This is a genomic window from uncultured Roseibium sp., from assembly GCF_947494555.1.
GTDB lineage: Bacteria > Pseudomonadota > Alphaproteobacteria > Rhizobiales > Stappiaceae > Roseibium.
On sequence record NZ_CANLVF010000001.1, the window covers coordinates 974,155 to 1,031,825 of the forward strand.

Annotated in this window: 48 protein-coding genes, 1 tRNA gene and 1 pseudogene (2 of these 50 only partly in view); 34 read left to right on the top strand and 16 right to left on the bottom strand. The window is 55.6% G+C overall.

Annotated features, from left to right (window positions below):
* Positions 1–79: the final stretch of a hypothetical protein gene (locus tag Q0915_RS04400; RefSeq protein ID WP_299473785.1), read on the top strand. Its footprint begins 317 nt before the window's first position; 79 of the gene's 396 nt are visible here — the last part of the coding sequence; its start codon lies beyond the left edge, outside the window; its stop codon occupies positions 77–79.
* Between the two features lie 186 nt (positions 80–265).
* Positions 266–658: a GFA family protein gene (locus Q0915_RS04405; RefSeq protein WP_299544179.1), complete on the top strand. Its 393-nt coding sequence runs from the start codon at positions 266–268 to the stop codon at positions 656–658.
* Positions 659–784: 126 nt separating this feature from the next.
* Here Q0915_RS04405 and serA read toward each other — a convergent pair whose 3' ends face one another.
* Positions 785–2,029 (bottom strand): phosphoglycerate dehydrogenase, encoded by a 1,245-nt coding sequence (gene serA / locus Q0915_RS04410; RefSeq protein WP_299473788.1) that lies wholly within the window; start codon positions 2,027–2,029, stop codon positions 785–787.
* A 244-nt stretch (positions 2,030–2,273) separates the two neighbouring features.
* Complete coding sequence (locus tag Q0915_RS04415) at positions 2,274–2,609, bottom strand: helix-turn-helix transcriptional regulator (RefSeq protein ID WP_299473791.1); 336 nt, start codon at positions 2,607–2,609, stop codon at positions 2,274–2,276.
* A gap of 56 nt (positions 2,610–2,665) precedes the next feature.
* On the opposite strand from Q0915_RS04415, the gene Q0915_RS04420 reads away from it, so the two are divergent.
* Together Q0915_RS04420 and Q0915_RS04425 are read left to right on the top strand one after the other, a co-directional pair.
* Positions 2,666–3,082 carry an SRPBCC domain-containing protein gene (locus tag Q0915_RS04420; protein ID WP_299473794.1) on the top strand — a complete coding sequence of 139 codons (417 nt, stop codon included), beginning with the start codon at positions 2,666–2,668 and terminating at the stop codon, positions 3,080–3,082.
* Positions 3,083–3,103: 21 nt separating this feature from the next.
* Positions 3,104–3,586: an SRPBCC domain-containing protein gene (locus Q0915_RS04425; RefSeq protein WP_299473797.1), complete on the top strand. Its 483-nt coding sequence runs from the start codon at positions 3,104–3,106 to the stop codon at positions 3,584–3,586.
* A 584-nt stretch (positions 3,587–4,170) separates the two neighbouring features.
* On the opposite strand, the gene Q0915_RS04430 is transcribed toward Q0915_RS04425, so the two are convergent.
* From Q0915_RS04430 to Q0915_RS04440, 3 genes are all read right to left on the bottom strand, one after another.
* Complete coding sequence (locus Q0915_RS04430) at positions 4,171–4,977, bottom strand: arylamine N-acetyltransferase (RefSeq protein WP_299473800.1); 807 nt, start codon at positions 4,975–4,977, stop codon at positions 4,171–4,173.
* A gap of 886 nt (positions 4,978–5,863) precedes the next feature.
* Complete coding sequence (gene ilvN / locus Q0915_RS04435) at positions 5,864–6,436, bottom strand: acetolactate synthase small subunit (protein ID WP_299473803.1); 573 nt, start codon at positions 6,434–6,436, stop codon at positions 5,864–5,866.
* Between the two features lie 26 nt (positions 6,437–6,462).
* Positions 6,463–8,238, bottom strand: coding sequence for an acetolactate synthase 3 large subunit (locus Q0915_RS04440; protein WP_299473806.1), 1,776 nt, complete (start codon positions 8,236–8,238; stop codon positions 6,463–6,465).
* 608 nt (positions 8,239–8,846) lie between these two features.
* On the opposite strand from Q0915_RS04440, the gene Q0915_RS04445 reads away from it, so the two are divergent.
* The 3 genes from Q0915_RS04445 (at position 8,847) to Q0915_RS04455 (ending at position 10,061) form a co-directional block, all read left to right on the top strand.
* Positions 8,847–8,922 (top strand) — tRNA-Lys (locus tag Q0915_RS04445).
* A gap of 576 nt (positions 8,923–9,498) precedes the next feature.
* Positions 9,499–9,708 (top strand): cold-shock protein, encoded by a 210-nt coding sequence (locus Q0915_RS04450; RefSeq protein ID WP_299473809.1) that lies wholly within the window; start codon positions 9,499–9,501, stop codon positions 9,706–9,708.
* A gap of 116 nt (positions 9,709–9,824) precedes the next feature.
* Complete coding sequence (locus Q0915_RS04455) at positions 9,825–10,061, top strand: hypothetical protein (protein ID WP_299473812.1); 237 nt, start codon at positions 9,825–9,827, stop codon at positions 10,059–10,061.
* 10 nt (positions 10,062–10,071) lie between these two features.
* On the opposite strand, the pseudogene Q0915_RS04460 reads toward Q0915_RS04455, so the two are convergent.
* Positions 10,072–10,254 (bottom strand): annotated as a pseudogene (locus Q0915_RS04460) (transposase); the annotation flags it as partial.
* Positions 10,255–10,760: 506 nt separating this feature from the next.
* Here Q0915_RS04460 and Q0915_RS04465 point away from each other — a divergent pair.
* From Q0915_RS04465 to Q0915_RS04480, 4 genes are all read left to right on the top strand, one after another.
* On the top strand, positions 10,761–11,027 hold the full coding sequence (locus Q0915_RS04465; protein ID WP_299473815.1) for a hypothetical protein: 267 nt from the start codon (positions 10,761–10,763) through the stop codon (positions 11,025–11,027).
* Positions 11,028–11,175: 148 nt separating this feature from the next.
* Positions 11,176–11,337, top strand: a complete 162-nt coding sequence (locus Q0915_RS04470; RefSeq protein ID WP_299473818.1) for a hypothetical protein — start codon at positions 11,176–11,178, stop codon at positions 11,335–11,337.
* 82 nt (positions 11,338–11,419) lie between these two features.
* Complete coding sequence (gene rpsU / locus Q0915_RS04475; RefSeq protein WP_299473821.1) at positions 11,420–11,662, top strand: 30S ribosomal protein S21; 243 nt, start codon at positions 11,420–11,422, stop codon at positions 11,660–11,662.
* Positions 11,663–12,733: 1,071 nt separating this feature from the next.
* Complete coding sequence (locus tag Q0915_RS04480) at positions 12,734–13,000, top strand: DUF1488 family protein (protein WP_299473824.1); 267 nt, start codon at positions 12,734–12,736, stop codon at positions 12,998–13,000.
* Between the two features lie 387 nt (positions 13,001–13,387).
* Here Q0915_RS04480 and Q0915_RS04485 read toward each other — a convergent pair whose 3' ends face one another.
* Positions 13,388–14,443, bottom strand: a complete 1,056-nt coding sequence (locus Q0915_RS04485; RefSeq protein WP_299473826.1) for a hypothetical protein — start codon at positions 14,441–14,443, stop codon at positions 13,388–13,390.
* A gap of 1,962 nt (positions 14,444–16,405) precedes the next feature.
* Complete coding sequence (locus Q0915_RS04490) at positions 16,406–17,242, bottom strand: transglutaminase family protein (protein ID WP_299473829.1); 837 nt, start codon at positions 17,240–17,242, stop codon at positions 16,406–16,408.
* A 507-nt stretch (positions 17,243–17,749) separates the two neighbouring features.
* Here Q0915_RS04490 and Q0915_RS04495 point away from each other — a divergent pair.
* The 3 genes from Q0915_RS04495 (at position 17,750) to Q0915_RS04505 (ending at position 25,385) form a co-directional block, all read left to right on the top strand.
* Positions 17,750–20,533, top strand: coding sequence for a hypothetical protein (locus tag Q0915_RS04495; RefSeq protein WP_299473832.1), 2,784 nt, complete (start codon positions 17,750–17,752; stop codon positions 20,531–20,533).
* Between the two features lie 376 nt (positions 20,534–20,909).
* Complete coding sequence (locus Q0915_RS04500) at positions 20,910–22,877, top strand: ATP-binding protein (protein ID WP_299473835.1); 1,968 nt, start codon at positions 20,910–20,912, stop codon at positions 22,875–22,877.
* A gap of 201 nt (positions 22,878–23,078) precedes the next feature.
* A complete protein-coding gene (locus Q0915_RS04505; protein WP_299473838.1) occupies positions 23,079–25,385 on the top strand; it encodes a cytochrome P450/oxidoreductase in 2,307 nt (768 codons plus the stop codon).
* 535 nt (positions 25,386–25,920) lie between these two features.
* Here the strand turns inward: Q0915_RS04505 and Q0915_RS04510 are convergent.
* Positions 25,921–26,046: a hypothetical protein gene (locus tag Q0915_RS04510; protein ID WP_299473841.1), complete on the bottom strand. Its 126-nt coding sequence runs from the start codon at positions 26,044–26,046 to the stop codon at positions 25,921–25,923.
* Between the two features lie 85 nt (positions 26,047–26,131).
* On the opposite strand from Q0915_RS04510, the gene Q0915_RS04515 reads away from it, so the two are divergent.
* The 4 genes from Q0915_RS04515 (at position 26,132) to Q0915_RS04530 (ending at position 29,067) form a co-directional block, all read left to right on the top strand.
* A complete protein-coding gene (locus Q0915_RS04515; RefSeq protein WP_299473844.1) occupies positions 26,132–26,464 on the top strand; it encodes a ribbon-helix-helix domain-containing protein in 333 nt (110 codons plus the stop codon).
* Between the two features lie 68 nt (positions 26,465–26,532).
* Complete coding sequence (locus tag Q0915_RS04520) at positions 26,533–26,928, top strand: VOC family protein (protein ID WP_299473847.1); 396 nt, start codon at positions 26,533–26,535, stop codon at positions 26,926–26,928.
* Between the two features lie 21 nt (positions 26,929–26,949).
* Positions 26,950–27,474, top strand: coding sequence for a Twin-arginine translocation pathway signal (locus Q0915_RS04525; RefSeq protein WP_299473850.1), 525 nt, complete (start codon positions 26,950–26,952; stop codon positions 27,472–27,474).
* A 21-nt stretch (positions 27,475–27,495) separates the two neighbouring features.
* Positions 27,496–29,067: a GMC family oxidoreductase gene (locus Q0915_RS04530; RefSeq protein WP_299473854.1), complete on the top strand. Its 1,572-nt coding sequence runs from the start codon at positions 27,496–27,498 to the stop codon at positions 29,065–29,067.
* 63 nt (positions 29,068–29,130) lie between these two features.
* Here the strand turns inward: Q0915_RS04530 and Q0915_RS04535 are convergent, their stop codons facing one another.
* On the bottom strand, positions 29,131–30,066 hold the full coding sequence (locus Q0915_RS04535) for a T6SS effector amidase Tae4 family protein (RefSeq protein WP_299473857.1): 936 nt from the start codon (positions 30,064–30,066) through the stop codon (positions 29,131–29,133).
* 116 nt (positions 30,067–30,182) lie between these two features.
* Between Q0915_RS04535 and Q0915_RS04540 the strand changes: the two genes are divergently transcribed.
* Positions 30,183–30,338 (top strand): hypothetical protein, encoded by a 156-nt coding sequence (locus Q0915_RS04540; protein ID WP_299473860.1) that lies wholly within the window; start codon positions 30,183–30,185, stop codon positions 30,336–30,338.
* A 54-nt stretch (positions 30,339–30,392) separates the two neighbouring features.
* Positions 30,393–31,088, top strand: a complete 696-nt coding sequence (locus Q0915_RS04545; protein ID WP_299473863.1) for a DUF2161 family putative PD-(D/E)XK-type phosphodiesterase — start codon at positions 30,393–30,395, stop codon at positions 31,086–31,088.
* Positions 31,089–31,161: 73 nt separating this feature from the next.
* Here Q0915_RS04545 and Q0915_RS04550 read toward each other — a convergent pair whose 3' ends face one another.
* From Q0915_RS04550 to Q0915_RS04560, 3 genes are all read right to left on the bottom strand, one after another.
* A complete protein-coding gene (locus Q0915_RS04550) occupies positions 31,162–33,204 on the bottom strand; it encodes a GGDEF domain-containing response regulator (RefSeq protein WP_299473866.1) in 2,043 nt (680 codons plus the stop codon).
* A 313-nt stretch (positions 33,205–33,517) separates the two neighbouring features.
* Entirely contained in the window at positions 33,518–33,973 is a 456-nt protein-coding gene (locus Q0915_RS04555; protein WP_299473869.1) for a response regulator, read from the bottom strand.
* A complete protein-coding gene (locus tag Q0915_RS04560) occupies positions 33,973–35,961 on the bottom strand; it encodes a PAS-domain containing protein (protein ID WP_299473872.1) in 1,989 nt (662 codons plus the stop codon). The genes Q0915_RS04555 and Q0915_RS04560 overlap by 1 nt, the downstream gene beginning before the upstream one ends.
* Positions 35,962–36,212: 251 nt before the next feature.
* On the opposite strand from Q0915_RS04560, the gene Q0915_RS04565 reads away from it, so the two are divergent.
* From Q0915_RS04565 to Q0915_RS04595, 7 genes are all read left to right on the top strand, one after another.
* Complete coding sequence (locus Q0915_RS04565) at positions 36,213–38,582, top strand: hypothetical protein (protein WP_299473875.1); 2,370 nt, start codon at positions 36,213–36,215, stop codon at positions 38,580–38,582.
* A 13-nt stretch (positions 38,583–38,595) separates the two neighbouring features.
* A complete protein-coding gene (locus Q0915_RS04570; RefSeq protein ID WP_299473878.1) occupies positions 38,596–40,113 on the top strand; it encodes an MBOAT family O-acyltransferase in 1,518 nt (505 codons plus the stop codon).
* 115 nt (positions 40,114–40,228) lie between these two features.
* Complete coding sequence (locus tag Q0915_RS04575; protein ID WP_299473881.1) at positions 40,229–40,486, top strand: acyl carrier protein; 258 nt, start codon at positions 40,229–40,231, stop codon at positions 40,484–40,486.
* A gap of 113 nt (positions 40,487–40,599) precedes the next feature.
* Positions 40,600–41,586, top strand: a complete 987-nt coding sequence (locus Q0915_RS04580; protein ID WP_299473883.1) for a TRAP transporter substrate-binding protein — start codon at positions 40,600–40,602, stop codon at positions 41,584–41,586.
* A 192-nt stretch (positions 41,587–41,778) separates the two neighbouring features.
* Positions 41,779–42,333, top strand: coding sequence for a TRAP transporter small permease (locus Q0915_RS04585; protein ID WP_299473886.1), 555 nt, complete (start codon positions 41,779–41,781; stop codon positions 42,331–42,333).
* A 1-nt stretch (position 42,334) separates the two neighbouring features.
* The gene (locus Q0915_RS04590) at positions 42,335–43,639 is read left to right on the top strand and encodes a TRAP transporter large permease subunit (protein ID WP_299473889.1); all 1,305 of its coding nucleotides are present in this window, start codon (positions 42,335–42,337) and stop codon (positions 43,637–43,639) included.
* Between the two features lie 406 nt (positions 43,640–44,045).
* A complete protein-coding gene (locus Q0915_RS04595) occupies positions 44,046–46,253 on the top strand; it encodes an amino acid adenylation domain-containing protein (protein WP_299473892.1) in 2,208 nt (735 codons plus the stop codon).
* Between the two features lie 99 nt (positions 46,254–46,352).
* Here the strand turns inward: Q0915_RS04595 and Q0915_RS04600 are convergent, their stop codons facing one another.
* Positions 46,353–47,210, bottom strand: coding sequence for an SDR family oxidoreductase (locus tag Q0915_RS04600; protein WP_299473895.1), 858 nt, complete (start codon positions 47,208–47,210; stop codon positions 46,353–46,355).
* A gap of 189 nt (positions 47,211–47,399) precedes the next feature.
* Between Q0915_RS04600 and Q0915_RS04605 the strand changes: the two genes are divergently transcribed.
* The 4 genes from Q0915_RS04605 (at position 47,400) to Q0915_RS04620 (ending at position 53,564) form a co-directional block, all read left to right on the top strand.
* Positions 47,400–47,996, top strand: a complete 597-nt coding sequence (locus Q0915_RS04605; protein WP_299473898.1) for a TetR/AcrR family transcriptional regulator — start codon at positions 47,400–47,402, stop codon at positions 47,994–47,996.
* Positions 47,997–49,109: 1,113 nt separating this feature from the next.
* Positions 49,110–50,276 (top strand): ABC transporter substrate-binding protein, encoded by a 1,167-nt coding sequence (locus Q0915_RS04610; RefSeq protein ID WP_299473901.1) that lies wholly within the window; start codon positions 49,110–49,112, stop codon positions 50,274–50,276.
* A 201-nt stretch (positions 50,277–50,477) separates the two neighbouring features.
* Positions 50,478–52,955, top strand: a complete 2,478-nt coding sequence (locus tag Q0915_RS04615; protein WP_299473904.1) for a methyl-accepting chemotaxis protein — start codon at positions 50,478–50,480, stop codon at positions 52,953–52,955.
* Between the two features lie 198 nt (positions 52,956–53,153).
* On the top strand, positions 53,154–53,564 hold the full coding sequence (locus Q0915_RS04620) for a heme-binding protein (RefSeq protein WP_299473907.1): 411 nt from the start codon (positions 53,154–53,156) through the stop codon (positions 53,562–53,564).
* A 97-nt stretch (positions 53,565–53,661) separates the two neighbouring features.
* Here the strand turns inward: Q0915_RS04620 and Q0915_RS04625 are convergent, their stop codons facing one another.
* Complete coding sequence (locus Q0915_RS04625; RefSeq protein ID WP_299473910.1) at positions 53,662–54,693, bottom strand: L-idonate 5-dehydrogenase; 1,032 nt, start codon at positions 54,691–54,693, stop codon at positions 53,662–53,664.
* A 7-nt stretch (positions 54,694–54,700) separates the two neighbouring features.
* Entirely contained in the window at positions 54,701–55,648 is a 948-nt protein-coding gene (locus tag Q0915_RS04630; protein WP_299473912.1) for a 2-hydroxyacid dehydrogenase, read from the bottom strand.
* Positions 55,649–55,731: 83 nt separating this feature from the next.
* On the opposite strand from Q0915_RS04630, the gene Q0915_RS04635 reads away from it, so the two are divergent.
* The 3 genes in view from Q0915_RS04635 to Q0915_RS04645 are tightly spaced (at most 17 nt apart) and all read left to right on the top strand, a layout consistent with a single transcriptional unit that may run on beyond the window.
* A complete protein-coding gene (locus Q0915_RS04635; protein ID WP_299473914.1) occupies positions 55,732–56,499 on the top strand; it encodes an SDR family oxidoreductase in 768 nt (255 codons plus the stop codon).
* Positions 56,500–56,516: 17 nt separating this feature from the next.
* Positions 56,517–56,999 carry a gluconokinase gene (locus tag Q0915_RS04640; protein ID WP_299474710.1) on the top strand — a complete coding sequence of 161 codons (483 nt, stop codon included), beginning with the start codon at positions 56,517–56,519 and terminating at the stop codon, positions 56,997–56,999.
* On the top strand, positions 56,996–57,671 hold the 5' portion of the coding sequence (locus Q0915_RS04645; protein WP_299473917.1) for an NAD(P)-dependent oxidoreductase. 212 nt of this gene lie beyond the right edge of the window; 676 of the gene's 888 nt are visible here — the first part of the coding sequence; its start codon is at positions 56,996–56,998; the stop codon falls past the right edge of the window. Before Q0915_RS04640 ends, Q0915_RS04645 begins: the two co-directional genes overlap by 4 nt.

Consider the following 57,671-nt stretch of genomic DNA (forward strand, 5'->3'; position numbering starts at 1 on the left):
TCAGAACCGAATGGGGTTTCCCAGGCAGGAACTGGTTTGCCAGAACAGCCAGGACGATTTTTCAGGTTGTTCATGCTGACAAGAGTTTGTGCGCATGCCTGACGGCAACGAGATCTTTTTTTTGCACAGGATTGCGCGCTCGCTTAGCAGTCTTGATTGCTGTCCGCTCATCCTGAGTTGTGCCGGCCTTGCGTTCCGTTCAAACCCGACTATCTCCTGTTTGGAGATCAGTTTCCAAACCAGTTTGATGACGGGACACTTGCCGATGGCTGAAGCGAAAACATTCTCAGGAGGCTGTCTGTGTCGTCATATCCGCTTTGAGGTCAAGGGACCCGCATTAAATCCGCACACCTGTTCCTGTGAGATGTGCCGGCGGCATACCGGAGCTCTGACGGCAGCATGGGTGGAATTTCCCAAAAAGACGGTGACATGGACGGGGCCAGGCCGCGAACCTTCCGTCTATCGATCCTCAAAAACATCCAGCAGGGCGTTTTGCGCCATGTGCGGCAGCACTCTTGGAGCGATCGATGATGCGCCGACCGTTGCTCTTCTGCTTGGGTGTTTCGATGAGCCCGCGGATGTGGAACTTGTGCCAACGGGGCATTCCTTCCGAAGCGGCCGGCCAAACTGGTGGAACGTCGAGATCAGGCAGCGCTGAAAGTCGTGAGCCCGCACCTTTGCCTCGCGCGCGCATGAAACCGATGCGCAGGCTGAATAAATCCAATGCCAGGCATAAAAAAGCCCCGGTCTTTGCCGGGGCTTTTGAGAATGGAGCAGACCTCCGTCACACGCGGTTCAGGAGCCTTGCCCGAATAGTGTTGGGCAGGTTGCGGATCTCTTCCAGGATGCTGACCGGGTCTGCAACCGGGCTGTCAACGTCCAGAACCACATAGCCGATGTCCTGATGCGATTGCATGAACTGGGCGTGGATGTTGAGGTCGTGCCGCGTGAACAGGTCGTTGAGCGTGCGCATGGCACCAGGGGCATTGTGATGAACCTGGATAAAGCGCGTTGCGTCCGTTCCCCTGGGAAGCAGGACCTGGGGGAACTCGACAGCCCCGATCGTTGAACCGACATCGGAATATTCAACAAGCCGCTTGGAGACTTCTTCGCCGATCCGTGCCTGGGCCTCTTCCGTCGAGCCGCCGACATGGGGTGTCAGGATGACATTGTCGAGACCGCGCAAGGGAGAGGTAAATTCATCCTTGTTGGATTTCGGCTCGACAGGAAAGACGTCGATGGCCGCACCTGCCAGATGGCCCGACTTAAGGGCTTCGGCCAGTGCATCGATATCGATCACCTTGCCGCGTGCATTGTTGATAAGGAATGCGCCTTTTTTCATCTTCCCGATCTGCTCGGCGCGGAACATGTTCTGGGTCTCTCGCGTATCTGGAACATGCAGGGAAACGACGTCCGCTTCGCCAAGCAAGGCATCGAGGCTTTCGGTAGACGCCACATTGCCGTGCTGAAGCTTGTCGACCATGTCGAAGTAGATCACCCGCATGCCCATCGCTTCAGCGAGATTGGACAATTGCGTACCGATATTGCCGTAGCCGACAATGCCGAGCGTCTTTCCGCGGATTTCGTGGGACCCTGCAGCACTTTTCAGCCAGCGCCCCTCGTGAGCAGCAGCCGATTTGGAAAAAACGCCGCGCATCAGCATGACGATTTCAGCAATTGTCAGTTCGGCGACGGAGCGCGTGTTTGAAAACGGTGCATTGAACACAGGTATGCCGCGCATGAGCGTGCCTTCGAGATCGACCTGGTTCGTTCCAACGGAAAAACAGCCAACCGCGACGAGGCTCTTGGCCGCATCCAGAACCTCTTCCGTGACCTGCGTGCGCGAGCGGATGCCCAGGATCTGCACATCCTGCATGCGCTCGATAAGCGCGTCCTTTTCAAGCGCACCCGGCAGGACTTCCACGTTGGTGTAACCCGCCTTTTCAAGCACTGTACGTGCGGTCGGCGAGATACCTTCCAGAAGGAGCCAACGGATTTGGTTTTTCGGCCGGGACAGACCGTGGTTCATGGGCTTGGAGCCTTTTTCTGATTGAGATGTTTCATGCGCCGGAAAGGCGCGGAACGCCGGTGTCGTATACGCGCTGTTCCGTGTCGCGTCTAGGCCGTCGTGGCAACGAATTGTTGAGTTTCCGCCAGCGGCGCAGAGGATTGCCGTGGGCAGGAGAGGCAGTCTGGTATTGTCTCCCGCCGCACGTTGCAAAGACAGCAATGGATGTTGAAAATCAGCTTTTGTCTTGCCTCTTCAGCAGGCGTCAGGTGCCGCCCGGGACTTCGAGGTCTGATTTGAGCCGCGACAGAATATTGACGGCGTTTTCGGCATAGTCGCCTATCCAGCGGTCGTAGATCTCTTTGATGGGCAACGCGTTGAGATGGTTCCAGCGCTCGCGGCCCTTGCGCTGTACGATGATCAGATCCGCCGCTTCCAGAACCCGCATATGCTGCATCACCGTGCAGCGGTCGATTTCCGGAAATTCTTCGCAGAGTTTTCCCGTCGTTTTTGGGCTGTCTTTTAACAGGTCCAGGATCCTGCGGCGGCGCCTGTCCGCCAACGCTTTGAAAATTCTCTCCGAATCATCTTCGCTTGACATGTTATAAAATTATAACATTAAATTGGAGGACGCAAGGCAAGTAACGAAGGGTTCCAATGCGCGACCATGAACTGACGCTTGAGCAGAGCTGTACCGCTCCCGCTGCGCGTGTCTGGGACATCCTGGTTCGGCCGAACCTGTGGTGGGGAGACGATGTTCTTCTGGAACCACATGCGGGTGGGGCCTTTCACGAACCGTGGCGGGACAAGCACGGCCAGCACCACACGCGGGGCCGGGTTCAGGAGATCGAGGTGCCGCGACTGTTGAGGCTCAGCTGGCGTGACGATGACTGGCCGTTTGAAACCGAGGTTTCCCTCCAACTGGTCGAAAGAGGCGAGGGAAGTCTGATCGTCCTTGCCCATCGCGGCTGGAGCGGAGCGCCGGAAACTTTACGGGCTGAGCTTGTCAGCGCACATCGTGGCGGCTGGCAGCATCACCTCAAGAACCTTTCCGCTCGCGCCGAGGCGCAATGACCGAAGAATGTGGAGGAAGACATGGCATTGTCGTTCAAGATCGCCGGCAGGATAAACAAACCTGTATCCGAGGTGTTCGAGGCCGTCGTCAATCCGGATCGTTTGTCAGGTTACTTCACGACCGGAGGTGCGGATGGGCGCCTTGAGCCCGGCGTGACAGTCACTTGGGCCTTTGCCGAATTTCCGGGCCGCTTCCCGGTCAAGATCGACCGGGTCGAAAAAGACAGTCTGATTGTTTTGAGATGGGCAGCGCAGGAGAGCGGTGAGGTCAGTTCCACAGGCGAAACCCCGGAGCCTGCCGGTTATGACACCACCGTCACCATGGCATTCGAACCGCTTGACGGCGGCCGGACGCTGGTGACCATCAGCGAAGAAGGCTGGCGCGACACCAAGGGCGGCCTTGAGGCCTCCTACGGCAATTGCGAAGGCTGGACGCAGATGCTGTGCTCCCTGAAAGGTTTCGTGGAACACGGCATCAATCTGCGGGAGGGGTTTTATAAATGACATGTTTTGAGCGCGTGGAACCTGCAGCCATGTTTCTCGAAACTGGCTGTTCTCAGCCAATTTGAACTCCTCGACCTCATCCTGAGGAGGTGCGTAGCACCGTCTCGAAGGATAAGCCACGAGTTCAGGAGCATGCCGCCCATCCTTCAAGACGGACCTTGCGGTCCTCCTCAGGATGAGGGCACAGCTTGCAAATTCCGCCTCACACTGAGTGCTGCCCCGGCCTTGAGCCGGGGCCAAATTCGAATGATTGTCATGAGCTCCTTGGGCAAGGTCCCGGATCAAGCCCGGGACAGCGTTGTGGAAAATTCAGCTGACTTCGTCACCCCGGACGAGCGGAGCGAGATCCGGGGCCGGCGAGCCCGGGTCTAATCGCAGGGAGACAGAAATCCCGTGAGGCCTCAGCCTCACCGATCCCGGCTCGCGCTGCGCTTGGCCGGGATGACGACAATGGCTAAACAACCTCATCCTGAGGAGGTTCGTAGAACCGTCTCGAAGGATAAGCCACGAGTTCAGGAGCATGCCGCCCGTCCTTCGAGACGGACCTCGCGGTCCTCCTCAGGATGAGGGGAGGTTGGAGGTGGTTAGTGAATGCTGGCCAGCCGGTCAGCGATCGCGGTTATGGTCGCGTCGTCGTACCCCAGCCCCAAGTCCTTTTTCATGAACGTCGTCAGGTCTTCCACAGTCCCGATCTGCCAGTCCCGTTTCTGGTCTCCCGAAATCTTGCGCGCGCGGCCATCGAGGAAGCTGATGAAGCCGTCATCGGTCAGGCGGTAGAATTTCATGCTGCCGGCAAAGGACTGTTGCGGCGAGGCGGCGCACACGAAGTTGGAGGCGTCGATGTCGGCCTGACGCACGGCGACGCGGTCGAAACCATAAAGCGGGAACCAGCCCTCTTCGGTCTTGCGCTCAAGGACATGCTCGCCTGAAGAACCTTCAAACCGGATCCGGTAGACCTGGTCGCGGATCTGCTGTTCTTCATTTGCCGATAGTTTCACAGGCTCGGCCGGAGCCTGACCGCCGAAGCCGGCGTCGACCAGCCATTCATCTCCCTCAAGTGGAACCACGAAAGCAAGGTGCGTTCTGGCGCCGCCTTCTTCTTCGCCCATGCGCACACGTGCCAGTACCTGGCGGTTGGGGAAGCCAAGCGCATCGAGTGCCTCACCAAGGAGAGTATTCACCTCAAAACAATAGCCGCCGCAATTCTCAAGCACGAGCTTTTGCCAGAGGCTTTCAGGATCAAGGTCGGGCACCTTTCCAAGAAAAGGCAACACATTTTCAAACGGTATCGCTCCGATCTGCGCCGTCTGCAGTCGCTTCAGCCCGTTGAGATCTGCCGTGCGGGTTTCAAGGCCGATGCGGTTGAGATAGGTGGCAAGATCAAAGGGCATGAAGTCGTCCGGTAGATTCAATAAACGCTCGCCGGATGTAGGGAACCGGTCAGCGAAGGTAAAGGGGCAGTGCGTTGCAATGGTTTCGCGGAGGGCTTTTCCCGGGTCCCGGATCAAGTCCGGGACGGCGCGGTACGTCGTTTTCTCGCAATCGTCACCCCGGACGATGCGTAGCGGAGATCCGGGGCCGGAGAGCCAAGGTTTACCCGCTGAGAGCGGAGAATTCGCCAGGCCACAGCCTTCCCGATTCCGGCTCTCGCTGCGCTTGGCCGGGATGACGACAACGGACGGAAGACCTCATTCTGAGGGGGCAAGCGTGTCTCGAAGGATTTGCCCATAAAGTCCACCAACGGGGCTTACGGTTGGGTGGTTGCCCCCCTTCCTTCTTAACGGACCTAGCAGTCTTCCTGGGATGAGACCACAGCTTATATGTTTCGCCTCACACTCAGTGCCACCCCTGCCTTGAGCCGGGGCCAAACTCTAATGATTGTCCCGAGCCCAAGAGGGCAGGGTCCCGGATCAAGTCCGGGACGGCGCGGTACGTCGTTTTCTCGCAATCGTCACCCCGGACGATGCGTAGCGGAGATCCGGGGCCGGAGAGCCAAGGTTTACCCGCTGAGAGCGGAGAATTCGCCAGGCCACAGCCTTCCCGATCCCTGCTCGCGCTGCGCTTGGCCGGGATGACGACAATGGACAGAGGACCTCATCCTGAAGAGCGCACCAGCGCGTCTCGAAGGATGGGCTGCTTGTTCTGGTCGTACCGGGCATCCTTCGAGACGAACCTGCCAGTCCTCCTCAGGATTAGGTCATCTTGGTGGAGGGGCTGAATTAAAAAAGACCCGCCGCACAAGTGCGGCGGGTTCGGTTGGTTCCGGCGCTGACGGCTTTACAGCCCTTCAGGTCCGCGCTGGACGGCGGCGACGCCGGTACGGGACACCTCGACAAGGCCGAGCGGCTTCATGATCGCGATGAACTGTTCGATCTTGGACGTGCGTCCCGTGATTTCAAAGACGAAATGCTCCGTGGTCGCATCGATCACCGTTGCCCGGAATGCATCTCCCAGGCGCAGCGCTTCCAGCCGCTTGTCGCCGTCACCAGCCACCTTGATGAGCGCAAGTTCCCGCTCCAGCGGCTTGTCCTGGTTCGCCCGCTTGGCGCGCACGGTGAGGTCGGTCACACGATGCACCGGGACCAGCCGGTCAAGCTGGTGGCGGATCTGTTCGATGATCATCGGCGTGCCGGTGGTCACGATGGTGATCCGTGACAGGTGCCGTTCATGCTCGGTTTCCGACACGGTCAGGCTGTCGATGTTGTAGCCGCGCCCGGAGAAAAGCCCGATCACGCGGGCAAGCACGCCCGGTTCGTTGTCGACGAGGAGCGATAGGGTGTGGGTTTCGATTTCGTTGCTGACTTCGGCCAGGAAATAGGCGGAAGGCGCATCCACATTCTGTGCGTTCATTTTCAAATTGTCCTTCTTGCCTGACCTTAAACGAGCGATTTGCCTTCGGCGCTGATGGCGTTGGCGACCGCTTCGTCATTGGCTTCGTCCGGCAGCAGCATTTCGTTGTGTGCCTTGCCCGACGGGATCATCGGGAAACAGTTGGCAAGATTGGCCACACGGCAGTCGAACAACACCGGCTTGTCGACGGAAACCATTTCCTCGATCGCACCGTCCAGGTCTCCCGGTTTTTCCACGCGAATGCCGACGCCGCCATAGGCCTCCGCCAGCTTGACGAAATCAGGCAGACTGTCGGTGTAGGAATGAGAGAGACGGTTGCCGTGCAGAAGCTGCTGCCACTGGCGGACCATGCCCATATACTGGTTGTTGAGGATGAAGACCTTGACCGGCAGCCCGAACTGGACCGCGGTCGACATCTCCTGGATGTTCATCAGGATCGAGGCATCGCCGGCGATATCGACGCAGAGCGCATCACGGTGCGCGACCTGCGCCCCGATCGCCGCCGGCAAACCGTAGCCCATCGTGCCGAGACCACCGGAGGTCAGCCAGTGATTGGGCTCCTCGAAGCCGTAGAACTGCGCCGCCCACATCTGGTGCTGGCCGACTTCCGTGGAAATGAAGGTCTTGCGGTGCTTTGTGAGTTCGTAAAGCCGCTGGATCGCATATTGCGGCATGATGACGTCATTGTTGGGCTTGTAGGCCAGCGAGTTGCGGGCCCGCCAGGCATCGACCTGCTGCCACCATGCCTTCATTGCCTTTTCGTCCGCCTTCATTGACGAGGACCGCCAGATGCGCACCAGATCTTCCAGGACATGACCGACATCGCCGATGATCGGCAGATCGACATTGATCGTCTTGTTGATCGAGGACGGATCGATGTCGATGTGGATCTTGCGGGAATTCGGCGAGAACGCGTCCGTGCGTCCGGTGATACGGTCATCGAAGCGCGCACCGATGCACACCATCAGGTCACAGTCGTGCATCGCCATGTTGGCTTCGAACGTGCCGTGCATGCCCAGCATGCCCAACCAGTTGTCACCGGAAGCCGGGTAGGCGCCGAGGCCCATCAAGGTGGACGTGATCGGGAAACCGGTCAGCGACACGAGTTCGCGCAGCAGCTGACAGGCCTGCGTTCCTGAATTGATGACACCGCCACCGGTATAGAGCACCGGCTTCTTGGCTGCGGCCATCATTTCGGCGGCCTGCCGGATGGAAGCCGCATCGCCTTTCAGCTGTGGCCGGTAGCTCTTGTGAGCCGCCGCCGGGTTCGGTGTCGGACCCTGATAGGTGCCGGTGGCGAATTGAACGTCCTTCGGAATGTCGACGACGACGGGGCCGGGACGGCCTGAGGTCGCGACATAAAACGCCTCGTGCAGGACGCGGGGCAGGTCGTCCACGTTGCGCACGAGCCAGTTGTGCTTGGTGCACGGGCGGGTAATGCCGACTGTGTCGCACTCCTGGAAGGCGTCGTTGCCGATGAGGTGGGTCGGTACCTGGCCTGAAATGCACACGAGCGGGATGGAGTCGAGCATCGCATCGGTCAGCGCGGTCACCATGTTGGTCGCACCGGGACCGGAGGTGACGAGGGCAACCCCCGGCTTGCCGGTGGAGCGTGCATAACCTTCGGCCGCGTGGCCGGCGCCCTGCTCGTGGCGCACGAGAATATGCTCCAGACCTTCCTGCTGAATGATCTCGTCGTAAATGGGAAGCACTGCACCGCCCGGGTAGCCGAAGATCGTGTCAACTCCCTGGTCTTTCAACGCCTGTATGACCATTTCGGCGCCGGTCATTTCCCGTGTCATCTTAGTGTCCTTGCAGTTCACGGCCTGTTTTTGAGGCCTGGCTCGTATCTTCGTTTATGTCGGTTTCAGCCCTGTAGCATCGAAGAAGCGGGTGGAAACGTTGCGAGTTCAAGAGGCGGATACAAAAAAAGGCCCCTTGGGGAGCCTTGGTCGCGCGCCATCCTGTCCGTACGGGGTTATCCCGCCGCGGAGGCGCGCTTTCCTACCACTACTAGAATGAGCGACATCATCATGCCGTCCCGGTCCTTCGATACTGCAGGTCGCTGAGACCTTTGCTTGGTTTGGCTTTTAAGGCAAGACCCTCAGGTGCCACCGGTCAAAGCCCGCCGAGACCACCCTGTCTCGACGCGGCGCACACTAGTGAGACGGTCTGAACCGGTCAACCCCAAATTTCGATTATTGCGCAAAAGATGCGTGATGTTTTTAAATATTTCCTTCGCTCACCAAATGAAGTCCGATTTGTGCTTCTTTACTGCGGTTTCGACGGGACCTGCAAAAACGGCATGGCCGGGCTGATAGAAAAATGTCACAATGGCTGTTGCAGGGAGCAGGCGCACATTATATACGGCGCACTCCGCTCCGCCGCCAAACGGCGGTACTGCGTTGATGGGTGTGTAGCTCAGTTGGCAGAGCAGCTGACTCTTAATCAGCGGGTCTGGGGTTCGAGCCCCCACTCACCCACCATTTTTTTCAATGAGTTAGATTTCTTCTATGGAATCTTGAGTGCCTCCAGGTGACTTCTGAGGTAACAATCCGTCTTTCGATCTAGGGTTGCCTGTCGAGACCTGAACGCTTGCGTATCGCGGCAATAACTTTGGCGTGGGGGGCGAAACGCTGACGATCTTATCGGCCCATCAACGTTTCTTACTATTTGTCTGAAACTATGGTGTTTTCTTTTCGCTCGCGCAAAGTGGATAAGGCTCTGCTGGCGTGAAGATGAAAGCCAAGCAACAGATCAACATGCAGCCCTGAATAAAATCAACGTCCACATGTGGCGGCTTGTGGACATACGCTGAGATGCGAACGTGGGCACGGTCTATCCACTTCTGTCCTGCGCCATCTGTTAAATGAAGCCTTTCGACAGGCCTTGTTTCGACCGTGTTTCGCACCTATATAGCCGACATCGATTTTGCCTGACGAACTTTGTTTCTGCGCAAACGGCGCTTTGAACGATCTTCCCTCTCAACGTCGACCTATTCGCTGCGGTGTGCTTCAAGGCGCACCGCGCAAGTTCTAATGACCGATTGAAAGGAAGTCGTTATGACCATCGGAACAGTAAAATTCTTCAACGCATCTAAAGGCTATGGCTTTATCCAGCCAGAAGATGGTGCCAAGGACATTTTTGTCCACATTTCAGCCGTCGAGCGCGCCGGAATGCAATCGCTTGTCGAAGGCCAGAAAGTCAACTTTGACGTGGTTGAAGACAGTCGCTCCGGCAAGTCTTCCGCAGACAATTTGAGCGAAGCCTGATTCTTGTCCCCGGTCCCTGACCACGGATGTACTGGCACGGACTGTGTAGGACGGGTAGAAAGGTCGGGAAAATCCCGGCCTTTTTTGCGTGCCGAACTCTTGAGGAAGCGAGAGCAATGACCTCCGCGAACAAACCAAGCAGACTTGGGAAGACGCAGCGGATGAATGCTGAGTCCAAGGCCGAGGTGACCAGACAAATTTCATCAGAGATCGCACAAACTGAGGCCGAGCAGCGACGTCTCAAGACCGAGAAGCTCAAGGCTGCCCGACTTGCGTTGGAAGAAAATTCGCCGCTTGCCAAAACAGGGAACACTTTGAAAAAGAGGGCGGATAACAACCCGAAGGTCAAGTAGTGAGATCATGATTCTGGTATTCGAGCTGCTTACGTCGCCAGATCACCGCAACGCCCATTCCTGCATAGACTTTCTTCCAGCGATAGAAAGTTGCCTCGGCAATACCCATCTTCCGACAAATCTGTCTTACCGCCGTGCCGGTTTCAGCTTGCCTCAATGCGATCTGCTCATCTGAAAACCGTTTCTTCGGCATCAGGACACTCTCCCTTCATCAGAAATGTACCAAGAATTCGCACTCAATTCGGACCACCGCAAAGGGTGAGGACCAATGTGCTGTGTCCCATCTGGCCGATGTTTTCCCGCGCCGGTGGGTGTGATTCATACGTTCCTTGCTGTTCTCTGTCCCAAGGGTCTTTTTTCTCAAAGCAATTCTTAAGTTGTTTGTAGAAACATTGTTTTATAGAGTGTCGACTAAACTTGGCGTTATTTAGTTTTGTGAATCTGTTGAACTCAAAAAAGCTGACTGTTCTATCGACTAATCTGTTTTCTGTACTCCCACAATTTCCTTGCATATTCAGGGGGAAGGTCCACAATAGGCGTGGCTTAAAAGGGGTCTCGTTTCGTTCCCAATCATATAGCGAGATCGTAAAAGGAAATCGGAAGACAATCCGTGAGTTCCGAAAGCTCGTGGAAGATGCGGCGGCAAAAAAGCCGGTCGTAGTCCAGTTCCGAGCGGCCGGTGAATAAGGAAAACTGAATTTGGCTGTAAGCACTATCGCCGACCTCGGCCTGGCCGAGCGGCAGCGGCGAACTTTGAGTGAGGCAAACTACACCAGACTAACGACAATCCGGGCCATAGCCATTCCCGCGTCGCTCGACGGTGCAAACCCACCGGGCATCGGCCTTACGGTAACCGGCAAGATCCCGGCATTCCCCCTGCCTTTCTCGGAAAATCTGGAAGGACGGCGATCGGTCGTGGGCACAGGTCTTGGCGCTGACGCGCGAATTGGTGATCCAGATCTCTGAGAGTGTCAAAACCTATGGCCGGCATATCAAGCTCCGTGAGGCAGTCATTTATGGGTGCCGCCGGAGATCGCACAAGTATGCTTCGTAAGTTCACGCGAGAACAAAACCATGAACCCCTCGGATAAGAGGGCAAGAGGATAGGTTAATAATGCCACGAAAGCCCAACTACAGCTTTGAGCGGTCCGAGCGGGTCAAGTCGAAAGCCGCTAAGAAGGCAGAACGCCTGAAAGCCAAAACTGAAAAAGCGGAGGCTCGCAAGGCTGGGCCTGAGGATGAGGGCGAAGTCGAAAGCCCCGCTAAGGGCGAATAGCTAGCCTTTATCAAGTATCTGAAAAACATGAGATGACAGTCTCAAGAACCAAACGAATCCGCCAGCAAGGATTGGAAATCAATTGCAAGTTATTGTACGAAACAATGACGTGGACAAAGCGCTTCGGGTCCTTAAAAAGAAGCTCCAACGGGAAGGCGTTTTTCGGGAAATGAAGGCCAAACGGGCCTATGAAAAGCCATCTGAAAAACGCGCTCGCGAAAAGGGTGAAGCCATCCGGCGAAACCGCAAGGCGGCCCGTAAGCTCGCCCAGAGGGAAGGTCTGTTACCGATGAAGAAACGGGAAGCCCCTGCTGGTCGAGGATGAGGTTGACAGCTATCTCGCGTTACGAAGCTGATAGAATGCTTTGTGGACCTGGGACGTTTGCGAGAAATCGGCTTACGCAATGTTGAGCGCTGGCCTCCTCAAAGACCGGTTTTGACAACTGACCTTGTGGCCAATGCTGCTCTTTCTCGACCTGAAAGGCCGCCGTGTGATCAACGGGATCATTCGCGACTTAACGCGATCGTTGATCCCATCGGCGACAAACGTCTCCTTTGCGCCCCATTCCGTTCATGCGTTGGCATTCGATCTGATCCCTACAGCAGTCGTTTCTTGATCTTCCACAGTGGCGAAGTTTGTATTCATGCGACATCTATTCGCCAAATCGAACCAACAAAACATCCAATGCCAGGTTTTAGTATTGGACATTCCAAACCACATGGCGCACGATGCGTAGTGGAAAAGCCGACTAGGTTTCAGAATCAAGTTGACAATTCAAAGATCCCAGGCCGGGTTTGGTTGTCATTGAACTCTTTCCTATTAGAGTATCCAAACAATCGATCTTCATGTGTCGCTCGGAACTGGCGAAAAAGGATCGTATACAGCGAAAAGAAGCCTGTATTCTTATCTCCTTCACTTACGTGCCCGGTTGGAGTGACCGAGCCGACTAAGACAGTGTCGGTTCATTCGACGAAAAATTGAAAACCGCAATACCGGTGCGATTTGTCTGGTTGCACAAAAGTTGGAGTCGAATTCCAACTCAATTTTGCTTTAGAGCACTGATAGCGAAGCATCAATTTGAGCTGCAACAAGAAGAAGAAAAGCACGACCGGTAAATTCAGGCGACCATGGCTTTGGGTTTTGGAAAGCCACTTAATTGAACGCCGTTGCGTCGGGAAAGCATGTACGGGAGGCAGGCGGCAGTCACCCGACAGGTGACGACTGGAAACATAATTGGAACCAAGGAACTGAGATGACATGCACATCTGACTGCAGCTCAGATCTAAATGCCATACCTTCGCCATTGATAACCAAGACCCACACTATCTCCCAAAAGCCGGGGGCTTCTGTGTCCAGAAAAATGAATAAATCCCGATCGTTGATGGAGCATAAATAATGGCATTGAGCTTTCCAAATCAAAGCCGAAGCTACGACCCGGGGAGACAATCAATTCGTTTCACAGGATACGACGGGGTTTTTGAAGTTTCCGTATTTGTTGATGTCGCAATTCTCAAGGCAGCGACGAAAGAGTGGTTGTCGGACGAAGCTCAGTATCTCGCCGTGTTCGATCAAATGCGAACCGAAATTGAACAATCCACCCGCAAGACTTACTCCCGCAAGCCAAGAGCCACCGTTGTGCTCACAGCGGCCAATGCAAAATAGGTTCCAGACCGCACGCAGCAGACATTCGCGTTGTTCATGGTGCATGACCTGGGCAGTCGGAGGCGCGATAAACACGCATGTTTCGGTTGACGGGAGGCAACCCAGTCGAATGAAACCAAATAATTCTGAACTCCCAATAGGAAAAAGCAAAGGCCAAAGGGCAAAAGGCTGGCAATCGCGAACGTAAAAAGCCGAATAAATTGAAAACGAGAATTGAAACGATTGCCCCGACAGCACCGGTTGTGGCCAAGGGAGTTTTTGTCTCCGGTGTAAGATTACATCGAGACTAATTCATTGAAATTTTCACGGCATACAGGCGAAACTTTCGGCACGGGATACAATTGAAACCCGAAGCCGAAGGTCTTTACGCCTCCTGACCCGATAGCCCTATTGAACTACCGTCGCAGAAGCACGTTTCAGACCGATCTCTACGATTTTTAGAGCGACTTCTGAATAAGTTAGGCCTATGGGCGCTTTTAGTGCGTCGCCGGATGAATTGAGATATGACAAAGCTCGTGGAAAGTAGCTGCTTCCGGGCGTCATACCAGGTACGAGGTTGGCTTCCAAAAAATGAGGCGTTCCATACTCATCAAGTTTGATATCAATTCGTCCAAAATCGCGTGCATTGAGCAAGTCGAAGATCTTCGATGCAGTCAGGCAAAGTTCGCTATGAAGCGGTTCCGGAACGCGCCTGAGTAACTCTTCATTGTCTTGTTTTGCCTGATAACCCAGCAGCCGATCGCCATTGCAGTTTTTTGGAGTTGTGATTTCCAACGGCATGACATATCGCGCGTTGGATTTAGGGTCGTCCAATATCGCAATTGTATATTCTTTTCCTGAGAGTTCTTTTTCAACCAGCGCGGCAGTTCCGAACGAGGCGAAAATACTGCCGACTTTGGACTGATAGCCCTCAAGGTCCCGAACTATCGAGAATTCGTCGACGCCATTTCCATTTGCAGCACTGATCGGCTTTATAAACAACGGAAAACCGAGCGGAAGATCTACCTCTTTCTTATACTGGTCCGGACGCGCAACAAAAAAGCTGGCCGTTGCAATGTTAAAATTCTGCAAAAGCGTTTTCGCCTTGCTTTTGTTTGAATCGAGTTCTAAAGCGCTCCTCGTAGACCCGGTAAAGCTAATAGTTTTGCTTGAGAAGAAATCTGACAACCATATTCTTTCATCGGTACCTTCAACGATGATATACTTGCTGCATAATACAACTAGATCGGGTGCTTCCTGTGCAACTTTGTGAAGCGATTCGATGTTGGTCACATTGTGGAAGGATACGTTCTGGTATACTTCGCTAATTGCTTGAAACAGAACTTCGCATGTTTCAACTGAACCAAATCCGGTTTCATTATGATTTTCGCTCACTGATGTAATTATTGAAATTCGCTTTGATTTTTTTTCTTTTTTTTCTTCAGTTTTGCTCATAATATTCATGTAATACTCTTTTCAGCCTACTGCTCACGACGTTGAATCTCAATAAATCAGTCTTAGGCCATAGAACCATTGCCTATCGCCAAGTAAGACTGTTCACGATGAAGAAATCATAGGTTGCTACTTTAGAGTACAAGTCGCATCTACTCTCCGAAATGACCTGTTGCACGCCCATGCGTTCCCGGAATAGTCGATGTGAGCGTTTTCTGGCACAACTACAGGAATGCAATTGTTCGCCAGTTTTTTGTAGTTGCGTTTGCATTTCCAACCATCGTCGAAAGTATTTCCCGATAGGTACGCATTTTCAGGAAGTGTAATTGGAGAACAGGATTCGCCCGTTTCCATGTACCCCCTATTGCACTCCCATCCTTTTCCGTAGGTTGCGTGGGTCAAGTGCGCATTCCTCGGCGCAACTGGTCGCAAACACTCGTCATCCACAGCACGATAGGGAAACTCGCACTCCCAGTTGTCACCGCGCGAATTCAGGAAGCCGTTGAGAGGTACGGTGATAGCGAGACAATTATTGCCGAAGGTCTTGGAAAAGCCTCTTTCACAGTGCCACCCCGTTCCGGATGAATTTAGGAACGCGTTTTCAGGAACGTGTACGGGGTCACAGCTACTACCATCGCTTACAAATCCTCTTTTGCACTCCCATCCTTTCCCGTATGACTTGCCTGTAAGGAAGGCATTGTTGGGAACTTGGACTGCGAGACACTCTTCTCCTTTCTGATAAAATCCGACCGAACACTTCCAACCATCGCCAAAATTGTCTTTTATCGCATTTTGAGGGATCGGCGTTTGCGCTTGCAAGCTCGTTCCGAGGAAGAAGATCGTGCAGATAACCCAACAAAATCGAAGATTAATTCCAGCTAGCATTTTGTGTCCCAGGTGGTTGAGGTTGTCAGATATTGTCGATCATTCGAATATTGGTAGAAAGTTGATCGAGTCCGCTGATTAAACCGGTTTTGCTTCGGAAATATTTCTTATTCTTTGATTTAATCTTGTTTGGCGCCTAATTTTTCCTGCGATTATTTTCAAGATTTTTCTTTTCGCGGTGGAGTAATTCTCTGCTAGCCGTCCTCGCCGAATGTCTTTTCCCGCAATGTGCGGTTCTGACGATTGTCGGCCTCCTTTAGCGAAGCCAATTGGTCTTCCGTAACAACGCGCTCATAGGCTTCTCCGGAGTTTCGGACACGGTACTGGGGGAACCCATTTCGTGCAGGTAGCTGGGCGACAATTCGATAATTCTGGTCTGGAATAGGAGATCCTTTTGGCCCTGGCCTAATCTTGACTGTCTGTCCAACTTTAAACTGATGCATATGCGGTCTGCTTTTTTCACCGGAGGGTTTTGTCTGCCGTTTTCTTTCATCCGACTTGCGAATTCGACCTTCCTCCGAAGGCCGAAAAAACGATGAACTTCCGTTGCTGGAGCGCCATGATCTGATGGCGAAATCCAACAAAAGACACACAAGGCCCGTCGGCTGGGCAAAAAACTAAGTTTATGCCAAAGGCAAAACCTTAGTTTTGGGACCGTTTCGTTTTTGGAAATTCTTCAAACTCGGAAGCGTTCAGCTTACGGGGGTATTTTCTTTCGCATCCCCGTTTTCTTCCACGGACCACATTACACTTTCTCAGGAAAAAAGATACTCAAAAATGAGGAAAATAAAATAAAAATCCCATATTTTTCTTAGCGCAAAAAAACAAAAAATCTCTCTTTAATTAAAGAATTAAAATTTTTATTTCAAGTTTATTTAATGAACCATGTATTGCGTGAGTTATGCAGGAGGGAGTTTCGATAATTCGTATGCTTTTCTTTCTCGGTGCAAGCTGCTGAGTTGCTTCCAGTCGTGAGCCTACCTAGTTTCACTAGGCGCAGAGCAAATAGCGAAGTAGGACTGCAGGCGTCAGCTAAGAGCTTGATGTCCAATCCCTTCAGGTTCTGCGTACATAGACATTCGCCGTCTACTAATTTTGTCCACGCGACAATTCGGCTTTTTCCTCGACCTTGTCTATCCAAACTTCAAATCCACTCAGCTCATGGCGCCCAAAGCTATGTGTCAAAGGAACGTCTGCGGCGTCACGGCCGCGGGCAATGAGCACCCGTCCGAAACGGGTGTCGTTGTTGCGCGGGTCAAAAACCCACCATTTGCCTCCAAGGTAAACTTCCATCCAGGCAGCGAAATCCATCGGAGCGTAAGGTGGCTGCTGCCCAATATCGCTGACATATCCGGTGCTGTACCTCGCTGGTATGTTGAGACAACGGCACAAAGCAATCGCCAGATGAGTGTAGTCTCGGCAAACTCCTATGCCTTCGTTTAACGTTTCAACCGCAGTTCGGGTTGCCCGCGAATGTTCGTATCCGAAACGCACATGCTTATGAACGAAGTCGCAGACGGCCTGTGCCCGCTGCCAGCCTAGAGGGAACTCGCTAAAGTGTTCCCACGCGAAGTCGGAGAGCACATCGCTCTCGCAATAGCGGCTTGGAAGGAGGTAAGTGAGCACGTCGCCTGGCAACTGCTCGACTGGGTGCTGTTCAGCGGCTCCATCGACGGGATCTGAGAGACCGGTGTCTCGAATCAAGCCTTCTGTGGAAACGACAAAACGCCCCACAGGCGCATTGACACGGTTGCACCAATTCCCAAAATCATCACGGTATGCCTCGATTGCAACCGATGGATCCGTCACCAGAAGATCAGGCTTTTCGAGATCGCTTGCTCGCGAATAGTGCACGTTGAGCATCAGGATCATTGGTGTTGGTGCGGGTAGTTGGAAAGTAAGCCGGCATCCAAGTCGCATACGCATTACTCTGCACCTGACTTTTGCAACATTTCGTCGACCAAGAGGCCAAGAAGAAATCTGTCGGGACATGTCCGATCTGTAGATCAAATCACGAATCTGCGTGAAGCGATAGGTGTAAGAAACGTCTCAGTGTGCAGTGACGTTATGGACGAACCTTCCGCCGATCAATTGTCCGTGCGTGGTCCATGTTGATAGTCTGTACCTGCCCGACTTGAGTTCACCCCTTTCTAGTCCGTGTTTCATTAGACTCTTTGCCATCCGGATCGTCGATCAACCTTGCTGTGTGCCAGTTTTCGAACGGCTCTTGCACGCCTCTAAGCGCAAGGAAAAGCTATCTGAGCCTGTCCTTCCAGACGTTGCGTCAAATTTAACTCTGTTGCCTGATCTTGAATATTCTGGCACTGCTCCCACTATGAATTGCGACATGACGCAGACATATGCCCGAGTTCCCGTTTTGAAAAACGTTCCTCGCTGGTTCCCCGGAGCCAGGCGCGGCGAAGTCGTCGGCGCATGAAGAAGGGACCTGAAAACGGGCCGCTCATGGGCCGGCGGACCTTTCTTGGTGCGACGCTAGGTGCCGGGGCATTGCTCAGCAGTACGTCGTTGTCGACGGCGGCGGGAGCGCGTCTTGCGACAGCGGAACAGTCCTCGATCACTCACGAGGGTATTACATTCACCACCAGTGTGCCGGTTCGGTTCGGGGCATTCGTCAATGGCTGGCCGGTGGCGATTTCGGATCGCAGCTTCACGATTACCATGACGCCTTCTTCGGGCGACCTACAGGGCGACGGGCGCATCGGGAATGGCGTGATGCAGGATCCGTTCATCGACTGGAGCGGCGACGGTGAGCAGGGCTTTGAGGCCTATATAGGTGAGGGCGGAACAGGCACAAAAGCTTCCGCGACGCCCTATAATGACAAGCTCAATCTGCGCAGCATAGAAATCAATGCAGGCGATGAAACCAGTATTGTTGCCGCGCCGCGCATTGCCAGGTTCGTTGACGAGACCTCCTGGCAGACGATCAGGGCCTATCCAACACTGACCGTATTGGCCGAGCCGCCCTTTGAGGATGCCTTGCCGCCGGCACCTTCGGCCACCGCGAAGTCGATGCCCCGGGCAAGCGAGATCAACTGGAATGTCTTTCGCCAGATCAAAATGCCCGCCGGATATCCGACGCTTGTGGCAACGTCCACCAATCTGCCCAGTTCGCTCGGGATCTATGGGCAGTTTCCCAGAAAAGGCGAAAACCTGCGGCGGTTCCGTCTCGATGTCGCGATTGGCAACACCAAGTCGAACTATTCGGGGCATATTATCGAAGGCTACATGCAAGCCTGTTTCAGTCTGCTCGATGACCGGTATACCGAGGACCAGAAAGCCCCGTTGCTTTACAAGATTATCGGTTTCGGCAAGCAGATCGACGAGATCTTCATCCGCTCCGGCTTCAATGACATGTTCCTGTTTTCCGGTGCGGGCCAGGGCCTTGCGTGGTACCCCTTCTGGGTGATTGCCGGGTTTGCGCTACAAGATGGCGGCATGCTGGCCCGGGCGGCGTTTGCGCGCACGCAGTGGGACCAGACCTACTGGGTTGACCAGGACCGCATCGATAGTGCCGTTCCTGTCGGCAACTTCACCAATATTCCCCAGGGCTGGTTCCAGGAAATGCTGGGCATGCCGATGATCGCGCCAACCGGAAATGACAGCAATCTCGACAGCCGTTACGGCGAGATTGCGGGGCGCGGTGTCGCCTGGGAAGCCCTGTTCTTGATGTTCCTTCAGGACGGGCCCTCCGGCGAGACTGGGTATTCCTGGCGCTTGCAGGGCGGGGCCGATGACAAGTCCAATCCGCGGGCATCCGTATTCGGCTTCATGGACCGGATGCGCCTGATCGATCCTACGCCGCAGCTCTATACACCGGGACCGCTCTGGAACGTGCTCTACGACAAGTTCCACTCGCTCGGCCTTCGCGCAAAATGGACCGGCGTTCCCGATCAGCCCCATCTTGGCTACAATCCCGGCTTCCAGGGCAATCCGGGCGATTTCTTCAAAGGCGGTGACGGGCAGATCAGCTGGGACTATTCGCGGAGGGGCGAATATTCATCGCTTCCGATCCTCGAACGCGCCGTGCGCTACAGCCTTGATGGCCGGCAATGGGTCGCGCAGACTGTTGACGGCAACACAGGCACAATCAACGGCCTGATCAAGGGGCAGGCCTATTATTGCGGTTATCGCCTGCGCAACCAGGCGGGCTGGGGTCCGTGGTCGCAGAACTACCGGAAAATGACCAAGGACAAGGCGGATCGCAATGTCGTTGCAACAAAGGGAACGGACAGGAACAGCGAACCCGTCAACACGGTTGCCCCGAAACTTCTGGAAAAACTGCTGCCCAACTGGGACGAAGACCCCGGGAACTGGGCGGAGATGGCCGATCAGGAGGTTCTGACCGAAGCGGGCAAGGTCTATGCCTGCGGCCTGGGCGACTGGACCGGGTTTCCCGCACCGGCTTTCTCGTTCCAATGGGTCCTCAATGGCGAACCGGTCAGAGGCGCCACCGACCCGACCTACACAGGGACCACGGATGGCGACCCTCTGCTTTGCCGTTTGACCGCGTCGAATGCTGTCGGCACGCCAGCCGTCATCAATGTGGGCAATTCCAGCAAGGTGACGCGCCAGGCCTCAAGCGTTCAGGTGGTTCAGGCCGTGACCAGTTCGGATCAGGCTCCCGATGGTGTGCATGGCCTGACGATACCCGCCGGCATCCAACCGGGGAATCTGCTGGTCGCCGCATTCAGGACAGCGGCACCGGGCATTCTGCCCGTTGCGCCAAAGGGCTGGGAGAGCGTCGGCAGCTCGCCTTACATTCATGTCTTTGCAAAGGCCTTGGACGGAACGGAGGCCGGGACAAACGTCAGCTGGATGCAGGCAGCGGGAGGCAGTTCGTCCTGTTTCGGCCTTGCTGAAATTTCCGGAGCATCCGGGCGCGTTGAAGTGGCTTTCTCCGAGACGCTGGATCCGCCGCCGATCAGTCCGGCAGGCGAGGCGGCCGATACGGTCTTTCTGGTCCTGTCGTCTTCTCAAAGAACGATCTTCGATGTTACCGATCCGCCTCCGAATTACGAGCCTGCTGAGCCGATCGAAGCTCAAAGCACGCCAAAAGCTTCTACCAGCGGGGCCCACTGTCAGATCGGGTTTGCACACAGATCGCTTGCTAAAGCAGGTCCGGAAAAGCCAGGCGCGTTCGGTTGGTCCGGCGCGGTGCCCTGGGCCGTTGCTGGTTGCACGATCGCGGTCAGGTGAGGTCGTGATGCAAGCGGGTTGGCGAGGCATGACATAGCAGACAGGCCTCCGGATCGCGCCTGTGACTTTTGCGCAACTCACGCACAGGAACGTATCCATATTGAACTTAACGGTTGAATTGAAATCTGTGTGCCGTTACGTAGCGTCCCGTTGGCGCTGCGAGACAGCGCATAGGAGAAGTGCATTGCTGGATCAAATCACCTTATCGGGTCCGCGCCCAGGCGCTTTCCAGTCTCTGCTGTAAGCACATCCCAAGTGCTGCGGTCGGGATCGGAATTTCGCCGACTGCGCAAACCCCAAACAAACAAAATTTACTTCGGGTTCGAAAGCACCATCACGTGCGCCGTGTGAACCCGTATGGGGACATGGGACACTCATGAACGAATATCAGCTGGTGAAGGCCATGCTGCTCCACGTGAGCCGCGGGCTTTCCGACGATGCTCCTCTGGCGCAAGCGCTCAGAGACTGGACACTGGACAATCTGGCCTGGCTCGACCTGGGCCTTGTCAAGAATGAAACAAGCAACTGGAAAAGCTTTCAGGAAGCGTTCCGGCGCTGGCGCTTGTCTGAAGCGCCGGTACCCTACGTGATGGAGATTTCGGACATGCTGTCGGAACTCCTGGAACTCGATACCGAAAACAGGGTTTTGCTGGCTTTGCTCATCGGCTGCGATCGCTTGCCGAAACTAAGCAGCCTGACCGACGTCATCACCGGAAAAGGGGTCGATCTTCCGGTCTTGCTCGCAGAACTCTGCGGTGTTTCTGCGCATGATGCCTTGCGCTTTGTCCGGCGCAGTCCGGTGTTCCGCCTGGGTCTGATCGGATTTCAGATGAATCGCAGAGGGTCCGTTTCTGTCGACGTCAAGTGGACGCTTGAAACACTGCTCGACCGTGCTCCGAGCCAGGGCGAGGAATTTGTCGATGCGCTGGTTGGTCCGCGCCACGAGACCGCTTTGTCGATGAAGGATTTTGCCGAAGTGCCGGATGGGGCTTTCATCGTGCGCCTTATTTCCGGAGCGGTTGCGAAACGGTCAAAGGGGGTCAACATTTTGATCTACGGTCCACCTGGAACGGGCAAGACCGAGTTTTCGCGTGTCATTTGCCGTGAGGCGGCCTTGCGTCTGCATGCCGTGGGCGAAATCGACGAAGACGGGGAAGAGCCGACACGGTACGATCGTGTCAGCGCCCTCATGCTTGCGCAACGCATTTTGAAGGACAAGAAAGACGCTGTTGTCCTGTTTGACGAAATGGAAGACTTCATCGGAAACAGCCAGCGCAGTTCAGGCGACTGGATGACACGCCGGGAAGGCAGCAAAGTGTTCGTCAATCGCGTGCTGGAAAACAATCCTGTGCCGATTATCTGGACAACGAATGCCGTCGGCAACATGGACGACGCGATCATCCGCCGAATGAGTTATGTGCTGAAACTGGATTATCCCTCGCGCAGCACCAGGCAACGCGTTGCCGAGCGTATCTGCAAAGATGAAGGCGTGGCCTTTTCCAGTTCGCTTGCAACCCTTGTCGAAAGTGCTCCCGAAACGACAACAGTTCTGCGTAACGCTGCCAGGGCGTCCAAACTCGCCGGAAATGGCGGGACAGTCGAAGAGGCCGTTTCCGCGCTTGTGAAAACGCTTCGTGGCGGCGACATGCCGAACCGGGTTTCGACGGAAATAGACTTGGCGCTCTATAACACCGAACCTTCCCTCAAGGTTGTTTTGGAAGGCATTGCCGAATGTGGCCACAGCGACGTTTCACTCTTGCTGAGCGGTCCGCCGGGCACAGGCAAGACGGCGTTTGCCCACCACTTTGCGGCACGCCTGGACAAACCGCTGCTTACCAAGCGTGCGTCGGATTTGCTTTCAAAATGGGTTGGGGGAACCGAGCGTAACATTGCCGAAGCATTTGCAGATGCGCGCAAGGAACAGGGTGTTCTGTTTTTCGATGAAGCCGAAAGCCTGATGTTCGATCGCGGTTCCGCGCGTACGAGCTGGGAAGCCGGGCAGGTCAACGAGCTGTTGTCATGGCTTGATCGTCACGACCAACCGGTTCTGGCGGCGACCAACTATGCGTCGAAGCTGGACGCGGCGACCTTGCGGCGGTTTGACTTCAAGTTGGAGCTGAAACCGCTCGACCGGGCCGGCTTGGCAAAGGCTTTTCGTGTCTATTTCAACATGAATGCGCCGGCAGAGATCGCAGAGATGCGAAATTTGACCCCGGGCGACTTTTCGGTCGTGAGAAAGCAACTCCGCTTCAACAAGAAGGCGACGCGGCAAGACATCACACGAGCGCTGGCAAAGGAAGCCAAGATGAAACCTGGGTCGTCCATGACGATCGGATTTATCTGATGCAGAAAAGTGGAGGCCGGGTGTTGCGAACACGGGTCTCCAGATACCCGCAACTCTTCAGGGATTGCGGCTTGGACAGGTGCTCACACGATTGTGCCAACTCGAACAAGCGGCGAGGACAGCTTACCGGTCGCCTCGATCAGCGTTCTTTCCTATTTTGACGCCGTGTTGCAAACTGCGCGCGTTTGATGAGGGGAGATCATGACGGGTTCCGAGAACGCGGACAGTGCCACGGCGAATGGCGGACAATGCCCGCTGTCGCGCATGGCGGCCGAGTTTGATGCCTTTTCAGGGCCTTACCAGGCTGATCCTGCCGACGCCTTGCGCTGGTCCCGGGACCAGTTGCCGGTGTTCTTCAGTCCCAGGCTCGGCTACTGGGTCGTCAGCCGGTATGAAGACATCAAGGCGGTTTTTCGGGACAACATCCTCTACTCACCTTGCATTGCCCTTGAGAAAATGACGCCGGCGCCACCGGAGGCGATGGAGGTGCTGAAGGGCTATGGCTATCAGCTGAACCGGACGATGGTGAACGAAGACGAACCGGCGCATATGGAGCGCCGGCGCGTTCTGATGGACCACTTTCTGCCCGAAAATCTGGAAGCCAAGCAGGAGATGGTGCGGCGGCTGACGCGTGCGAAAATCGATGCGCTCATCGATAGCGGCCGGGTCGAGCTCGTGGATGCCATCCTTTATGAGGTCCCGCTGAATGTCGCGCTGCATTTTCTGGGCGTTCCGGAAGATGAAATCGCAACTTTCCGAAAATTCTCGGTTGCGCACTCTGTCAACACCTGGGGCAAGCCGACCGACGAACAGCAGATCGCGGTCGCCCATTCCGTCGGCCAGTTCTGGCAATATGCGGGCAAGATTATCGAGCGTATGAAGCTGGAACCGGATGGCACCGGGTGGATGCACGAGACGATCCGCAAGAACGCAGAGATGCCGGACGTCGTCACGGACAGCTATGTGCATTCCATGATGATGGCGATCATCGTGGCTGCACATGAGACGACGTCGCTCGCATCGGCGAACATGTTCAAGACGCTTTTGACCCATCGGCAGGCCTGGGAGGACATCTGCGCAGATCCGAGCCTCATACCCAATGCCGTGGAGGAGTGCCTGCGATATTCCGGATCGATCGTTGCCTGGCGAAGGCAGACGACGGCTGCAACAAGGCTCGGCGACGTCGACCTGCCGTTAGGGGCCAAGCTGCTGATCGTGCAGGCCTCCGGCAATCGGGACGAGCGCCACTTTGAAGACGGTGACCGGTTCGATATCTACCGGGACAATGCCGTCGATCACCTGACATTCGGCTATGGCAGCCATCAGTGCATGGGCAAGAATATCGGCCGCATGGAAATGCGGATCTTCCTGGAGGAATTCACCCGGCGGCTGCCTCATCTTCAGCTCGCAGAGCAGGAATTCGCATATTTGCCTACCACGTCGTTCAGGGGACCGGAGCAGGTCTGGGTCGAGTGGGATCCCTCCGGCAACCCGGAGCGGCATGATCCGCAGATCGCAGACAACCAGAAACACTTTCAAGTCGGTCCGCCATCTCGCCGGGACATTGCACGCAAAGTTAGAGTGGCGGATATCCGCTCCGAGGCGGACGGCGTGATCGGGGTAACTGTCGAAGATGCCGCGGGCCGGGTCCTTCCAGGCTGGAGCGCTGGCGCTCATATCGAGCTCTGCACTGACGGATACGACCGCAAATATTCATTGTGCGGGCCGGCTGACGCAAACGGGTACGACCTCGCGATCCTGCGTGAGGAAAACGGACGCGGCGGTTCGCGTCACTTCCACGATACGCTTGTGAAGGGGACGGAGCTGCGCCTGCGCGGTCCCAGCAACCTGTTCCGTCTCGATGAATCGGCTTCCCACTTCGTCCTGTTGGCTGGTGGCATCGGAATTACGCCGATTGTCGCAATGGCGGATAGATTGAAACTTTTGGGCAAGACCTATCAGGTTCATTACTGCGGAAGATCGCGCCGGAGCATGGCATTCGTTGACCGCCTGCAACAGGATCATGGTCATTGCCTGACTGTTCATGCAGGTGACGAGGGGAGGCGCGCCAATGTCCAGGCGATCGTCGAGGGCCTCCCGGATGGCGGGCAGATCTACGTTTGCGGCCCGGAGCGGTTGATCTCCGCGGTCGAAAAGTGGACGGCAGATATGCCTGAGGGCACATTTCATTTCGAGCATTTCACGTCCAATGCCACCGGTCTCGACCCGGACAAGGAAAACGCCTTCGAGATTGAATTGAAGGACTCCGGACTGACCTTGACCGTTGAAGCCAACCAGACACTGCTCGACACGCTTTTGTCGGCCGGTATCGATCTGGCCTGCGACTGCAGGGAAGGTTTGTGTGGTAGCTGCGAAGTGGAGGTTCTGGAAGGCGAAATCGACCATCGCGACATGGTTCTGACGCGCGCTGAACGCAGTGAAAACCGTCGGATGATGTCCTGCTGCTCCCGCTCGCTGCGTGGCGGTAAGCTCAAGCTTGCGCTTTAGACAACACGCGTCGGCGCAAGAAGCCATCCTTCGAGACAGCGCTGCGTGCTTCCTCAGGATGAGGTCTTTGGTTCATTGTTGTCATCCCGGCCAAGCGCAACGCGAGCCGGTATCGGGGAGGCTGAGGCCCGGCGGGTTTCCCGTCTCGCCGCGTCAGATCCGGGCTCCCCAGCCCCGGATCTCCTCTACGGGTCGTCCGGGGTGAGAAGAACAGCATTATTTTCCACTTTGCTGTCCCGGACTTTGATCCGGGACCTTGGCCCACTTGGGCTCGAGACAATCATTCGAATCCGGCCCCGGCTCAAGGCCGGGGCGGCGTTGAATGTGTCGCCGAAACATCCACCTTCAGCCTCGTCCTGAGGAGGCCGCAGGCCTGTCTCGAAGGATGGGGTGAATACTCCGAGTGCGCGGCCCATCCTTCGAGGCTTCGCTTTGCTACGCACTTCAGGATGAGGAGGAATTGCAAGAAACTCTGAGGCTCAATCGGGTCAAATCAATGAGTTGATGACGACGGAGATGGCCGGAGGCAGCAATGTCAGCCCTTTTTGATCGGGGGCGTGCCATTCCTTATCTGCTGAATATGCTCTTCTGCGTTTTGCATCAGCGCGTAGTCCGATGCCTCGCGTTGCAGTGACTGGTGCTCAGCCGGTCTCTGGATCATAATGATCGCCTTAGCGTGAAAACACGTAAGCCAGTGGAGCATTTTTTGCTTTGCGAGCCGACAAACTGACACCGGGAGGAACAATATGTGTCAGATCTTTGCAGGACAGGATCCTGAGCGTTACGCCACACAGACCCGAAGCATGCGCCTGAACGGGCAGAGTACGAGCATTCGGCTGGAGAATGCCTTCTGGGAGATTATCGACGAGATTGCAAGGCGCGATAACGTTTCCACCCCGACTTTCATATCCACGCTCCATTCAGAAGTCCTGCAATTGCGCGGCGAGCCGACAAATTTCACATCGCTTTTGCGTTGTGCGTGCCTGAAATTCATCGAAATTAACCCGGGTGTCCAGGTGCAGGAAATGGTTGCCGAATTCGAAAGCGGCGCGCCGGAGAAAAAGCTCTCCGTGGTATAAGTATACCACCCGATCGGCATTGCACCCTCTAGCCTTCCGCCAAGTCATAGCAGCGGGAGGGCGGTCTTTTGGCCAAAGCAATACACTCTATGATCCGCGTCCTTGACGAGGAGCGGTCACTTGCCTTCTACGAAAAGGCATTCGGTCTGACCGTCAAGGATCGCCTGGATTTTCCCGAATTCGCTCTCATTTACCTGAGCAATCCGGAAAGCGAATTTGAGCTAGAACTCACCGTAAACAAGTCGCAGAGCGAGCCTTACGAGCTCGGCGACGGGTATGGCCATTTTGCCGTCTCCGTCACCGACCTTGCAGCTGAGCACGCGCGCTTTGAAGCCGAAGGGCTGAATCCCAGGAAACTTGTCGAATTTGCGCCGGCCGGTGAGCTGGTGGCCCGGTTTTTCTTTGTCGCGGATCCCGACGGCTACCAGATCGAAGTGCTCGAGCGGGGAGGCCGCTTCAAATAACCAGAAGAGGGAGGAGAGGAAATGACCAAGGCAGACGGGCCAAAGGGGCTCAGCCGCAGGCAACTGCTGTTAAGCGCCAGCGCTGTTGGTGCATCATTCGCGATAGGATCGGGCTTCATTGCAGCCAGGGACGCGGCCTGGGCGACGGAAGTCAGCACTTTGAAGCCGGAAACCTTCGCAACGCTCGTGCAGATGGCACGTGACATCTACCCCCACGACCGTATCGCGGACGAATTCTATGTGATAGCGGTCCAGGGCTATGACAACGCTGATCTGGCCGAGGAGGTCGAGGCCGGAATAGCGGCTCTTAATGCCGCTGCTCGCGGCAAGGGCAACGCCGGTTACCTGGATACCGGTTGGGAACGCGACCGGGTGGACATCCTGCGCAACATGGAAGAAAGCCCGTTTTTCCAGAAGGTCCGCGGGGGGCTGGTAACAGGTCTCTACAATCAGAAAGCTGTCTGGCCGATCTTTGGATATGAAGGCGAGAGCTATTCCAAAGGCGGTTACGTGGATCGCGGCTTCAACGACATTAACTGGCTTTGAGCCATAGGGGAGGACAGAACTATGGCTGCACCTTTTGATCAGAACGACGACACCGTCGTCGTCGTCATCGGCACAGGCGCCGGTGGCGGCGTACTGGCAAACGAACTGGCCCAGAAGGGCGTCAGCGTTGTGGCGCTGGAAGCGGGCGGACGGTATCTGCCCGATGACTACGTCAATGACGAATGGGAGAGCTTTGGCCAGCTTGCCTGGGTGGACCCGCGCACGACCAGTGGTGACTGGCGCGTTGCCAAAGACTTTTCCGGCCTGCCGGCCTGGATCGTCAAGGCCGTTGGCGGTACGACGACGCACTGGGCAGGGGCGTCCTTGCGGTTTCAGCCGCACGAGTGGAAAGCTGCGACGACCTACGGCGGCGTTCAGGGCGCCAACCTGCTGGACTGGCCGATCGAAGCAGAAGAAATGGAACCTTGGTACGCCAAGGCTGAGGACAAGTTGGGCGTCACACGTACGAACGGACGTCCCGGACTGCCGGGCAACAACAACTACCTCGTATTCGAAAAGGGAGCGCGGGCGCTCGGCTACAAGGACGTTCATACCGGACGCATGGCAATCAATGCGGAGGACTTTGACGAGCGTTTGCCGTGCCAGCAAACCGGTTTCTGTTTCCAGGGATGCAAATGGGGGGCAAAGTGGTCGGCCGCCTATACCGACATCCCGCGCGGCGAAGCGACCGGCAATCTAGAGGTGCGTGAAAACGCCCATGTCGCCCGCATTTTGCACAACCAGGACGGCAAGGTGACGGGCGTCGAATATTTCGACAAGGACGGCAACCTGCAAATGCAGAAAGCCCGCATCGTCTGCGTGGCGGGCAACTCGTTCGAGTCGCCGCGAATGCTGCTTAATTCGGCGTCAGCCATGTTTCCCGACGGACTGGCGAACTCATCCGGGCAGGTCGGACGGAATTATATGCGCCACATGACCGGATCCGTGTATGCCGTTTTTGACAAACCGGTCAAGATGTGGCGCGGAACCACGATGGCAGGAATCATCCAGGATGAATCGCGTCACGACCCGTCACGCGGTTTCGTCGGCGGATACGAGATGGAAACCCTCGCACTCGGTATCCCGTTCATGGCGGCCTTCCTTGATCCGGGAGCCTGGGGACGTGAATTTACCTCCGCACTCGACCAGTATGAGAACATGGCAGGCATGTGGCTGGTTGGCGAGGACATGCCCCAGGAAACCAACCGCGTGACTCTCAACAATGACGTAAAGGACCAGTGGGGCCTTCCCGTTGCCAATGTGCATTTCAGCGATCATCCCAATGACATCGCGATGCGCAATCATGCCTACAAGCAGGGCGCTGCCGTCTATGAGGCCGTCGGGGCGACACGCACCTTCCCGACACCGCCTTATCCATCGACGCACAATCTGGGCACCAATCGGATGTCGGAAAACGCAAGGGACGGCGTGGTCAACAAGTGGGGCCAGACCCACGATATTGCGAACCTCTTCATTTCCGACGGATCGCAATTCACGACGGGTGCGGCCGAAAATCCGACGCTTACGATCGTGGCGCTCGCAATCCGGCAGGCGGACCATATTGCCAGGGAGATGAGCGCGGGAACGCTCTGAACACCGATTTGTGCCGGGGACCATTGGCGTTCCCGGCACAATTTGCCAAAGCAGGTATTGCACCTAACTCGGGATCTCGAGAAACAGCAATTCCCTCGGGATGTTTCTGAACCAACGGCTGCTCGACGGACCTTCACCGGCGTCGCGCTCACCAGGTCCGTTGTAGTCAAGCCGGTCGTTCATGACCCTGGAGCCGTCCCAGAAATCGATATGATCGCCTGCGGAGCCGTCGGCCCGCTCGAAACAATCCTCAAAATAGATGATCCCCGGACGGTCTGTCAGCGCACGCTCGATCTGCTCCGCGGTCATGGAATTGCTGCCCCGCTTGGAATACCGCTGGAAGCGCCAGAACTCCTGCAGGTAGTCGATCAGCCGCGAGGCGCTGGCATTGTGGGCAACGCCGGTGCCGCACCTGCGATTTGAAGCTGTGTGGGTATAACGGATGCGCGTGCGGTCGAAATGAAATCCGATGTCACAGCGCATCAGGGCGACGCTCATGCGGATCGCGCACTGGTTGGTGATGCCCTGGCCGCAGGGAAGTCCGTTGACTTCTCTGAACTGCCGGTATTCACGCAGGAGAACGGCAGCGCTCGGCAACCTGACACCGTCGGGTCCAAGCGTCTGGCTTGTCTCCGCGTGAGGTGTCACGACCGGAGCGGGCGTGATGCTGACCGTTGCCGGTTCATGTGGCGCGCGCTCGTCGAGCGCCTGCCAGGTCAAGCGGCCTGCAATTCCGTCGCCGCGGCCGCCGTCTTCGGCCTGACCCGCCATTGCCTGAAACCTTGCAACGCCTGCGACGGTCTCGCCGCCATAATCTCCGTCGAGTGTTCCGTCTGGCCGAATGGACCGGCGCAGTGTCGCGGCATTTACAGCTATCAGCGCATTTTGAAGGATACGGACGGCCTCTGCGTCCCGTTCTCCGCGGCGCATGGGTGGCGCATTTTCAGCGGCATCTCTTATTCGCGCATTGTCGCGAAACAATGGATTGGTGAGTGGCATCTTTACGTCCTTTGAACACAAACCGGACCCGATTAGTTCATGAACGGGTGGCAGTTCGTGATCTTGATCACCTTTCAGCGTTTTTTACTACATGACTTTCCGTAAGGGAGGTCAGCTTGAAATACTATCATAACGAAGACTACAAGATTGCAATGATTGTTTTTGCTGTTCTGCTTGATGCTTTTTCTGAAGTGGTGTTGCGGATGAACACGACCAAGTTTGCACGCCGTGGAATACACTGCGTTCTGGGCCAAGAACTGGGGAGTGAGTGAGACGCATGCGTTTGCGGAATTGCCCGGTGCCGGTTCCAGTCATAGGCTTTGTCGATGAGCCGAATCCTGGAAACCGATCTCTATCTGCCGGTAAAAACCTACCTCATCGGGCAAGGGTACGACGTAAAGGCGGAGGTTGGTGCTGCCGATATCGTTGCCTGCCGCGGAGACGAGGAACCGGTGATTGTCGAGCTGAAAACCGGCTTCACGCTCGGCCTCTTTCATCAGGCCATCACGCGGCAGTCCGTGACGGATTCGGTTTACATTGCCGTTGCCAGGGGGACGGGACGGCGGTTTCAACACACTCTTCGAAACAACATCAATCTGGCACGGCGTCTGGGCCTTGGCCTTATCACGGTCCGGCTTTCTGATGGGCTGGTTGAGGTGCATGTCGATCCGGGGCCTTACACCCCTCGCAAATCCAAACCGCGCAAGGACCGGCTGCTGAGAGAGTTTTCACGCCGGGTGGGTGACCCGAACACTGGTGGCTCCACCCGGGTGCGCCTGGTGACGGCTTATCGCCAGGACGCGCTTAGGTGTGCCGCTTATCTTGAAACGAACGGACCCAGCCGTGGTGCCGACATTGCAAAGGCGACCAATGTCGAGCGCGCAACCCGAATTATGGCGGACGATCACTATGGTTGGTTCGAGCGCGTCGAACGCGGGATCTACAAACTGACCCCGAAAGGTGCGGCGTCATTGACCGAACAGACTGCGAGCAGCGGGCAGGGGGCTGCGGAAAGCCTTTAGAGCCTGGCGCGGTATGAATATGCCGATGTTCGGGAGGGTTTTCTTGGTCCGCCGCGGGGTGAGGCGGGAAGTCTTATGCGCAGTTCGAAAACTTGGCCCTGCGCGGTGAAGCTCTTCTTTCGGTCGCACCAATGGTGCCGACCGGTCGCGTCAGATCGTCAAATGCATGGTGAGGCGTGGGGGCGCCGATGAGGAATCCTTGCATGAGGTCGCAGTTGAGCTTCGCAAGGAAGTCGACATGTAGCGGTTTTTCGACGCCCTCGACAATCACGCGGTGATTGAGGTTCTGACCGAGACCGATCATGGCCCGCATGGCCTCCGCCGCCTTGGCGCTCTTGTCGATGCTGCTGGTGAAGGAGCGGTCGATCTTGATCTTGTCGAACGGAAAGGACACCAGTGTCGACAAGGACGCAAAACCGGTTCCGAAATCGTCAAGGGCGATAGAAACCCCAAGGTTCTTGAGTTTCCGCAAGATGTGATGTGCCCGATCGAAATCGTCGATCAGCACGCTCTCCGTCACTTCCAGTTCCAGTCGCGAGGCCGGAAGCTGGGTTTTCAGGAGTACGGAATGCACGATCTGATCGATATCGGTGTATCTGATCTGAAGGGGCGAAATATTCACCGCGACCTTGAGCGGCCGCGTCCAGGTCGAGGCGATTTCGCAGGCCTTCAACAAGACCAGTTCACCGACCTTATGGATCAGCCCCGTGTCTTCGGCGATCGGAATGAAACGTGAGGGAGATATTGCACCGAGCTTTGCGTGGTTCCAGCGCGCAAGCGCCTCGAAACCGACAATGGACGAGTCACTCACGTTGGCTTGCGGCTGAAAGTGAACGTCAAGATCAGCCAGCTCGACGGCCATTTTCAGGTCGCGCGCAAGCTTGCGCGTCTCCCGGATCACCTTGTCCATGTCCGCGTCGAACGAGGATACCGGGTTTACCGGGTTTTCCTTTGCCCTGTACATCGCCAGATCCGCGTTCGACATCAGTTCTTCTGCGGTCTTGCCGTGCTCGGGGTAGGTCGCGATCCCGATACTGATGCTTGCGTTCACAATGGTCCCGAGCAGGGGATAGGAGCCGTTGACGACTTCCACGATCCGGTGTGCAAGTTCAGGAGAAGCATGCCGCTTTTCGTCCCAGCGTTGGATGGCGACGAATTCATCGCCTCCGAGACGTGCAAGATAGTCACCTTCTTTCAGGCAGGCACTCATCCGGCGCCCGACTTCAGACAAAAGCGCGTCTCCGACCTGGTGCCCGTAGAAGTCGTTGACTTCCTTGAACTTATTCAGATCGAGCAGAAACAGGTAAAAGCCGGAATTCTGGTCCTTGGCGCGCGCGATCTCCTGATTGAGGCGGTCGTTGAACGCGTTCCGGTTCGGCAGATTGGTCAAGGAACAATGCATCGCCAGATGTTCGGCGCGATTGTTGGCCAACTCGCGTTCGCGCAAAGCTTCCACGTGCTCGGTCACGTCCTGCAGCATGACCACCATCTCGTTGTTCAAGAGGTTGGTGATCTTGCGTTCCAAAATTCGGTCGCCAATCGGAAAAATGCGGTTTTCGGAGAGGATTCTCGACGAAAACGCTTTCAGCGAGGCCTCTTCCGTACACCCGATTTCAGATTCCACCAGATCTGTGTACATCGGGTTCCAAAGCTTCAAAGCCCCGTCTTTGTCGATCAGGACGACCGCGGCGTTGACATTCGTCAGAACGGTTTGAAGAACGCACTGACGCTCTGCGTTGGCAATCGCATAGCGAACCGCGCGGTCGATGACCTCCGGCGCGAGCGAATTCTTCGAGATGAAATCGGCCGCACCGGCCGCAAGTGCCGCATCGTCCAGATGGCGCCCACCCATCCCGGTCAGCAGGATCACGGGCGTTTCAATGTTCTCAGCGCGCATTGAGTTGATCAGATCAAGCCCGCTGGTCGCACCCATGAGGTAGTCGCACAGAACGATGTCGATCGTGTTGTTTTTGATTATGTCTATTGCTTTTGTCGGGGAGTGCGAGACATGCAATGTGTACTCAGATTCGGCGATTTCGCCGATCGTGTCGACGATAAGGTAGATATCGTCCTCGTCATCATCGACGATGAGCACGTTTATTGCCTTACCGCTCAATATTACCTCCTACGACATCGATGTGTAGAATAAAACCCGGCTAACTTATTTGGCGTTAATGACATGTCTTACTTATCTATATAGTTAAAATTTGGTTTTATTAGCGACGCTTGCCGGAAGCCATAAATAATACTCCGGAGATGACGCGTGGGAATGAAATTTACTACTTAAAGATTAGTTCGCCTTGCGTTCGCTGCAGGTTCAGTTGTTCTGCGACGAAAACATCCGGCACACGCCCTATCGCTTGTGCCGGATGACTGCTGGAACACGAGAACCGATTGCAGAAAGCAAAAAACTAAACAATTACAGTCGGCTATTCTTCTGCTTCGTTCGGCAGAACGACGATCTCGATCCAATATCGGCTCAGGATCTGCACGATTTCGCAAAGGCCTTCGAACGTGACAGGTTTGGTTATGAAAGAATTGACGCCGAGATTATAAGTTTTCAGGATGTCTTCTTCGGACTTCGAAGTTGTCAGAACAACAATCGGGATCCGACGGAGCTCTTTGTCAGCGCGAATTTGCTCCAAGGCAGTGCGACCGTCCATGCGCGGCATATTCAGGTCGAGCAGAATGAGACCGGGATGCGTTCCTGCGGGCAGGTCGGAATATTTGCCCTCATGCCTCAGATATTCCAACAACTCGATACCGTCTTCCACGAAATCGACCGGATTGCTCAGGCGTGCCTCCTCGAAGGCATCGGCAATCAGGATACGATCGTCAGCATCGTCGTCGGCGATAAGAATTCTAATAGGCCTGGAATTCTGCATTAGTCCTGGTCCTCTGCATTGCTTTGTCTCAATGGAAGTTCAATGAAAAAGGTCGATCCGACATCGGGTTCTCCGTCGGCATCGATAGAGCCGCTGTGCCGGTCCACGATCTTGCGGCAGGTCGCCAGACCGATGCCCGTCCCTTCGTATTCGAGACGTCCGTGAAGCCTCTGAAAAATCTTGAAAATCTGGTCTTTGTACTGGTTGTCGAAACCGATGCCGTTGTCCGCAATCGCGAATTTCGCGTAGCTTTGCGGCGCTCCCGTTTCATCGATACCTTCGACCATCTCGGCACTGATTTTTACAACGGGATTGACGTCCGGTTTCTTGTATTTGAGCGCATTGCTCAGAACGTTCTGAAACAGCTGGCGCATCTGGATCGGGTCTGCGTCTATCGTCGGCAAATCGCCGACTTCGACCGTCGCATCGTGCTCCTGGATCTGGATTTGCAGATCGGACAAGACGCCGTCCACCGTTTCCTTCATGTTGACGGCAACGAATGGTCTGGCCTTGGTCGTAATGCGCGAATAGCCCAACAGGTCATTGATAAGTTGACGCATCCGGCTGCCGGCATTCTGCATGCGATCGACGAACATCTTGCCGTCATCTGGCAGCAGATCACCGTATTTTCGAATGAGCCTGTCGCCGAATGCCTCGATCTTGCGCAGTGGCTCCTGCAGATCGTGCGAGGCGACATAGGCGAAGTCCTGGAGTTCCCTGTTCGAGGTCTCCAGTTTCTTGGTATAGGCCACAAGACGGGCCTCGTGCCGTTCCATGGCGGTGATGTCCTGGTAGGTGGCAATCGATCCGCCGTTTACCATCGGCTCGTTCATGACAGCGATGACGCGCCCGTCGCGAAGATGCTGTTTGATCGTAGTCCGTTTTTTCAGTCTCGACGGGTCGTGGCGTGCCTTCAGGGCAGCCTGGGCATCTTCCTCACGATAGTTTCCAAGCGAAATGCTGTATCGCATGATATCTGCGATCAAAATGCCAGGTTTCACCACTTCCGCGGAGAAGCCGTACATTTCCAGATAGCGGCGATTGCACAGGATCAGCTTCTGTTCGTTGTCGAACATGCACAATCCCTGGATCATGTTATTGAGCGCTTCGTTGAAACGGTCGCTTGTCTTGTCCAGCGCTCCGCTGATCCTGGCGATCTCGTTCTCGTGCTCTTTTGCCTTCGTGATGTCGGACTGAACACAGACCGTTCCACCGTCATCAGCGGACGTGTCAATTGTTCTTATCCAGCGCCCGTCGGCCGTTTCGTGTTCGTGCGGTTCGCCGGGATTGAAGTGCTGTTGCAAACGCCAGTGAATGTAAGCCTCGTCATCCATTCCGTGCAGATTGTAGGCTCCGGTGACGACACCGCTGCGCAGCATTTCCTCAAATGACATTCCAGGACGGATGAAGCCCGACAAATGACGATTCAGATCGATAAACCTCTGATTATAAAAGACCAGATGGTCGTCGGCATCGTAAAGCGCGAAGCCATCGGTCATCGCGTTGAGTGCGTGCATCATGCGCGCGTGCGCCGTTTCGGCGACGTGACGCAGTTGGTCTGACTTTGACGTTTCGCCGTCCAGACCTGTGACTTCCCGCACGGTTTCGATGAGCTGCTGCTTTGCGTTCAACGTGCGTGTGATGAGGATGTTTTTACCGCTGACGGTGCGAAACACGAATTTGTGCGTGCCGCCAACCTTCAAACGAAGCAGTGTCGTGGCGATGGTGGCTTCGATCTGGTGGGGATCCTCGCCTTTTCGCGACAATGACCGCGTCATCAGGTCTTGCAAGGCGACGCCCGGCTCAATGGTGTCCTTGTCGTACTCACAAAGGGAGAAGTAACACTCGTTTGCCGTGATCAGCTTGAAGTTGATGTCGAAGACCGCCAGGCCGAAATCGACATGGCTGAGCACCGTCTCCAGGAGTGTGTCGGTGGAATCGATGTTCAACATGCCGTTCTGCTCGGCCAATGCACTTTCTTCATGCATGAAACGCATCCGATTGCTTGTCAATTTTCTCACCTAATGTCTAAAGAAAAGTATTAAAATTTATTAAATTGGTTCAATATCTGAATTTATTGTTTTTTTACTATAAACTTTTCACAGAATTTGAATTCATGTTTTGTAAGTACTTCTAATCTAGACCAAATTCGGGCTAATTTTTTTGTGCTGGGCTGATATTAATGAGCGATCAAGAAGAAAGATCAGTAAGCGGTTTAATACTGATCATTGGAATTCTAGTGGCGTTGTACTATCCCAACGTGTCTAATCTCTTCGCGCCTGCGCTTCACGTCGCCTTGTTCTTTATCGTACTGTTCTCACTTCTGCCGTTTGTGCGCTTTGAAGTATCGGAACTGACAAACCTTCATCCAATCGTCCTGCCGCTGGTGTTCTGGCAACAGATCGTGTTTCCGGCCCTGATTGTCGGCATCGGCCTGCTTGCGGATGTGGACAGAAATCTCTTGTTCTTCACGCTGGTCATCTTGACCAGTGGTTCGCTGTTTGCGTCTCCGACTCTCGTTCAGATGATGGGGCTCGACCGGAAGATCGCCGTGCAGACAGTATTTCTGTCAACGCTCGCGGCTCCGGTTTCGATCCTGGTCCCCTTCTGGTTTCTCAATCTCGGCGGCTCGGACATCAACTTTGGCGGCTACTTCTTCAGGGTCTTTGTCTACCTGCTTGTCCCCGTTGCACTTCTGTTTCTCGTCAGGAAATTTCTGACGAGAAGTTCCGGCGCCCGCTTCGACAAGCTCGACCGGCTGGGGCGTTGGGGATCGGTCTTTGCGCTTCTGGTTTTTTGTTTCGCGCTTGAGGGGCGGGTCGGCGAGGTCCTGGCGGAAAATCCCGAAATCGTTCTCAGGTATCTTCTCTTGGCCGTCGTCGTGTCGGTCACGACAATGGCCCTGACCATGGTCTTGATGTGGCGGTTCGGCGATCATGTCGCGCTGACGGCCGGCACCATTTCCAGCTTTCGCAATGTCGGGCTGACCTACGGCCTTGTAGCTGGAGCCGCTGACGACAACCTGGCCATCTTTGTCGGGGTTTGCCAAATCCCAATCTTCTTCGTCCCCTTCATATTCGACCTCTTTGCATCCGCGAAAACGGGTGGTGCCGTAAAGGACGTACCCGACCCGGAAGATTTGAGTGACGGTTATCCTGTTGCCGGTGGAGTTGTTCGTGGAAATGTACTTGGTGAAGGCAAAATGTTTTCAGGTAAATTTAACCAACAAGGCGCTAACTTTACTAAAAGTGGATCTTCGAACCAGGAAGTTTACGCTTCCTTGTCAACGAAGACCAATCCTGTCGCCGAAACAATGCAGCCAAGAAGTGGTATGTTCGTGTCAAATGCAGCTGTCGCAATTGAGTATGCGCCCGGAGAAGACCCGGACGCCGCCGAAACGCCCCTGGGAGAGACGGCACGTCTTGAATCGGGCGTTTCCAAACTTGGATCCCTGCGCGAAGAAGCGCAACGGACATTCGATGAACTGACGTCGAAGGCTGCGGAAACCTTGCGGGCGCGCCGCTATCTGGTTGCGCTTCTCCTTCTCAGTGTCCTGGGCGTTGCCGGCGTCTGGCATGCCAACAAATACTTCGCCCCGATGCTGTTCGACCAGGCGCTCATCGAGAAGGTCGCCGAGACCCATATCGAAGGGCGGAACTTCGGCGTGTTCGATCTGAACATCAATATTCGTGATCTGCGCAACGCGACGATTGCCCGGATGGACAAAGCACCGGAAGCGGTTGTTCTTGGCGCCAGCCATTGGCAGGAAGCGCATGTCGAGCTGGTGACCGGCAAGGACTTCTACAACAGTCACGTTCATCGTGACTATTACGAAGACATGCTGGCGGTCACGGAGATGTATATCCGGCACGACAAGATGCCAAAGGAAATGATCATCACGATCCGCGACAACCTGCTGACGCCGATCAAGGATCGCACGGATTTCCTCTGGCTTCCGGGTATCAAGTATTATCGTCCGATGGCCGAGCGGCTTGGTCTGGAAGCGCAGGGCCACATTGAAACACTACCGGTGCAAACCTGGCGCGAGCTTGTTTCTCTTCCGCTTCTTTGGACACACGGATCACGCCAGATCATGGCAGCGCAGCAGCCGCACGCGTCCGATCAGCGGAATTTCGCGGGTCTCGACACCCTGCTGCCGGGCGGCTCGATCCTATGGTCGCAGGAACACAAGGACCTGTTCACACAAGAGCGGTCGCGCAAAGAAGCCCTTGCATTTGCTGCGGCACGCAAGAACAACCCGCCGATCATCGATCCCAAAGGGGTTGCCCATATCGAGGCGTTGCTCGAGTTCCTGCAGAAGGAAGGTGTTGAAATCACGCTGGCGCATCCGCCGTTCAACCCGATTTACTGGGACGCCGTTCAGGGCACCCCGTACATGGATGGCCTCAACAAGGTGAAAGCGCTGACCCAAAGTTGGGCGGAAAAATACAATCTCCCGATGATTGGTGGGTTCGATCCCAAATCCGTCGGCTGCACCGCCGACATGTATATCGATGCTGAACATTCCAACCCGAAATGTCTTGGAATGCTGCTCGGCCAATTCAACGCGCTTGCAAAAGTTCCCCGGCTTCGCGGCCCGCTAAAGTGATGAGTTCATAGTCATGGTATTCAGTTCTCACGAGTTTGTTCTCATCTTCCTTCCGCTGGTTTTCCTGGCCTTTGCCATTGCGAACCGGTTTGGCGGCTGGCAGGCATCGTTTTCGGTGCTGGGGGCCGCATCCCTGGTGTTCTATGCGCAGTGGAGCATTGCGCTTCTCGCCGTGCTGCTCACATCGGCTGTAGCCAACTACATTGTCGGCACCTTTTTGATCAAGGCGACCAGAGAAGGGCGCCCGGCCGGCTGGCTGCTGGCATCCGCTGTAATCGCCAACCTGGTGGCGCTCGGCTACTTCAAATATACCAACTTCTTCATCGATATTACGAACCAGGTTTCCGGCTCCGGGTTCTCGCATCTGGATATCGTGCTGCCGGTCGGCATTTCGTTCTACACCTTCATCCAGATCGGATTTCTGGTGGAAGCGCATAGCGGCCAGGCTGAGCAACAGCCGTTTATCAAGTATCTGACCTTTGCAACCTTTTTCCCATGCGTCACCGCAGGTCCGCTGGTCCTGCAGCGGGAGTTCTTCGATCAAATGAAAGATCGCAAGGACTCAGCCCTGGAAGCGCGGAGGCTCGCCGTCGGCGTCACGCTCTTCGCCATGGGACTGTTCAAGAAAGTGGTGCTTGCCGATTCAATCGCACCGTTCGCAAATGATGTGTTCACGGGGGTTGCAGCCGGCGGAGGCGTCGACATGGTCTCGGCCTGGGTCGGTGCGCTGGCCTATTCGCTGCAGCTCTACTTCGATTTCTCCGGCTATTCCGACATGGCGATCGGCATCGGTGTAATCTTCGGCATTCGCCTTCCGCTCAACTTCAATTCGCCGTTCAAAGCCACCAGCATCTCCGAATTCTGGCAGCGCTGGCACATGACGATGACACGGTTCTTCACGAAATTCGTCTATTCTCCGATGGCGATGGGCGGGATGCGGTCTGCGGTCACCAAAGGTCATTCGCCGCTTCGCCGGTATCTCGTCGCTGGAGCATGGCCGATCGTCGTAACCATGGTGGTTGCCGGCGTCTGGCACGGCTCCGGGTGGACATTTGTCCTCTTCGGTCTCCTGCATGGCTTTGCGATCGCCGTCAACAACGGCTGGAAACAATTCAATCTGCCGAAGCCGCCCGCGGTTCTCGGCTGGCTGATGACGATTTCCGTCGTTATTTGCGGTCTTGTGATCTTCCGCGCACCGGATGTGGCGTCTGCCATGACGATGTTGACCGCAATGTGGGGCATTTCCGCTGAAGTGCCGGCCAATGGACATCTTGCCGTGGCATTGGGCCTGCGCGAGGCGCTTGGACTGATCTTCCTCCTGGGTGCGATCACCCTGCTTGCTCCGAACACGCAGGAAATTCTCGCCAAGGAGTGGGTCAGCAGTGATCCGGTGCCGAAAACCATGAGCCGGATCGCCGGGTACATTGCCTGGCGCCCGGCGGTCGGGTGGTCGTTTGCCGCTGCAGGTACTTTCCTGCTCGCGTTCACGAGTATAAGCGCGGATTCCTCGTTCCTTTACTACCAGTTCTAGGAAAGGGCGGATCGCCATCGCGGGTGATTGAACCCGGAATAACACTGTCTGAAGAAAAGTCGTTCAATCGACTGACATAGCCGGAAACAGTCTAGAAAAGACCTGGAGAACCAAAATGCAGCTCTATGATGTCGTTGCAGGTGTGCTGAAAATCGATCCCAGTGATCTGTGTGAACAGTCGAACGCGCTGAATACGCCGAACTGGGACTCTCTTCGCCATATCGAACTGATGCTCGCAGTGGAAACGACCTTCGGTGCGAATTTTTCGATGGCGGAGATGGTCAGCATGCAGGATCTCGGCGATATGCGTAAATTGCTGGAGGTAAAGGGCGTCAAATTTGACGACTCAGAACCAATAAGGTTGTCTGCGTAACGTAAACGATCCGACGAATCACACTTTCCAAGCCGCGTTGCGTCGCCTGGACCAAAATGACAACGCCATCCGGTCGATCTTCCGGGGTGCGCCGACTTTATGGAGACCTGATCATGAACCTGAGATTTCGCATTAGGCGCGCACTTTCTGCCGTTGCGTTCACCACCCTTGCTGTCTCGATGTCCGCTGCTGCGGCCGATACCTGGAACATGCCGGTTCCTTATGGTGACAACAACTTTCACACACTGAACCATGTTGCCTTCGCCAAGGATGTCGAGGAACGGACAAACGGTGATGTGAAGATTGTGGTGCATCCGTCCGGGTCTCTCTTCAAGCATCCCGAGATCAAGAATGCGGTCCGCAGCCGGCAGGCGCCGCTCGGTGAGTTTCTTCTGTCACGGCTGTCGAACGAAAACCCGATTTTCGGGATCGATTCAGTTCCGTTCCTGGCAACGAGTTATGACGACTCGCGCAAGCTTTGGGACACGACACGGCCCGCTGTTGAAGACCTGTTGGGCGAGCAGGGTCTGATGGTCCTTTATGCCGTGCCGTGGCCGCCGCAGGGGCTTTATGCCAATCGTGACGTCAATGCGATCAATGATCTGTCCGGCCTGAAGTTCCGTGCCTACAATGCCGCAACCGAACGTCTTGCACAGCTCGCCAGCGCCGTGCCGACACAGGTGGAAGTTGCCGATCTCGGCCAGGCGTTTTCTACCGGCCGGGTCGATGCCATGGTGACGTCTCCGTCAACCGGCTATAACAGCAAGGCTTGGGATTACCTGTCGAATTACTATGACGTTCAGGCCTGGTTGCCCAAGAATATCGTCGTCATGAACAAGCGCATTTTCGATGCACTTGATGATGACACCAAGGCAGCCGTCCTGGAAGCCGCCAAGGAAGCGGAAACACGTGGCTGGGCCGCATCCATGGGCGAAACCGAAGCCAAGACAAAAGGCCTTGCCGACAACGGCATCAAGGTTGCCGCACCGTCTGACGCGCTCAAGGGCGAGCTGGTCGAAATCGGCCAGACGATGACCCAGGAGTGGCTTGAACAGGCCGGCGACGATGGCAAGAAACTGATCGACGCCTACAATCAATGACACATTGATCTGCGGTGGCATACTTTGCCGCCGCCGTTCAATTTTGGAACCGGGCCAGATCCTGGCTGGACGCAGGGGCGGTGCATTGCGGTGCTCCGCCCGATTGGTCTCGTAGCGTCCCTGGGTTCAAGACTGACACCACTTCCTCTTTAACGCGGCTTTCGCACGGACTTGACACACTGGAGCGCGAACATGCGTGGCATGCTTGATGGACTATACAGGGTATGTGGCGGGATCGGCGCACTGCTGATCGTCGCGATCTGCCTGGTCGTCCTGATCCAGGTGGCGTTCAATCTGTTCGACAAGATCTCCGATGTCCTGTTTGGAAAAGCGGTCGGGCTCGTGCTTCCGTCCTACGCGGAACTGGCCGGCTACTTTCTCGTCGCAGCGACGTTCTTCGCACTGACAAATACCCTGCAGCACGGCGTTCATATCCGGGTGACCATGATCACGCAGCGCCTGAAGCCGGCTTGGGCGCGCGTTGCCGAGGGCTGGGCCTGTCTGGTCGGTGCTTTGATGTCCGGCTATTTCGCGGTCTGGAGTTACGTGCTCGTCTATGAATCCTGGATCTACAACGATCTGTCTCCCGGTATGCTGCCGATCCCGATCTGGCTGCCGCAATTGCCGATGGCAATCGGCCTGACAAGCCTCACTATCTGCTTTGCCGATCTCTTCTTTCAGGTCATCCGCGGAACGTGGCAGCCACCGGTGACAGCACCGTTGTCGCAAGAGCAGGAAGAGCACTAGCATGGAACAGATTCTCGCAAGTGCCGTTCTGATCGTCGTCCTGCTGGCAATGCTTGCAAGCGGTGTCTGGGTTGCCATCTCGCTGATGGTGGTTGGCTTTGCCGGCATGCTTTTGTTCGCCGATGCACCCATCGGACAGGTGCTGGCAACCAGCGTTTGGGGGAGCAACAACTCCTGGGCGCTTGCGGCTTTGCCGTTGTTCATCTGGATTGGTGAAATCCTGTTCCGCTCGCGTCTTTCGGAAGATTTGTTTTCCGGTCTGGCACCCTGGCTGGAACGGGTCCCGGGATCGCTGCTGCATGTCAACATCGTCGGCAGCGGCCTGTTTGCTGCTGTCTCGGGCTCTTCCGCCGCGACCTGTGCGACGGTCGGGAAAATCTCCATCCCCGAACTGAGACGGCGCAAATACGATGACCGTCTGATTGTGGGAACGCTTGCCGGGTCCGGCACACTGGGATTGCTGATCCCGCCATCAATCATTCTGATCGTCTATGGTGTCGCCGTTGAAGAATCCATCACCAGGCTTTTCCTGGCGGGGGTTATTCCCGGCCTGATGATCCTGACCTTGTTCATGGCTTATGTTGCGATCTGGGCCCTCGTGAACCGGAAATCCATGCCGAAAGGCGAGGCCTCCGGGCTTGCGTTTTATGAGAAAATCAAACGCTCGGTCGTTCTGCTTCCCTTTATCCTGCTGATCGTTGGCGTGATGGGGTCGATCTACACCGGGATTGCGTCGCCGACGGATGCAGCAGCGGTAGGTGTCCTGCTTTCGCTCGTGCTCGTCTGGCGCAATGGCGACCTCACCTGGAGCCTGTTCGTCGACAGCCTGATGGGGGCCACGCGAACGTCCTGCATGATTGCGTTCATTCTTTCCGGCGCGGCGTTCTTGACCATCACGATGGGCTACACCGGCATCCCACGTGCGCTTGCGCAGTGGATCGGCGAGATGCAGCTCTCGCAATACGGTCTGATCTTCGCGCTGATGCTGCTCTTCATCGTGCTCGGCTGCTTTCTGGACGGTATTTCGGTCGTCGTTCTGACAACGGCCGTCGTTGTGCCGATGGTGCAGATTGTCGGCATCGACCTGATCTGGTTCGGCATCTTCCTGGTTCTTGTGGTCGAGATGTCGCAAATCACACCGCCCGTCGGGTTCAACCTGTTTGTGCTTCAGGGCATCACGGGCAAGAACATCATCGACATTGCGCGAAACGCCCTACCGTTCTTCCTGCTTCTGATTGTCGGCGTGGCGCTTATCACCCTGTTCCCCGACATCGTTATGTTCCTGCCCAACCAGATGAACAGGTAGCAGACCTGCAAACCATTTGGTTGTCTGCGTCACCCGAGACGATTTTTACCTGAGTCCACGCGGCTGATATCTACATGAGCGTCGGTATGCCTTTGCGTGTCCTTTGGACAATGGGGCTGCCGCAGGCGGGGAGGCTCTTTGCTAAAGTGCGCGTATAACAACTTCTGAATTGAGCTTTGAACTGATTTATACTCGACTTATTTCGATAAAATTTTATCTTCTAAAGTAATAATGCTTTCATTTTGAGATATCTTCTATGATTATTATTTTCTAAATTAATTAGAATTTATTTTTTACTGCATAATATCTCGGCAGGTCATTATAAAAACAATGTTTTATTCCGTGGCGGCGTTGCGGGATGAAGTAATTTTTTGACCGTGGGCAATGAAATGCAGGGAAAGCGGTTATGAATCAAATCCAGTTTGCCGACAAGCATGGGGCTAAAAACGTACCGGTTGTCGAGTTCTCGCGTCTGCCGGACGTTACTCTTTATGAAAGCGATATGGCTGACACCGCCCGCGTTGAGACACGCACGGATGCTGCCTGGCGCAAAGCGGTGGATGTCCTCGCGTCGCACTATCCCGATCGGCAACCCTCACATATTGCCCTTGCCGTTTTTGCGGCCTATGTCGCACGCGTGAGCGAGAACAGTCATGCCGTTTTCGCGTTTCATGATGCGACGCTTTCCAGTGTGGCGCGTGATTTCGTCGTTTTCGAACATGGTCTGGCGAAGGACGAAATCTTCACAAACGTCGTTGAAAAAGTCGCGCGTGCCGGACTTGCATTTGTGAGCGGCAATGCGGCCGGCGTCTTTAGTCCGACACAATGCGACGTTCCGCTTGCGGTGATGACTGGTCCGCGGCCACAAGCAGAATCCGGTGCGGAAATCCAGCTTCATTGTGATGCGGACGGCGACATCGTCTGGACTCATCCCGGCTATGTCAGCTCAGAGGCAATCGATCTGATCGGCGAACGCATGACAGCGCTCGCGCAGGGAATTGCCGCAGCTCCTGAAGGTGCCCTTGTGCACCAGCCGCTCATGTCCGCGCGTGAGCGCAAGCTGGTTGTTGAGGACTGGAACGCGACTGACCGCAACTATGGCTATGACGGTGGGCTTGTCGCGATGATGCAGACGTGCGCCGAGGCGACGCCGGACCATCCTGCATTGATCTATATGGATGAAACGCTGAGCTTTGCCGAATTCAATGCGCGCGTGAACCGTCTCGCACGCGTTCTGATGGACAAGGGCGTCGGCAAGGACAAGTTTGTCGCGCTCGTCATGGAGCGCAGCCTTGAAATGGTGATCGGTCTCTGGGCGACGCTCAAGGCCGGCGGTGCCTATGTGCCACTCAACACGGATGATCCTTCTGCGCGAATCTCGGAGATCATCGAAGACTGCGCACCGGTGGCAATCCTCACGCAGGATCATATCCGCGAACGGATCGAGACAGATGTCAGCGAAGTTATCGTGCTTCCGGCTGGCGGCGAAGTCGAAGGAGACATCGACCCCGGCAATCCGGAGGTCGTGATTGGCCCGAACGATCTGGCGTACATGATCTATACGTCCGGTTCGACGGGCAAGCCGAAGGGTGTTGTCGTCGAACACGAGGCGATCCACAATCGTGTCGTCTGGATGCATGAGGAATACGGGCTTGAGCCAGAGGACCGGGTCCTGCAAAAAACGCCGTACACTTTCGATGTGTCGGTGTGGGAATTCCTCTGGTCGTTCTCGGTCGGCTCGACGCTTGTGGTCGCCGAGCCAGGCGGTCATGTCGCCATCAGCTACCTTTACGGCCTTATCCGGCGGGCAGGGGTCACGCACCTTCACTTTGTGCCGTCGGTCATGCGCCTCTTCCTGCTTGCCCCGGCGCTCGATCAGCTTCCTATCAAGAAGTTGTTCTGTTCCGGAGAAGCGCTCGGCTTCGACCTCGTCCAGGCGTTTTACGACAAGGCAAGCGACTATGCCGAAGTCCATAACCTTTATGGACCGACCGAAGCGGCAGTCGATGTCAGCTATTTCGCCTGTCCGCGGGATCCTGAAGACAAGAGCATCCCGATCGGCAAGCCCGTAACCAATACCGGCCTCTATGTGCTCGACGAATATGACCAGCCGGTGCCGGTCGGCGTTCCGGGCGAGTTGCATATCGGCGGTGTTCAGCTGGCGCGCGGATACTGGAACCGCGAGGATCTGACGTCAGAGCGTTTTGTTCCTTGTCCGGTCGACGATGCCCTGCATCGGAGACTCTACCGCACCGGTGACTTGGCGTATTTCCGCCCCGATGGCGAGATCATGTATCTCGGACGGAACGATTTTCAGGTCAAGATCAATGGCGTACGCATGGAGCTCGGTGAAATCGAAGCCGCCATCCGCACCGATGAAGGTGTCAAGGACGTGGTTGTCGTTGCCGAAGAAAACCAGGGCAACAAGATCCTGATTGCCTATGTGGTTGCCGACGCGGCGGACGAGGCCAAGGCGGACGCAGTCAAGGATGCGGTTGCGGCCCAGTGCCCGGTTTTCTACGTGCCGCAGGAAATTCGCTTTCTTGCCGATATGCCCCTGACCGTGTCGGGCAAGGTCAACCGCAAGGTGCTCAGCGAACAACCACGGCTCTGACGTCTGCATCTGTATGAACGAAACCGCCCTTCGTAGTCTTGCAAAGGGCGGTTTTTTTGAACCCGTGTCCGAATGCGCGAAGATGCAGGGTGCGGAACGTCAGCTCAGGAACTGACTGATGACGGCTGCCTGTTGCTTCCTGCCGTCGGGATCAGCTGCTGTCTTAAAGCGTGTGAAGTGTTCGGCCCAGTCCGATGTACGCCTGCGGATAGGCGGTTCCGGAGCTTCCAGGCATTCCATGACAATGCCGGCGACTTCCGAAGCGGTCTGGTAAAGGCCGCCGCTGGCGGCCCGCGCCTGCGCGCCGCCAACATATTTCTGTAGGATAGGCAGATACTCGTCTTCGAGCATGCCGCCTGTCGCTTCGACCTGCTTCATCACATTGGCGGCAAACTCGGAATGAATGCCGCCCGGTTCAATGGCCGTGAAATTGATACCGAAATTCGGCGTCACATAGCAGGCAAGGGCTTCCGTATAGCCTTCGACCGCGAACTTTGCCGCACAGTAGATCTCGTTGAACGGCTGACCGACAAGACCACCGACGGATGAAACGGTTATCACGTGGCCGGAGCGCGCTTTGCGCATATGAGGCATGACGGCTTTGGTGCAGCGAACGACGCCCATGAAATTTACGTCCATGACCCAATTGATGTCGTCTTCGCTCGCCTGTTCCGTTGTACGAACGTAACCGGCGCCCGCATTGTTGATCAACGCATCTATCCGTCCTTCGACAGCAATCACATGGTCGATTGCCGCGTTGACGCTGGCGCTGTCCTGAACGTCGAGCTGGAGGACCTGAGCAGATTGACCGGCCTCAGACAGTGCCGCATCCAGAGTATCGCGCTTGGCGAGGTTGCGCATGGTCGCATACACCTTGTGACCTGCCTTTGCCGCCTGAACGGCGATTTCAATGCCGAGACCCGTAGAGGTTCCGGTGATGAGGATGACTTTTGACATTCCCTAATTTCCTGAAGTGTTCCGTTTGAAGTATCGCCTGCCTGAGGCCGCGCCCGGCGACGGCCCGGTCAACCGCATAGTTAATTAATGAGCAATTGCTCATTGTCAATGACAACCACAAGAATTCGGGAATGGTGCAAAGCCCGATAGCTTGATAAGACTTTGAAATCTCGGTTCAGGAGACGGAATTTGGCCCGGCCCACGACAGGCGACAAACCGCAGGATATCCGCAGGGCGACAGTCGATGAAGTCTCGGCTGTCGGTTCGACCTCTGTATCCGTCAACAAGATTGCCGCGCGGGCGGGGCTCAGCGTCGGAACGATCTACCGATACCACCGGAGCAAGGACGAGCTTCTCTTTTCGGTGTTCATGGAGGTGAAAAGGGACATCCACGCAGCGATGATGACGGCAGCCGCAGATCGACAGGGACCTGCTGCGCGGATCAGGGCCATGTGGTTTGCTCTTGTCGACTATGGTTTCCAGGCGCCGGGAGATTTCCAGCTGGTTGAGCTGATGAGCTCGGAGACGCGTGTTCAATTCAGCGGCAATGAAGAACTCAAGCAGCTCCAGAGTGAAGTTCTCGGAGAGATACAAAAGGGTGTCGACGACGGAACTCTGGTGAACACCAATGTTCGCACCATCGAAACCGTCCTGGCCTCTCCCGCAATCACGCTGGCTAGGCGGGTTGCGATGGGGCGCCAAGTGATTGATGACGATGAAGTGGAACGGATTTTCACACTTGTCTGGCGCGGTGTGGCTGCAGACCGGCAAGGGCTTTCTGGTTGATCGACTGCAGCACGTCAACGCCGCCAATGCGCAATTCGTTCTTGTTGCAATAACAGCCCGAATGGCCGGAAAGCCGCTCTTCAACGGGCATCACCGCGACCCGCTCCGAGATGTGTTAGGTCCCGTGAGTTGTCCCTGACCTCATTCAAGAAAGCAATGTTTCGGTACAGTCACCATGTCGCAACATGGGAGCCTGAACGTGCCTCGTACAAGGGCTGGCAATTGGATGCACTCTGGCTGCCGTCATCGGAGGAGTTTTCAAGAGCCGGTCGATATCGCATCGGAAGGTGTCCAAGACTTCATGCGCTTCGGACATCCGTGTATCTTGCTGTTCCTGTTTGCATTTGAGCCTATCTTGAAAACGTCTCACCGATCAGACAGGGAGGACATGGCAATGCTTTTCCTGCTCTCAGTTCGATTCCACATCGGTCGGACTTGCAGTCGCCTTGTCCATGTCGAACATTGAAAGGACTGCCAATACGCTAAACATTTCCATGAAACCTTGCCGTGACATGATCCACGATACCAAATTCACGGGAGCGGCTTTCCTGTCCTGTGTCAAAGATCTATCCGTGCATCATGGCTAGTGAGAAACGGGCAAGTCTGAATGCTCATGGCGGGCACAGTTACTTGCAATCCGTGGTTTGTTAACATCGCAAGCATTCGAGTGTTGATTTCGAACTTGGGGGATGTTTACGGGAGCAGGCGTTCTTCAGCTGCAATGCTCGTATTGTATTTCAAATGGCTTCGTGGTTGTGTTTTTTCGTAACAGGAAGCACAATCTCCAATGTTGTCATGAAATAGATGTGGTCTGAAATATTCTTTTTTTACAAAATGTTTCGAAGCCTAGCGATTGATTACGTTAGGGAATTTGATGAAATCAATCTGAGGTTACTTCACTTGATTTGACGTGTATTGGATGGCTTGCATCAGTTGAATGAGACTGGTCGTCTCAATTTTGCAATTCGCTGTTAAGATTTTCTACCGTTGTGTTATCGTAATAATTCGCAATTGAAGTGTAAATATCTATAGAACAGCTTATTAATACTTTTGTACTACCTTAAGGGCATAGCGCTTGTTGTGCGCTGCACACTCTTAGGGGGACTTCAAACGATGTCTACTTTGCGGAATGCTCTTGTTTCTACGCTGGCTGCGTCTCTTATGATGTCGTTCGGCCCGGCGTTTGCGGAAGATGGTGTTACGGATTCCAAAGTCCTGTTCGGTCAGGCAGCGGCTCTTGAGGGCCCGGCTGCGGCCCTGGGCACTGGAATGAAGCTCGGTATTGAGGCGGCTTTCGCGGAAGCAAATGCTGCCGGCGGCGTTCATGGCCGCATGATCGAACTGGTCAGCATGGATGACGGCTACGAGCCGGATCGCTCCATCGCTGCGGTCAACACGCTCATCAACGATAACAAGGTATTCGGTCTGATCGGTCCGGTCGGCACGCCGACCTCGAAAGCGACCCAGCCGATTGCAACTGCCGCAAAGGTTCCGTTTGTCGGGCCGTTCACAGGTGCCGGCTTCCTGCGCGATCCGGCGCATGGCAACATCGTCAACGTTCGTGCGACCTATGCTGCTGAAACAGAAGCCTGGATCGAACATCTGCATGGCGCGCTCGGCCTCGACAAGATCGCCATCCTTTATCAGGACGACGGTTTTGGACGTGTTGGTCTTGCCGGTGTACAGGCAGCAATGGAAAAACGCGGCCTGGATCTTGTTGCCGAAGGTACCTACCAGCGCAACACGACTGCCGTTAAGTCCGCTCTTCTTGAAATCCGCAAGGCAAAGCCGCAAGCAGTGGTGATGGTCGGTGCGTACAAGCCAATTGCGGAATTCATCAAACTGGCCAAGAAGGTCAAGATGGACGCCGAGTTCGTTAACATTTCCTTTGTCGGCTCCAAGGCACTTTCTGCTGAACTTGGCGAGGCTGGCGAAGGCGTGATCATCTCCCAGGTTGTTCCGTTCCCGTGGGATACGACCGTTCCGCTCGTCAAAGAATACCAGGCTGCTCTGAAGGCAAAAGATCCTTCTGCAGAGCCGGGTTTCGTGACCCTTGAAGGTTATGTTGTTGGCCGCCTTGCAGTCATGGGCCTGGAAAAGGCCGGCAAGGACGTTACCCGTGAGAACTTCCTGAATGCGTTCTGGAGCACCGGTACGTTCGACATGGGCGGTGTTTCCCTTGACTTTGGTCAGGATGACAACCAGGGCATGAACGATGTGTTCCTGACGACCATTCAGAAAGACGGTGGCTTCTCGCCGATCGACAAGCCTGCAAGCTGATTTGAACTCTTTCGCTGGCCCGGCAGACCGGGCCAGCGAATCTCATTTTGCCATCTGGGGTCAGATGACTGGGCAGACGTTGGTATTTAGGGGACTGTCGGGGACATGGCTGGGTACGGAAAATTCTTATCAGGTTTATTTCAGGCGAAATCATTCTTTCATCTGAGAACCCGAGGAAAACTATTTACCGCATTTGCGGGTTTGGTCCTGCTGACCGCGACAGCGATCGGTATTGGGCTTTTTTCTTTCCAAAGGGTCGAAAGCGGTTTTGCTGAGCTTTCGGAAAAACGACTTCCATCCATCGAAAACGCGGCGCAACTGGCGCTTACAAGCACCGAGGTTGCAACGGCGGCGGCCGCAGTTGCCAACAGCGTAACGCTTCAGTCTCAGGAAGTGTCCTTCCTCGCACTGCAAAAGTCGGTTTCAGTCATTGAGGAAATCGAATCCAAATTCGTAACCTCCGATTCAAATCGTGAAATCGTCGAGGATCTCTTTTCACAAAGCGAAACGTTCCAGGAGCGCCTCGGTGTACTCGATCAGGCAACAAAGGAAAAAATCGCCGCCAGCGAGGCGAAAGATGCTCGCATGGCAGCCTTGTTCAAGGCCTATGACGGGGTAAACAGCGCAATAACACCAATCGTCGACGACGCCTACTTTACGGTTGTTCTCGGCGGTGAAGACGCTGCAGCCCAGAGCAAGGAACTCGTCGACAACCTCGCCAACACGGAAATGGCCAAGCTCAGACTTTATCTCGAGCTGCGGGCTGAAACGAACCTTCTGGTTGGACTGGCTGAAACAGTCGCTTTTGTTGATGACAAGGCGCTTCTGACCCTGTTCGAAGACAAGATCATTGCAACAGACAAGAAGATCGCTGACTACCGCCAGGAATTGAACGCGCTTGAACTGGACAGCGGTGCCGAGGCTGAGTTCGACCAACTGAATGAACTGGTCCAAAGGACGCTGGCGAAAAGCAGCTCAAACAGCATCACACCGCGTCAGCAGAAGGAGACGCTTCAGGAAGCGATCGGTCTGCAAAAGGCGATTGACGATGCGCTCGTCATGCAAATCGACGATCAGCTTTTCACGCTGACAATCGATACGGAAGAAGCGGTTACCGAAAACTCGGAAATCATTTCAGATCTGTTGAACAATCAGGTCGGACAGCTGAAGAGCACGCTTGAAGCACAGGCTTTTGCGAACAAATTCGTTGCAACGCTTGTACAGGGCGGTTTGACCCAGGACCCGGCGCTTCTGGTTCCGCTTCAGGAGAAGATCACAGCCGACGCAAAGCATATGCGCGATGGTTTGGACGGGCTCGGTTCCGATGACATCAAGGCGCAGCTTGAGCAGTTGCTAGTCTATGGGGACCCGAAGAACGGTCTTCTGAACGACCATCTGGAAGAGCTGAAGAGCACGCAAAAGTCCAATGAGCAAGTGACTGAAATGTTCAGCGCCGTTGAACGCATCGGTCAGTCGGTTGCCTCTTTAATCGAGCTGGAGCTGGCTGCAGTCGATCAGGCAACGACCCAGATCAACAGGCTGTTCGACAACGGATCCATGGCTCTGATCGTGATCGGTATTGCAAGCCTTGTCATTGCTGGTGCAATCGGCTTCTTCGTCGTCGACCGCGGTTTGGTCAAGCCGTTGCTTGGTCTCGTCAACATCACACGTGATCTCGCAGACGGCCAACTCGACGTACGGGTCGATGGAGTTGAACGCAACGACGAAATTGGTGATCTTGCCAAGGCAATGGAAGTCTTCAAGGAAAATGCGGTCGAACGCAAAAATCTCGAAGCTGTCAGTCAGGAAGAACAGAACGCCCAGCTGGAGCGCCAGGACCGCGTCGACAGCATGATCAGCGACTTCCGCGACGAAATCGAATCCGTGCTTGGGAGTGTCGGTGCGAACATGGATCAGATGCAGTCCACAGCGCAGGTTTTGAGCCAGCTTTCCGGTGAGACCGCGGCACAGGCTTCAGAAGCTGAAGGCAGCTCCACGACCGCTTCCGAAAACGTTGGATCCGTCGCGGCTGCGACAGAGCAGCTTGCCGGATCGATCGCGGAAATCGGTCAGCAGGTCGCACGCGCGACTGAGATTGTTGCAAATGCTTCCGGAAGCGCACGCATGACGACCGAAAAGGTTTCCGAACTTGCAGATTCGGCCAACAAGATCGGTGAAGTCGTGACGCTGATCCGCGCAATTGCTGAACAAACGAACTTGCTTGCGCTGAATGCCACCATTGAGGCGGCACGTGCCGGTGAGGCCGGGAAAGGCTTTGCAGTCGTTGCTGCTGAAGTAAAAGAACTGGCAACTCAGACTTCGAAAGCAACCGAGGAAATCGCTACGCAAATCGAAGCCATCCAGGCGTCCACCAGCGAGTCCGTCGTCGCGATCCAGGAGATCCGGGACACGATGGAGCAGGCCGACGAAACAACGTCGGCGATTGCAGCAGCTGTGGAGGAACAGGATGCATCGACCGCGATGATTTCCCAGAACATCCGTGACGCTGCAGAAGGTACTCAAGGTGCTGCCGACAACATCTCCGGCGTGATGAATGCTGTGGCCGAAGCGGCACAATCCGCGGGGCAAGTCGAAACGGCATCCGATGAAGTTGCCGAGCAGGCGCGTCATCTGAAACTTGTCGTGGATGAATTCCTGGCGAAGGTCGCGGCGGCCTAACAGCTGCCATGCCCCAAGCCGGAACTTCAAAACCTCTTTGACACGATAAAAGCGGCGTTTTCGCCGCTTTTTTCATTTCTCCCCTTGAACGTCAGGCACGGCCAGCTCGATTGGCGCTGCAGGCAAAAACACACAATTGAAATCTGCATGAAGCGTTGTTATGTTATCGATAACAAAACAACGCTTGCAGGAGCTCTTATGACCTTTGTCCAGGAAACACGAACACTGACCCATCAAGGTGCGCTGGCCATCTTGACCGCTGCGGTCGAGCGGGCAGAGCAAATGGGTCAGCCCCAGTGCATTGTCGTTGTCGATGCTAACGGAGAAGTTCTCGCCGAGGTACGAATGACCGGCGCCAAGTTTCTCAGTCGCAAGAGTGCCCTCGCCAAAGCTTTGACGGCTGCTTCAATCGGCAATGAAACCACTGTGGTACCGGAAAGCGTGCGCACGGCAATCGGACTTGCAACGGAAGGAAAAGTGACCGGGTTGCCGGGCGGTCTTCCCATTCGTCTGGAAGGCACGCTTTTGGGTGGAATTGGCGTTGGATCCGGGTCTGGTGATCAGGATATTGAGGTGGCAAGGGCAGGGCTGGCAGCGATTGGTGCCTGAAGAAGGCGCTCGCGTCATAGGCTCAATGAGCTGAGCAGCCTTTCACACTGCTGACCGGCGGACGGCGCAAGGTCCGTCCGCCTTGTTGTTGTTCAGGTCAAGCGAATGCAATCTGCGCCTTCACGGCCTGACTGCGGTCACCCGCAATTTCAAATGCTGAGACGGCATCATCCAGCGGCAGTGTCTGGGTAATAAAGGGCTTCACATCAATCAGGCCCTTTTGCATCAAACTGACGGCACTAAAGAACTCTTCGTGAAAGCGGAAGGACCCCTTGAGCTCCAGCTCCTTGGCGGTGATGGCCATCATCGGCAGGCTCATGTCGCCACCAAGGCCCAGCTGGACGATCGTGCCTCCAGGGCGCATGGCGGAGATACCGGCTGTGAGCGCAGGAGCTGCCCCTGAACATTCAAAAAGAATGTCGAACGTGCCCTTTTCGGGCGTGAACCGGTCGAGGCCCTGAGGGTCTTCGGCCATGTTCAAAGTCAGATCCGCACCCGCTGTCTTTGCCATCTGCAGCGTGAAGGGGCTCAAATCGGTGGCAACGATAAAATCTGCGCCGGCACGCCTGGCAGCCAGAATGCACAGGATTCCGATAGGCCCGCAGCCGGTGACGAGCACCGACTTGCCGATCATTTCACCGGCCTGGCGCGCGGCATGCAGACAGACCGACAGAGGCTCCGCCATGGCCGCTTCCCCGGTGCTCAAACCGTCGGCGGGACCGCATTGGGCAGCGTCGGCCACAAGGACCTGGCGGAACGCCCCCTGGATATGCGGAAACGGCATGGCGCTGCCATAGAACCGCATGTTGAGGCACTGATTATGCCTTCCTTCGTTGCAGAAGCGGCAGTTTCCACAAGGCCGGGACGGGGAGACGGCAACGAGCTGACCGACAGAGAGCCCCGAAACGCCGTTGCCGAGAGCGGTGATGTGACCGGAGACCTCGTGGCCGAGGATCATCGGTTCTTTCAGACGCACCGGCCCGAAGCCGCCATGATTGAAATAATGAAGGTCCGAGCCGCAAATGCCACCCGTTGCAAGCTTGATCTGAACTTCGCCCGGTCCGGGATTGTCCGCGTCCTGTTCTTCAATCCGCAGGTCTTTGGCTGCATGGATAACGATGGATTTCATGATCGCCTCACAGAACCGGGGTCGGCAGGTCCTGACCTGCAAAATGTGCCGTCAGATTGTCGCGAACGAGTTTCCCCATGGCTTTCCGCGTCTCGAATGTGCCCGATGCATGGTGCGGTTGCACGAGCACATTGTCGAGTTCAAGAAAGCGTGGATTGAGCGCAGGTTCCCCTTCAAAAACGTCCAGTGCGGCCGAGCCGAGGCGTTTGCTTTCAAGGGCATCCAGAAGGGCTGCTTCATCAATATTCGATGCACGGCTGATGTTGATGATCATGCCTTCCGGGCCGACTGCGTCAATGACCTCCTGATTGACGATGTGCCGCGTTTCCGCGGAAGCAGCGAGTGTGACAAAAAGGAAGTCGGATTGCCGAGCAAGTTCAACGGGGTTGGCGACGAATGTCCAGTCAGGCGCATAGTCTTTGGCTGATACATCCGAATAAGCGATTTTCAGGTCGAAACCTGCAAGGCGCTTGGCAACTTCGAAGCCGATCCGGCCAAGACCCAGTACACCTGCGGTCTTGCCCCAGACCCTGCTCTTGAGCGGATAGAGGCCCTTTTCCTGCCAGCTGCCGTCCCGAACCCAGGCTTCAGCGCCGATCATTCCGCGCGATTGGACTAACATCATTGCCACACCAAGATCCGCGACATCGTTTGTCAGAACGTCCGGAGTGTTGGTCACGCGAATACCGCGTTCACGGCAGGCCGCCAGGTCAACGGCGTCGAATCCAACGCCGTAAACCGAGATGATCTCCAGGTTAGGGCATGCTTCGATCATCGCCCGGTTCGCGCCGAGTTCGCCACGTGTAGCAATGCCCTTGATCTTGTCGCCGACCGAATTCAGAAAGCCGGACGGGTCGGAGGCTTCGAAGTATTTGTGCATGGAAAACGCTTCTTCCAGGGGAATCTGGTCCCAGTCAGGATAGGGGCCGACTTGCAAAATGTCTGGCTTGGTCATTTTGGGCTCTCTCGGGTTGACAAGTTATGTTATCGATAACATAACAGAGGCAAGTGTCAATCGTTTCTGTAGAAGGAATTCATATGAGCCTCGCCTTGTTCGACCTGTCCGGAAAACGGGCATTGATTACCGGTTCGTCCCAGGGAATCGGATTTGCACTTGCGCGAGGCCTTGCGCAGGCCGGTGCGGAAGTCGTTTTGAACGGACGTGACGGTGCAAAACTCGGCTCTGCCGCGCAAACACTCAAATCGGAGGGGTTTACTGTTTATGAACTCGCCTTCGATGTCACAGATCATGCGGCGGCTCGTGCAGCAATTGACGGGTTTGAAGCTGAAACAGGGGCTATCGATATTCTGGTGAACAACGCCGGAATGCAGCACCGGACGCCGCTTGAGGATTTTCCTGCAGACGCGTTCGAACGCCTTTTACAGACCAATATCGCGTCGGTGTTTCATGTCGGGCAGGCCGCAGCACGGCATATGATCGAACGTGGACGCGGCAAGATCGTGAACATCTGTTCGGTCCAAACAGCGCTCGCGAGACCCGGTATCGCGCCCTATACGATGACCAAGGGCGCGGTTGCCAACCTCACGAAGGGCATGGCGACCGACTGGGCGAAATATGGCCTCCAGTGCAACGGACTGGCGCCGGGGTATTTTGATACGCCGCTCAATGCCGCTCTTGTCAATGACCCGGAGTTCAGCGCGTGGCTGGAGAAACGCACGCCGGCGGGGCGCTGGGGCAAGGTCGAGGAACTTGTCGGAACCTGCATTTTCCTCTCCTCCGATGCGTCGTCGTTCGTAAATGGAACCACGGTCTTTGTTGACGGTGGCATCTCGGTGTCGCTGTGACCTCGGCTTTTGTGATCATGGGTGTATCGGGGTGCGGCAAGAGCCAGATCGGCCAGGCCTTCTCCAAGGCTGTCGGTGCTCGCTTTTTCGATGGTGACGATCTTCATCCGGCTGAAAACATTGCCAAAATGAGCCGTGGTGAGCCCTTGAACGACGAAGATCGCAAGCCTTGGCTCGGAAAAGTCGGCGCACAGCTTGCCGGCTCGGACGAACCCGTTGTGATCGCCTGTTCCGCCCTCAAACGGTTCTATCGCGAGCTGATTGTAGAGACCGCAGGAAAGCCTGTGACCTTCCTTTATCTGGAAGGCACACGTGAAGTGCTCAGCGAGCGCATGAAGCATCGCGATGGCCATTTCATGCCGGTCGCACTTCTCGACAGTCAGCTTGCAACGCTGGAGCCACCCGGGCCCGACGAACTGACCGTCAAGGCATCGATCGATCAGACACCCGACGAAGTCGTTGCCGAACTTCTCAGGGGACTTCAAAGGAAACAGCAATGAGTGAAAATGTTGCCCTGATCGGGGCAGGGGCCATGGGCGGTGCGATCGGTACCCGTCTCGTTGAGACAGGCAATCGTCTTTGCGTCTTCGATCTTGACCAGGAGAAAGTTGGAGAGCTGGTTGCCAAAGGGGCCGTTGCGGCTTCGTCGGCCGCAGAAGCGGCCAGCCAGTCTGACTACGTCATCACCAGTCTCAATTCGCCCAAAATCGTCGAAATTGCGGTGTTTGGTACCGATGGCGTTGCCGCCGGTGCCAAGAACGGCACGCTTGTGATCGATATGTCGTCTATCGACCCCGAGGCGACGAAGGACCTTGCGCGCAAGGCCTCCGACGCCGGGCTGCGCTGGGTCGACAGCCCGCTGTCCGGCGGCGCTCCCAAGGCATTGATCGGTGAATTGACCCTGATGGCGGGCGGAACGGCTGAGGATGTTGCAGATGCGCATAACGTTCTCAAACACGTCAGTTCGAACTACACGCATATGGGACCCTCAGGCGCAGGCCAAACGACCAAACTGATCAATCAGGTCCTGTGCGGCCTTGGGTTTCTGGCCGTCGCCGAAGCAACCCAGCTCGCGCTCGATGCCGGCGTTGACGCTGCAAAGATCCCGACAGCGCTCAAGGGCGGGCGTGCAGACAGCGCGTTGCTTCAGGAATACATGCCGCGATACGTGG

Excerpts from the sequence above, each read along its gene's own strand:
- Q0915_RS04405 (WP_299544179.1), top strand. The coding sequence starts at position 266 with ATGGCTGAAGCGAAAACATTCTCAGGAGGCTGTCTGTGTCGTCATATC.
- serA (WP_299473788.1), bottom strand. The coding sequence starts at position 2,029 with ATGAACCACGGTCTGTCCCGGCCGAAAAACCAAATCCGTTGGCTCCTT.
- Q0915_RS04415 (WP_299473791.1), bottom strand. The coding sequence starts at position 2,609 with ATGTCAAGCGAAGATGATTCGGAGAGAATTTTCAAAGCGTTGGCGGAC.
- Q0915_RS04420 (WP_299473794.1), top strand. The coding sequence starts at position 2,666 with ATGCGCGACCATGAACTGACGCTTGAGCAGAGCTGTACCGCTCCCGCT.
- Q0915_RS04425 (WP_299473797.1), top strand. The coding sequence starts at position 3,104 with ATGGCATTGTCGTTCAAGATCGCCGGCAGGATAAACAAACCTGTATCC.
- Q0915_RS04430 (WP_299473800.1), bottom strand. The coding sequence starts at position 4,977 with ATGCCCTTTGATCTTGCCACCTATCTCAACCGCATCGGCCTTGAAACC.
- ilvN (WP_299473803.1), bottom strand. The coding sequence starts at position 6,436 with ATGAACGCACAGAATGTGGATGCGCCTTCCGCCTATTTCCTGGCCGAA.
- Q0915_RS04440 (WP_299473806.1), bottom strand. The coding sequence starts at position 8,238 with ATGACACGGGAAATGACCGGCGCCGAAATGGTCATACAGGCGTTGAAA.
- Q0915_RS04450 (WP_299473809.1), top strand. The coding sequence starts at position 9,499 with ATGACCATCGGAACAGTAAAATTCTTCAACGCATCTAAAGGCTATGGC.
- Q0915_RS04455 (WP_299473812.1), top strand. The coding sequence starts at position 9,825 with ATGACCTCCGCGAACAAACCAAGCAGACTTGGGAAGACGCAGCGGATG.
- Q0915_RS04470 (WP_299473818.1), top strand. The coding sequence starts at position 11,176 with ATGCCACGAAAGCCCAACTACAGCTTTGAGCGGTCCGAGCGGGTCAAG.
- Q0915_RS04480 (WP_299473824.1), top strand. The coding sequence starts at position 12,734 with ATGGCATTGAGCTTTCCAAATCAAAGCCGAAGCTACGACCCGGGGAGA.
- Q0915_RS04485 (WP_299473826.1), bottom strand. The coding sequence starts at position 14,443 with ATGAATATTATGAGCAAAACTGAAGAAAAAAAAGAAAAAAAATCAAAG.
- Q0915_RS04490 (WP_299473829.1), bottom strand. The coding sequence starts at position 17,242 with ATGCGTATGCGACTTGGATGCCGGCTTACTTTCCAACTACCCGCACCA.
- Q0915_RS04495 (WP_299473832.1), top strand. The coding sequence starts at position 17,750 with ATGAAGAAGGGACCTGAAAACGGGCCGCTCATGGGCCGGCGGACCTTT.
- Q0915_RS04500 (WP_299473835.1), top strand. The coding sequence starts at position 20,910 with ATGAACGAATATCAGCTGGTGAAGGCCATGCTGCTCCACGTGAGCCGC.
- Q0915_RS04505 (WP_299473838.1), top strand. The coding sequence starts at position 23,079 with ATGACGGGTTCCGAGAACGCGGACAGTGCCACGGCGAATGGCGGACAA.
- Q0915_RS04510 (WP_299473841.1), bottom strand. The coding sequence starts at position 26,046 with ATGATCCAGAGACCGGCTGAGCACCAGTCACTGCAACGCGAGGCATCG.
- Q0915_RS04515 (WP_299473844.1), top strand. The coding sequence starts at position 26,132 with ATGTGTCAGATCTTTGCAGGACAGGATCCTGAGCGTTACGCCACACAG.
- Q0915_RS04525 (WP_299473850.1), top strand. The coding sequence starts at position 26,950 with ATGACCAAGGCAGACGGGCCAAAGGGGCTCAGCCGCAGGCAACTGCTG.
- Q0915_RS04530 (WP_299473854.1), top strand. The coding sequence starts at position 27,496 with ATGGCTGCACCTTTTGATCAGAACGACGACACCGTCGTCGTCGTCATC.
- Q0915_RS04535 (WP_299473857.1), bottom strand. The coding sequence starts at position 30,066 with ATGCCACTCACCAATCCATTGTTTCGCGACAATGCGCGAATAAGAGAT.
- Q0915_RS04545 (WP_299473863.1), top strand. The coding sequence starts at position 30,393 with ATGAGCCGAATCCTGGAAACCGATCTCTATCTGCCGGTAAAAACCTAC.
- Q0915_RS04555 (WP_299473869.1), bottom strand. The coding sequence starts at position 33,973 with ATGCAGAATTCCAGGCCTATTAGAATTCTTATCGCCGACGACGATGCT.
- Q0915_RS04560 (WP_299473872.1), bottom strand. The coding sequence starts at position 35,961 with ATGCATGAAGAAAGTGCATTGGCCGAGCAGAACGGCATGTTGAACATC.
- Q0915_RS04570 (WP_299473878.1), top strand. The coding sequence starts at position 38,596 with ATGGTATTCAGTTCTCACGAGTTTGTTCTCATCTTCCTTCCGCTGGTT.
- Q0915_RS04575 (WP_299473881.1), top strand. The coding sequence starts at position 40,229 with ATGCAGCTCTATGATGTCGTTGCAGGTGTGCTGAAAATCGATCCCAGT.
- Q0915_RS04580 (WP_299473883.1), top strand. The coding sequence starts at position 40,600 with ATGAACCTGAGATTTCGCATTAGGCGCGCACTTTCTGCCGTTGCGTTC.
- Q0915_RS04585 (WP_299473886.1), top strand. The coding sequence starts at position 41,779 with ATGCGTGGCATGCTTGATGGACTATACAGGGTATGTGGCGGGATCGGC.
- Q0915_RS04590 (WP_299473889.1), top strand. The coding sequence starts at position 42,335 with ATGGAACAGATTCTCGCAAGTGCCGTTCTGATCGTCGTCCTGCTGGCA.
- Q0915_RS04595 (WP_299473892.1), top strand. The coding sequence starts at position 44,046 with ATGAATCAAATCCAGTTTGCCGACAAGCATGGGGCTAAAAACGTACCG.
- Q0915_RS04600 (WP_299473895.1), bottom strand. The coding sequence starts at position 47,210 with ATGTCAAAAGTCATCCTCATCACCGGAACCTCTACGGGTCTCGGCATT.
- Q0915_RS04610 (WP_299473901.1), top strand. The coding sequence starts at position 49,110 with ATGTCTACTTTGCGGAATGCTCTTGTTTCTACGCTGGCTGCGTCTCTT.
- Q0915_RS04620 (WP_299473907.1), top strand. The coding sequence starts at position 53,154 with ATGACCTTTGTCCAGGAAACACGAACACTGACCCATCAAGGTGCGCTG.
- Q0915_RS04625 (WP_299473910.1), bottom strand. The coding sequence starts at position 54,693 with ATGAAATCCATCGTTATCCATGCAGCCAAAGACCTGCGGATTGAAGAA.
- Q0915_RS04630 (WP_299473912.1), bottom strand. The coding sequence starts at position 55,648 with ATGACCAAGCCAGACATTTTGCAAGTCGGCCCCTATCCTGACTGGGAC.
- Q0915_RS04635 (WP_299473914.1), top strand. The coding sequence starts at position 55,732 with ATGAGCCTCGCCTTGTTCGACCTGTCCGGAAAACGGGCATTGATTACC.
- Q0915_RS04640 (WP_299474710.1), top strand. The coding sequence starts at position 56,517 with ATGGGTGTATCGGGGTGCGGCAAGAGCCAGATCGGCCAGGCCTTCTCC.